General features: G+C 59.5%; 48 protein-coding genes and 1 tRNA gene (1 of these 49 running past the window's edge). 24 read left to right on the forward strand and 25 right to left on the reverse strand.

The window, feature by feature from the left end:
* A protein-coding gene (locus tag ACFQZG_RS13380; RefSeq protein WP_378153240.1) for an electron transfer flavoprotein subunit alpha/FixB family protein crosses the window boundary here: on the forward strand, nucleotides 1–850 show its 3' portion. 137 nt of this gene lie to the left of the window's left edge; 850 of the gene's 987 nt are visible here — the last part of the coding sequence; its start codon lies beyond the left edge, outside the window; it ends in the stop codon at nucleotides 848–850.
* A 108-nt stretch (nucleotides 851–958) separates the two neighbouring features.
* Here the strand turns inward: ACFQZG_RS13380 and ACFQZG_RS13385 are convergent, their stop codons facing one another.
* Complete coding sequence (locus tag ACFQZG_RS13385; protein WP_378153242.1) at nucleotides 959–2146, reverse strand: stalk domain-containing protein; 1188 nt, start codon at nucleotides 2144–2146, stop codon at nucleotides 959–961.
* Nucleotides 2147–2243: 97 nt separating this feature from the next.
* Between ACFQZG_RS13385 and ACFQZG_RS13390 the strand changes: the two genes are divergently transcribed.
* Nucleotides 2244–2753 carry a hypothetical protein gene (locus tag ACFQZG_RS13390; protein WP_378153244.1) on the forward strand — a complete coding sequence of 170 codons (510 nt, stop codon included), beginning with the start codon at nucleotides 2244–2246 and terminating at the stop codon, nucleotides 2751–2753.
* A 75-nt stretch (nucleotides 2754–2828) separates the two neighbouring features.
* On the opposite strand, the gene ACFQZG_RS13395 is transcribed toward ACFQZG_RS13390, so the two are convergent.
* Together ACFQZG_RS13395 and ACFQZG_RS13400 are read right to left on the reverse strand one after the other, a co-directional pair.
* Nucleotides 2829–4016, reverse strand: coding sequence for a stalk domain-containing protein (locus ACFQZG_RS13395; protein ID WP_378153247.1), 1188 nt, complete (start codon nucleotides 4014–4016; stop codon nucleotides 2829–2831).
* Nucleotides 4017–4140: 124 nt separating this feature from the next.
* A complete protein-coding gene (locus tag ACFQZG_RS13400; protein WP_378153249.1) occupies nucleotides 4141–4701 on the reverse strand; it encodes a hypothetical protein in 561 nt (186 codons plus the stop codon).
* A gap of 419 nt (nucleotides 4702–5120) precedes the next feature.
* On the opposite strand from ACFQZG_RS13400, the gene ilvA reads away from it, so the two are divergent.
* The 7 genes from ilvA to ACFQZG_RS13435 all read left to right on the forward strand — a co-directional run bounded on the left by ilvA (nucleotide 5121) and on the right by ACFQZG_RS13435 (nucleotide 11430).
* On the forward strand, nucleotides 5121–6389 hold the full coding sequence (ilvA, locus tag ACFQZG_RS13405) for a threonine ammonia-lyase IlvA (protein WP_378153251.1): 1269 nt from the start codon (nucleotides 5121–5123) through the stop codon (nucleotides 6387–6389).
* Nucleotides 6390–6501: 112 nt separating this feature from the next.
* The gene (locus ACFQZG_RS13410; protein ID WP_378153253.1) at nucleotides 6502–7659 is read left to right on the forward strand and encodes an MGDG synthase family glycosyltransferase; all 1158 of its coding nucleotides are present in this window, start codon (nucleotides 6502–6504) and stop codon (nucleotides 7657–7659) included.
* A 23-nt stretch (nucleotides 7660–7682) separates the two neighbouring features.
* Nucleotides 7683–8891 carry an MFS transporter gene (locus ACFQZG_RS13415; RefSeq protein ID WP_378153255.1) on the forward strand — a complete coding sequence of 403 codons (1209 nt, stop codon included), beginning with the start codon at nucleotides 7683–7685 and terminating at the stop codon, nucleotides 8889–8891.
* Between the two features lie 27 nt (nucleotides 8892–8918).
* On the forward strand, nucleotides 8919–9527 hold the full coding sequence (locus ACFQZG_RS13420; protein ID WP_378153257.1) for a TVP38/TMEM64 family protein: 609 nt from the start codon (nucleotides 8919–8921) through the stop codon (nucleotides 9525–9527).
* 82 nt (nucleotides 9528–9609) lie between these two features.
* Entirely contained in the window at nucleotides 9610–9753 is a 144-nt protein-coding gene (locus ACFQZG_RS13425) for a hypothetical protein (protein ID WP_378153259.1), read from the forward strand.
* Between the two features lie 12 nt (nucleotides 9754–9765).
* Nucleotides 9766–10044, forward strand: coding sequence for a transposase (locus tag ACFQZG_RS13430; RefSeq protein ID WP_378153260.1), 279 nt, complete (start codon nucleotides 9766–9768; stop codon nucleotides 10042–10044).
* A 165-nt stretch (nucleotides 10045–10209) separates the two neighbouring features.
* Nucleotides 10210–11430: a WD40/YVTN/BNR-like repeat-containing protein gene (locus ACFQZG_RS13435; RefSeq protein ID WP_378153262.1), complete on the forward strand. Its 1221-nt coding sequence runs from the start codon at nucleotides 10210–10212 to the stop codon at nucleotides 11428–11430.
* A gap of 77 nt (nucleotides 11431–11507) precedes the next feature.
* On the opposite strand, the gene ACFQZG_RS13440 is transcribed toward ACFQZG_RS13435, so the two are convergent.
* Together ACFQZG_RS13440 and ACFQZG_RS13445 are read right to left on the reverse strand one after the other, a co-directional pair.
* A complete protein-coding gene (locus tag ACFQZG_RS13440) occupies nucleotides 11508–12563 on the reverse strand; it encodes an FUSC family protein (RefSeq protein ID WP_378153264.1) in 1056 nt (351 codons plus the stop codon).
* Complete coding sequence (locus tag ACFQZG_RS13445; protein WP_378153266.1) at nucleotides 12560–13672, reverse strand: DNA alkylation repair protein; 1113 nt, start codon at nucleotides 13670–13672, stop codon at nucleotides 12560–12562. The genes ACFQZG_RS13440 and ACFQZG_RS13445 overlap by 4 nt, the downstream gene beginning before the upstream one ends.
* Before the next feature lie 141 nt (nucleotides 13673–13813).
* Between ACFQZG_RS13445 and ACFQZG_RS13450 the strand changes: the two genes are divergently transcribed.
* Nucleotides 13814–14728, forward strand: a complete 915-nt coding sequence (locus tag ACFQZG_RS13450) for a diacylglycerol/lipid kinase family protein (protein ID WP_378153268.1) — start codon at nucleotides 13814–13816, stop codon at nucleotides 14726–14728.
* On the opposite strand, the gene ACFQZG_RS13455 is transcribed toward ACFQZG_RS13450, so the two are convergent.
* Nucleotides 14695–16425 carry an ATP-binding protein gene (locus ACFQZG_RS13455; RefSeq protein WP_378153270.1) on the reverse strand — a complete coding sequence of 577 codons (1731 nt, stop codon included), beginning with the start codon at nucleotides 16423–16425 and terminating at the stop codon, nucleotides 14695–14697. The two genes, ACFQZG_RS13450 and ACFQZG_RS13455, sit on opposite strands and share 34 nt — an antisense overlap.
* Nucleotides 16426–16557: 132 nt before the next feature.
* On the opposite strand from ACFQZG_RS13455, the gene mscL reads away from it, so the two are divergent.
* Nucleotides 16558–17070, forward strand: coding sequence for a large conductance mechanosensitive channel protein MscL (gene mscL, locus ACFQZG_RS13460; protein ID WP_378153272.1), 513 nt, complete (start codon nucleotides 16558–16560; stop codon nucleotides 17068–17070).
* Nucleotides 17071–17072: 2 nt separating this feature from the next.
* Nucleotides 17073–17717: an NUDIX hydrolase gene (locus ACFQZG_RS13465; RefSeq protein ID WP_378153274.1), complete on the forward strand. Its 645-nt coding sequence runs from the start codon at nucleotides 17073–17075 to the stop codon at nucleotides 17715–17717.
* Here ACFQZG_RS13465 and ACFQZG_RS13470 read toward each other — a convergent pair whose 3' ends face one another.
* Nucleotides 17718–18524 (reverse strand): hypothetical protein, encoded by an 807-nt coding sequence (locus ACFQZG_RS13470; RefSeq protein WP_378153276.1) that lies wholly within the window; start codon nucleotides 18522–18524, stop codon nucleotides 17718–17720.
* A 239-nt stretch (nucleotides 18525–18763) separates the two neighbouring features.
* Here ACFQZG_RS13470 and ACFQZG_RS13475 point away from each other — a divergent pair, with 239 nt between their 5' ends.
* Nucleotides 18764–18958, forward strand: a complete 195-nt coding sequence (locus tag ACFQZG_RS13475) for a hypothetical protein (RefSeq protein WP_378153278.1) — start codon at nucleotides 18764–18766, stop codon at nucleotides 18956–18958.
* 629 nt (nucleotides 18959–19587) lie between these two features.
* Here the strand turns inward: ACFQZG_RS13475 and ACFQZG_RS13480 are convergent.
* The 4 genes from ACFQZG_RS13480 to ACFQZG_RS13495 all read right to left on the reverse strand — a co-directional run bounded on the left by ACFQZG_RS13480 (nucleotide 19588) and on the right by ACFQZG_RS13495 (nucleotide 22480).
* Nucleotides 19588–20487, reverse strand: coding sequence for an IS3 family transposase (locus ACFQZG_RS13480; RefSeq protein ID WP_378153280.1), 900 nt, complete (start codon nucleotides 20485–20487; stop codon nucleotides 19588–19590).
* A gap of 38 nt (nucleotides 20488–20525) precedes the next feature.
* Complete coding sequence (locus ACFQZG_RS13485; RefSeq protein ID WP_378153281.1) at nucleotides 20526–20843, reverse strand: transposase; 318 nt, start codon at nucleotides 20841–20843, stop codon at nucleotides 20526–20528.
* 292 nt (nucleotides 20844–21135) lie between these two features.
* A tRNA-Thr gene (locus ACFQZG_RS13490) sits at nucleotides 21136–21211 on the reverse strand.
* A 108-nt stretch (nucleotides 21212–21319) separates the two neighbouring features.
* Nucleotides 21320–22480, reverse strand: a complete 1161-nt coding sequence (locus tag ACFQZG_RS13495; protein ID WP_378153283.1) for an HD-GYP domain-containing protein — start codon at nucleotides 22478–22480, stop codon at nucleotides 21320–21322.
* Nucleotides 22481–22663: 183 nt separating this feature from the next.
* Between ACFQZG_RS13495 and ACFQZG_RS13500 the strand changes: the two genes are divergently transcribed.
* From ACFQZG_RS13500 to ACFQZG_RS13510, 3 genes are all read left to right on the forward strand, one after another.
* Nucleotides 22664–23320 (forward strand): response regulator, encoded by a 657-nt coding sequence (locus tag ACFQZG_RS13500; protein WP_378153284.1) that lies wholly within the window; start codon nucleotides 22664–22666, stop codon nucleotides 23318–23320.
* A 75-nt stretch (nucleotides 23321–23395) separates the two neighbouring features.
* Nucleotides 23396–25354, forward strand: a complete 1959-nt coding sequence (locus ACFQZG_RS13505; RefSeq protein WP_378153286.1) for a sensor histidine kinase — start codon at nucleotides 23396–23398, stop codon at nucleotides 25352–25354.
* A 30-nt stretch (nucleotides 25355–25384) separates the two neighbouring features.
* Nucleotides 25385–27370 (forward strand): sensor histidine kinase, encoded by a 1986-nt coding sequence (locus tag ACFQZG_RS13510; protein WP_378153288.1) that lies wholly within the window; start codon nucleotides 25385–25387, stop codon nucleotides 27368–27370.
* Here the strand turns inward: ACFQZG_RS13510 and ACFQZG_RS13515 are convergent.
* Genes ACFQZG_RS13515 through nirB form a run of 3 tightly spaced genes read right to left on the reverse strand, consistent with a single transcriptional unit; the run spans nucleotide 27367 to nucleotide 31118 of the window.
* A complete protein-coding gene (locus ACFQZG_RS13515) occupies nucleotides 27367–28242 on the reverse strand; it encodes a uroporphyrinogen-III synthase (RefSeq protein WP_378153290.1) in 876 nt (291 codons plus the stop codon). The two genes, ACFQZG_RS13510 and ACFQZG_RS13515, sit on opposite strands and share 4 nt — an antisense overlap.
* 21 nt (nucleotides 28243–28263) lie before the next feature.
* The gene (gene nirD, locus ACFQZG_RS13520; RefSeq protein WP_378153292.1) at nucleotides 28264–28602 is read right to left on the reverse strand and encodes a nitrite reductase small subunit NirD; all 339 of its coding nucleotides are present in this window, start codon (nucleotides 28600–28602) and stop codon (nucleotides 28264–28266) included.
* A gap of 32 nt (nucleotides 28603–28634) precedes the next feature.
* Nucleotides 28635–31118 carry a nitrite reductase large subunit NirB gene (nirB, locus tag ACFQZG_RS13525; RefSeq protein WP_378153294.1) on the reverse strand — a complete coding sequence of 828 codons (2484 nt, stop codon included), beginning with the start codon at nucleotides 31116–31118 and terminating at the stop codon, nucleotides 28635–28637.
* A gap of 347 nt (nucleotides 31119–31465) precedes the next feature.
* On the opposite strand from nirB, the gene ACFQZG_RS13530 reads away from it, so the two are divergent.
* From ACFQZG_RS13530 to ACFQZG_RS13540, 3 genes are all read left to right on the forward strand, one after another.
* A complete protein-coding gene (locus tag ACFQZG_RS13530) occupies nucleotides 31466–32017 on the forward strand; it encodes an ANTAR domain-containing response regulator (RefSeq protein ID WP_378153296.1) in 552 nt (183 codons plus the stop codon).
* Nucleotides 32018–32312: 295 nt separating this feature from the next.
* Nucleotides 32313–33542: a nitrate/nitrite transporter gene (locus tag ACFQZG_RS13535; RefSeq protein WP_378153298.1), complete on the forward strand. Its 1230-nt coding sequence runs from the start codon at nucleotides 32313–32315 to the stop codon at nucleotides 33540–33542.
* 83 nt (nucleotides 33543–33625) lie between these two features.
* Nucleotides 33626–34234: a DUF3298 and DUF4163 domain-containing protein gene (locus tag ACFQZG_RS13540; protein WP_378153300.1), complete on the forward strand. Its 609-nt coding sequence runs from the start codon at nucleotides 33626–33628 to the stop codon at nucleotides 34232–34234.
* A gap of 57 nt (nucleotides 34235–34291) precedes the next feature.
* Here ACFQZG_RS13540 and ACFQZG_RS13545 read toward each other — a convergent pair whose 3' ends face one another.
* The 5 genes from ACFQZG_RS13545 to ACFQZG_RS13565 form a co-directional block, all read right to left on the reverse strand.
* A complete protein-coding gene (locus ACFQZG_RS13545) occupies nucleotides 34292–34918 on the reverse strand; it encodes a ThuA domain-containing protein (RefSeq protein WP_378153302.1) in 627 nt (208 codons plus the stop codon).
* Between the two features lie 26 nt (nucleotides 34919–34944).
* Complete coding sequence (locus tag ACFQZG_RS13550; protein WP_378153304.1) at nucleotides 34945–35649, reverse strand: SDR family NAD(P)-dependent oxidoreductase; 705 nt, start codon at nucleotides 35647–35649, stop codon at nucleotides 34945–34947.
* Between the two features lie 17 nt (nucleotides 35650–35666).
* Nucleotides 35667–36119, reverse strand: a complete 453-nt coding sequence (locus tag ACFQZG_RS13555) for a VOC family protein (RefSeq protein ID WP_378153306.1) — start codon at nucleotides 36117–36119, stop codon at nucleotides 35667–35669.
* 30 nt (nucleotides 36120–36149) lie between these two features.
* Nucleotides 36150–37184 (reverse strand): LacI family DNA-binding transcriptional regulator, encoded by a 1035-nt coding sequence (locus tag ACFQZG_RS13560; RefSeq protein ID WP_378153308.1) that lies wholly within the window; start codon nucleotides 37182–37184, stop codon nucleotides 36150–36152.
* Nucleotides 37185–37299: 115 nt separating this feature from the next.
* Nucleotides 37300–37953, reverse strand: a complete 654-nt coding sequence (locus tag ACFQZG_RS13565) for a glycosyltransferase (protein WP_378153310.1) — start codon at nucleotides 37951–37953, stop codon at nucleotides 37300–37302.
* Between the two features lie 160 nt (nucleotides 37954–38113).
* Here ACFQZG_RS13565 and ACFQZG_RS13570 point away from each other — a divergent pair, with 160 nt between their 5' ends.
* On the forward strand, nucleotides 38114–38995 hold the full coding sequence (locus tag ACFQZG_RS13570) for an aldose epimerase family protein (protein WP_378153312.1): 882 nt from the start codon (nucleotides 38114–38116) through the stop codon (nucleotides 38993–38995).
* Nucleotides 38996–39057: 62 nt separating this feature from the next.
* On the opposite strand, the gene ACFQZG_RS13575 is transcribed toward ACFQZG_RS13570, so the two are convergent.
* From ACFQZG_RS13575 to ACFQZG_RS13585, 3 genes are all read right to left on the reverse strand, one after another.
* Nucleotides 39058–39825 (reverse strand): zinc ribbon domain-containing protein, encoded by a 768-nt coding sequence (locus tag ACFQZG_RS13575; protein ID WP_378153314.1) that lies wholly within the window; start codon nucleotides 39823–39825, stop codon nucleotides 39058–39060.
* 102 nt (nucleotides 39826–39927) lie between these two features.
* Nucleotides 39928–40359 carry a hypothetical protein gene (locus ACFQZG_RS13580; RefSeq protein ID WP_378153316.1) on the reverse strand — a complete coding sequence of 144 codons (432 nt, stop codon included), beginning with the start codon at nucleotides 40357–40359 and terminating at the stop codon, nucleotides 39928–39930.
* 472 nt (nucleotides 40360–40831) lie between these two features.
* Nucleotides 40832–42328 (reverse strand): DHA2 family efflux MFS transporter permease subunit, encoded by a 1497-nt coding sequence (locus ACFQZG_RS13585; RefSeq protein WP_378153318.1) that lies wholly within the window; start codon nucleotides 42326–42328, stop codon nucleotides 40832–40834.
* 222 nt (nucleotides 42329–42550) lie between these two features.
* Here ACFQZG_RS13585 and ACFQZG_RS13590 point away from each other — a divergent pair, with 222 nt between their 5' ends.
* A complete protein-coding gene (locus ACFQZG_RS13590) occupies nucleotides 42551–43162 on the forward strand; it encodes a TetR/AcrR family transcriptional regulator (RefSeq protein WP_378153320.1) in 612 nt (203 codons plus the stop codon).
* A 58-nt stretch (nucleotides 43163–43220) separates the two neighbouring features.
* Here the strand turns inward: ACFQZG_RS13590 and ACFQZG_RS13595 are convergent, their stop codons facing one another.
* Together ACFQZG_RS13595 and ACFQZG_RS13600 are read right to left on the reverse strand one after the other, a co-directional pair.
* A complete protein-coding gene (locus ACFQZG_RS13595) occupies nucleotides 43221–43883 on the reverse strand; it encodes a phosphatase PAP2 family protein (RefSeq protein WP_378153322.1) in 663 nt (220 codons plus the stop codon).
* A 36-nt stretch (nucleotides 43884–43919) separates the two neighbouring features.
* Nucleotides 43920–45710 carry an LTA synthase family protein gene (locus tag ACFQZG_RS13600; protein WP_378153344.1) on the reverse strand — a complete coding sequence of 597 codons (1791 nt, stop codon included), beginning with the start codon at nucleotides 45708–45710 and terminating at the stop codon, nucleotides 43920–43922.
* Between the two features lie 229 nt (nucleotides 45711–45939).
* On the opposite strand from ACFQZG_RS13600, the gene ACFQZG_RS13605 reads away from it, so the two are divergent.
* Nucleotides 45940–46236, forward strand: coding sequence for a hypothetical protein (locus tag ACFQZG_RS13605; protein ID WP_378153324.1), 297 nt, complete (start codon nucleotides 45940–45942; stop codon nucleotides 46234–46236).
* On the opposite strand, the gene lplT is transcribed toward ACFQZG_RS13605, so the two are convergent.
* Entirely contained in the window at nucleotides 46212–47420 is a 1209-nt protein-coding gene (lplT, locus tag ACFQZG_RS13610; RefSeq protein ID WP_378153326.1) for a lysophospholipid transporter LplT, read from the reverse strand. The two genes, ACFQZG_RS13605 and lplT, sit on opposite strands and share 25 nt — an antisense overlap.
* A 331-nt stretch (nucleotides 47421–47751) precedes the next feature.
* On the opposite strand from lplT, the gene ACFQZG_RS13615 reads away from it, so the two are divergent.
* A complete protein-coding gene (locus tag ACFQZG_RS13615; protein ID WP_378153328.1) occupies nucleotides 47752–48447 on the forward strand; it encodes a (2Fe-2S)-binding protein in 696 nt (231 codons plus the stop codon).
* A gap of 255 nt (nucleotides 48448–48702) precedes the next feature.
* On the forward strand, nucleotides 48703–49944 hold the full coding sequence (locus ACFQZG_RS13620; protein WP_378153330.1) for an S-layer homology domain-containing protein: 1242 nt from the start codon (nucleotides 48703–48705) through the stop codon (nucleotides 49942–49944).
* The last annotated feature ends 273 nt before the right edge of the window (nucleotides 49945–50217 follow it).

The following is a 50217-nucleotide window of genomic DNA, read 5'->3' on the forward strand; positions in this document are numbered from 1 at the left end:
CGACGCCGCCGAGGCAACCCCGCTGGCGCGGCGCGGCCCGGACGAGGTGATCGTGATCGATCACCCCGTCCTCTCCCGCTACGCGCCCGACACCTACGCCGCCGCCCTGCAAGCCGCAGCGGCGGCGCTAACTCAACCGCCCGACGCGTGGTGGCTCGGCCACACCGCGATCGGGCGCGACCTTGCCCCGCGGCTCGCCGCCCGCCTCGGGGCAGGCATGATCTCGGACGCGATCGCCGCCGCCATCGGCGACGACGGACGCGTGCGGTTCACGCGCGCGCTGCACGCGGGCAAAGCGCTGGAGCAGCGTGCTTTGCTGCCGGGCGCCCCTTGGGTCGTCACGGTGCGCCCGAACAACTTCCCGCCCGCCGCCGAAGGCGACGGACCTGCCGCGCCGATCCGCGGCGCGCCCTTCGACCCGCCGCCGACGCTCGTTCGCGTGCTCGACGTCGCGCGGCGGGCCACGGCCGCCGTCGACTTGACGGAGGCCCGCGTCATCGTCGCCGGCGGCCGCGGCGTCAAGAGCGCAGCCGGCTTCGCCCCGCTGCAAGAGCTGGCCGGCTTGCTCGGCGGCGCCGTCGGCGCGTCCCGAGGCGCCTGCGACGCCGGCTACTGCGACTACGCGCTTCAGATCGGCCAGACCGGCAAGACGGTGACGCCGGACCTGTACGTCGCCTGCGGCATTAGCGGCGCGGTGCAGCATCTGGCCGGCATGAGCCGCTCGCGTGTCATCGTCGCCATCAACAAGGACCCCGAAGCGCCGATCTTCACCGTCGCCGACTACGGCATCGTCGGCGACTTGTTCGAGATCGTGCCGCTGCTGATCGAAGAACTCAAAAATTCGTCATAACGCTTACTTCCCGAATCACCCCGACTCCTTACGCAACAAAGGCTGCTTCCCGCACGATCGCCAATGGCGATCTTTGCGGAGGAAGCAGCCTTTATGATCATCATCCGATTACAATTGCTCGCTATGCAGCGTCATCGTCTCCGGCGCGAGCAGCCATTTTCCGTCGATTTTCCGAGCTTCGTTCGTCAAAGTGACCCGCATCTTCGTCTGCTGTCCGCTAACCGTCACGTCCGTCAAGATCGTCGCAAGCAACGTCGCCTGATCGGAGCCGTCGTAGCCGACGATCGCCGAGCGTTCGACCGCCGCCTTGGAGTCGATGACCGCGTACATCCGATCCAGCTCTTGCTTCACTTGCTCGAGCAGAGGAGACGCGATCAACGTCGCCAGGAACGCGTCTACGTCCTCATCGTTGTTGGCCTTCACTTGGTTGCCAAGCGTAGCGACGATTGCATTCTTCTCGGTGTCCGGAATCTCGACCGCTTGATCGAACAATCCGGATACGCTCTTGACCTCCGCCGAGAGCGCCTCGATCGCGTAGATGAGCCAGCTGCCGTCCGCGGACTTCTCGAACGTATAGCGAGTTACCGTCGTATTGTCCGGGAAGAAAGCGCCGCTCAGCTTCACCGTCTCGTCGTAGACTCTAACAACCGCTTCTTCGTCCGAGTAGTACTCGACCATCTTCTTATGGAACGTCGTACGCGTCTTCGTCTTCTTCCATTCGTCCTGCAGCGCCTTCACGTCGACCTGCGCGTCCGGCGCGAACAGAGCCGCAAGCCCGGTCGTGTCCCCGGCGGCTTCCAGCAGCTGAAGCTTGTTGAAAGGAGCGTACAGAGCGGCGCGCTCCGCCTCGCTCGGCCCTTCGTAAGTCAGCGTAGCTGTCCGCGTCGGCTTATCCCACCCGACGCTATATCCCGACAAGGACGCGATGAACCGCAACCCGAGCAGCAATCGTCCGTCTTGCTGCAACAATTCGCCCGCGGCGTTCACCGGCGCCCCGTTCACGAATGTTCCGTTGCCTAACGTGGACAACTGAATCTCGCGATCCTCGGATGTCGCGTACACGTAGACAGGTTCGTCCGCTTCGATCTCCACCGCGTAACCGAGCGTCTTCAGCAACTCTTCCGCGTCGATGTACGTCTTGTTGTTGACGATCGTCGGCGCCTTGCCGAACGAGATCGCCTTCCCGTCGATAACGACGTTGACCGGTTGCTGCGGCTTGGCACTCGCCGCCGACGCCGTTCCCGCCGCCGCGAACATCAATACGGCCGCGATAACGACTGACATTGCTTTTCTCACGACTAAATCCCCCATTCGTCCGTTTGGTTACTCCCTATTAACCCTACCATATTTTACAATAGGTTAATAGAATAGAATCCAGAGGGAGGAAATACCCATGACACCGAAGTTGATCGTCCTTTCGTTCGTTCTGTTCATCGTCATAGGACTCTCTTGGAACCAACCCGCTTCGGCGCTCTCTTGCGCGCGAGCAGGATCCGAATACGATGAATTCAAGTACAGCTCGATCGTGTTCTCGGGTACGGCCCTGAGCTCGAATGACGGGGTGGATCCGGTTCGTTATCGCGTCGAGCGAATATGGAAAGGGAACGCGGAAGACATCCGGGATGGCATTCTCGTCGGCAACATGTGGTTGGGAGTGGAGAAGGGCAAGCATTACTTGATGTTCGCGAACGTGATCGGCGGACGATGGACGGCGAACCTATGCGGCAACTCCAAGCTCTTGTCCGACGCTTGGAATCCGCAAGAGCAGGACGAGACGTTCGGAACGGAGGGCACCCGCCTGCACGACCGACCCCCGCAGTCGATCGCCTGGTTCTCCGCGGTCGCGATACTCGCGCTGGCTGTCTTCACGCTCGCCGCGAAGCGCCGCAATCGGCGGAGATGACCTCAACTAGAAAAAAAAAGCCTCTTTCCAAGGAGATCGCCTGGCATCTCCCGGAAAGCGGCTTTTTCCGCTGCGTTATAATTGCTCCTGAACCAACGTCAACGACGGCTCCGCGCTGAACAGCCATTTGCCGTCGACCTTCTCGACGGCGCTCGTCAGCGTCGTGCGAACCTTTACCTTCTGACCGCTTGCCTCCACGTCCGCCGTCATCGTCGACAGCAACGTTGCCTTGCCCGCGCCGTCGTATTCGACGATCGCCCAACGATCCACCGCGACGACCGAGTTCGCCGCCGCGAACATTTGCTCCAATCCTTGACGCGTCTCCTCGTTCAACGGCGAAGGCGCCATCGTCGCCATGTAAGCATCGATGCTCTCCGCGTTGTTCGCTTTCGCTTGATCCTCCAGCAACTTGCCGATCGCCGTCTTGTCCGCTTCCGGAATCGTCTCGACCGCTTGCTCGAACAAGCCCGGCACGTTCGTCACGACCATCTCGACCGGCTCGACGTCGTACAGCTTCCAGTTGCCGTCTTCCGCCTTGCGCAGCGTATATCTAATCTTCGCTTTATTCTCCGGGAAGAACTTCCCGCTCACCTTCGTCGTCTCGTCGTAGACGAACACGACCGCTTCGTCCGCCGAATACGATTCGACCATCTTCTTGTGGATCGTCGTCTTCGTCTTCAGCTTCGTCCACTCGTCCTGCTGCGCCTTCACGTCGACCGGCGTATCCTTGGCGAACAGCGCCGCCAGTCCCGTCGCGTCTCCCGCAGCTTCGAGCAGCAGCAGGCGATCGAATACGCCTAACAAGTCGCTTCTCTCTTCCGCCGTCGGAAGCTCGCTCGCCAGCAACGCCGTACGCGTCGGCTTGTCCCATCCGACGCTGTATCCCGCGAGCGTGGCGATGAACCTTAATCCGATCAACGTCCGTCCGTCTTGCTCGATCAGCTCGCCGGTGCTTTCCGCCGTCAAACCGTTCACGATGGCGATATCGCCGGCCGCGGACATTTGAATCTCGCGATCCTCCGAGGACGCGTACACGATTCCCGTCGCCTCCTCGATCTCGAACGAGAAGCCTAGCGTCTCTAGCAATTGTTCCATGTCTATGTACATCTTGTTGCCGACGAGCGACGGCGCCGATTCGAATGAAACCGACTTTCCGTCGATCGAGACGTGCACCGGCTGAACGTTTCCGCCGGCCGCGGAAGCCGTTCCGGCCGCGGCGAACGTCAGTACCGCCGCGATAATGAAGATAAGTGCCTTTTTCACGATCAGAATCCTCCGAATCTATGTTTGGTTGTTCTCTATTAGAACATCCATATTTTACATGCGCGAGGAAATTCTCACAATGCACTTTAGCGGAATTTTAACATGCCGCTTAACCGATCCCGCCCTACAGCAGCTCCCTCAAATCCGCCAGCGAAGGCTTCTTCAGCTTCACCTTGATCTCCCCGACGCCCCAATCGATCTTCTCGATCTTGAGCGGCTTCGGCAGCTCGTCGCCGAGCGGAATGACGAAGCCGGACACCGAAGACTTCGGCAGCGAGATCGACTTGATCTTCGCCTCCTCGACCGTCGCGACGATGTTCGGAGCCTCCCACTTCAGACGGTAGACGATGCGCAGCGAGGACGGCACGAGATCCTTCCATAGCACGTTCAAGTCGGCGATCAGCAGCTCCCCGATCAGCGCGAACTTCGCGCCCTTCACCTCGACGTCGGGCTGCACGTGGGGATCTTCCGCCAGCTCGCCCTTCAGAATATCGTTCACGTCCGACTCGGTCACGATCATGTCGAGCGACATCCGCTTCGCCATGTCGAGCGCGCGCTCCCGGATCGGCACCTTCCCGTAAGTCAGATCGAGCGCCTGGCTCGGCTTAATATAATACAGTCCCGCGACGGCGGCGATGACCGCGACGATGATGAATACGAACAGTCCGATGATGAATTTCCGCAACGTATCCGCCACTCCTTCCCAGATTGAACTGACGATTGACAAGCGCGCGCCGGAGGCGTATAACAGGAGTTACATTCCTAGACGGGAACGCGTCTTCCGCAAGCGAAGGCCGAACAGAGAGCCGGAGAAGCGCTGAGAGCCGGCGGCCGAAGCACGGAACGATATCCTCCCCGAGAATTCGCCCCGAGTCCGCCGAGCGGAGTAGGCGCGAACGGTCGTCCCCCGTTACGGGAGCAAGTCGTATACCAACGATACGACGATCGAGCGCCGTTTGTTTCATTTCGCATGAAACTTTCGGAACGAGGGTGGTACCGCGGAGCTGAATCCGTCCCTTTTTAAGGGGCGGTTTTTTTGTACCCTTTTATACCGATTCCAATCCACTATAGCGGCAATCGCCGGCAAAAGAAAGGATGATCCCCATGGCCCGGCAAGAATCGAAATTCGCCGTACCGTTAGCCGATATGCTAAGCGCGCACCGCGTGCTTCAGGAAGTGATCGCGCCGACTCCGCTGCAGCACAACCGCGCGTTGTCCGCCAAATTCGGCTGCAACGTCTATCTGAAACGCGAGGACCTGCAGATCGTTCGCTCGTTCAAGATTCGCGGCGCGTACAACCTGATGGCTTCGCTATCCGAGGAGGAGCGCTCCCGGGGCGTCGTCTGCGCGAGCGCGGGCAACCATGCGCAAGGCGTGGCCTACTCGTGCCAGAAGCTCGGCATCAAGGGAATCATCTACATGCCGGCGACGACGCCGAGGCAGAAGATCAACCAAGTGAAGCTGTTCGGCGGCGACCAGGTCGACGTCCGGCTGACCGGCGACACGTTCGACGATGCCTATGCGGAAGCGATCCGCGTAAGCAAGGAACAGAACATGCCGTTCGTCCACCCCTTCGACGATCCGCGCATCGTCGCGGGCAACGCGACCGTCGGCAAGGAAATCGTCGAAGGCGGCGTCCATCCGATCGACGTTATGCTGTTGACGATCGGCGGCGGAGGACTGGCCGCGGGCGTCTCCTCCTACGTTAAGGCGATCAGCCCGGACACCCGCATCGTGGGAGTCGAGCCGGAAGGCGCGCCTTCGATGCGCAAGGCGCTCGACAACGGCGGCGTGCTGACGTTGACCGAGATCGACAAGTTCGTGGACGGCGCCGCGGTCAAGCGGGTCGGCGACCTGACGTTCGAGCTATGCCGCGAGCTGCTCGACGATATCGTGATCGTGCCGGAAGGCCGCGCGTGCACGACGATTCTCGAGCTGTATAATGAGCACGCGATCGTGGCGGAGCCGGCCGGCGCGCTTACCGTCGCGGCGCTCTCCGCGCTTGATCCCGAGACGATCCGGGGCAAGAACGTCGTGTGCGTCATCAGCGGCGGCAACAACGACATCGACCGAATGCAGGAGATCAAGGAACGTTCTCTGATCTACGAAGGATTGAAGCACTACTTCATGATCAACTTCCCGCAACGGGCGGGCGCGCTGCGCGAATTTCTCGACGACGTGCTCGGACCGAACGACGATATCGTCCAATTCGAATACACGAAGAAGCATAACAAGGAGAACGGTCCCGCGCTCGTCGGCATCGAGTTGAAGAGCCGGGAAGATTACGATCCTCTCGTCGAACGGATGAACCGCAAAGGCTTCCAGTTCGTCGAGCTGAACAAAGATCCGCTGTTGTTCAACTTGCTCATCTGACGGAGTGCGCGCCGCTCGTTCCGAATCCGCGAGCCCTTAATTCGCCATTAACAATTACCCGTTACACTGATCGTATTAACGGGCACGTTACGTGCGAAGAGGTGCTGCGATTATGAACAGACGGATGAAGCTGCTCATCGTGTACGCCCGGTTCGGCGACGGTCACCTGCAAGCCGCCGCCGCTCTGCGGGACAGCTTCACGCGCCTTGGCCTTGCCGACGCGCAGACGGTCGACCTGCTCGCCCAGTCCCATCCGCTCCTGAACGAGGTCAGCAAGTTCGTCTACCGGCAGAGCTACACGTTGTTCCCTCGCGTCTACGGCTGGGTATACGAATCGACCAAGCACATGAAGTCCGACTCCTCCTTCGCCCACTGGCTCCACTCGTTCGGCAAGACGGCGCTACGGAAGCTCGTCTTGCGCGAGCAGCCGGACGCCGTCATCCACACGTTCCCTTCGCTCGCCCTCCCCGCGATCTACAGCCGCGTCGGAAGACGCGTTCCCATGTTCAACGTCGTCACCGATTTCGATCTTCATATGCGTTGGGTTCACCCCCAAGTGGATAAATACTATGTAGCGACCGACGATCTTCGCCTGCAACTGGCCGGTCTGGGCATCGACGATCGCCGGATCGCGGCCACGGGCATTCCGCTGCGCCCTTCGTTCGCGGACATGGAAGATATGCCCGAACGAGCGGCGATCGCCCGTCAATTCGGAATTCCAAACGACAAGCTTACCGTGCTCGTCATGGGCGGCGCTTATGGAAACGCGGCCGATTTGCGCACACTATGCGAGAAGCTTTCGGAACGGCCGGACGTCCATACGGTCGTCGTCTGCGGTCGTAACCGCGCCATCCGGGCCGATTTGCATCGCCGCATGGCCGCTCGGGCGAACGTTGCCGTGCTCGGCTACGTCGACCGGATCGACGTGCTGATGCGGTTGGCGACGTGCATCGTGACGAAGCCCGGAGGATTGACGACGTCCGAAGCGATCGAAGCCGGTCTGCCGATCTTCCTGTACCGTCCCGTTCCGGGTCAGGAACGCAACAACGCCCGGTACCTGCAGCGCAGGGGAGCGGCGGTCGTCTGCCGTTCGACCGGCGAGCTCATCCGGGAGATCAGCCGCTTGCTCGAGGATCCTCGCCGGCTTGCCGCGATGCGCCAAGCGCTGGATTTGCTTCGGAAGGGGAGGGCGGCCGATCGCATTGCCTTGGATATTGCCGACCAATTGCATATAATGGAAGAGGCTTCCGTACCGCGCCTACGGAGTTGAACTTCCGCAAAGGAGCGCTACGCATGAAATCGAGCCCGATGAAATCATTCGTACAACCGGATATGCTGCTATACATCTTGATCTTGTTCCTCGTGGAATTCGTGCGCGGCGCCGCCCTGATCAGCTTCCTTCCGATATACGGGGAGAAGGAGCTCGGACTGTCCCTGGACGTCATCGGAGCGGCGATCACCGCGTCGTTCTTGACCGATACGCTCGTGAAGCTCGCGATCGGCTACCTGCTCGACCGGCTGTCGGTTCGCGCGATCGTGAGCGCTTGCTTGCTGTGCACGCTTCTGGGCATCGCGGCGCTCGGGTACGCGGACGTCCCGTGGCTGTTCATCGTCGCTTCCGGCTTGATCGGCATCGGGGTATCGCCGATCTGGATCGTCTGCCTGACGAAGGTGCGGGAAGACAACCGGGCGACGCAGATGGGCTTCCTCTATACGATCTGGTTCGTCGGCCTCGGGGCCGGACCGGTCGTATCGAACTTGCTGCTCGACTTCGATCGTACGGTGGCGTACTGGACGTTGGTCGGCGTGTCGCTGGCGGCGTCGGCGCTGTCCCTGTTCATCGCGGGAGGGCGAAGCGTGCATCTGGAAGTCGTGCCGTTCAAGCGCCAACTGTCCATTCTCGGCCGCCGGCTGCGGGAGATGAAGCTGCTGCTTCCCGGCATGGTGCTGCAGACGCTCGCGGCGGGCATGCTAATGCCGATTCTGCCTAGCTTCGCCGTGAACGATCTCGGCATGACGGCGAGCCAGTATACGATGCTGCTGACGATCGGCGGCGGGTGCACCGTGCTCGGGCTCATTCCGATGGGCAAGCTGTCGGATAAGCTCGGGAAGAAGTGGTTCCTTATCGTCGGCTTCCTGCTGTTCGGCGCGATCATGCTCGCCTTGACCGGACGCCCGCCGATCGCGCTCGCGTTGTTCTGGGCGCTCGTGCTCGGCCTGTCCTACGCGGCGGTGCTGCCCGCATGGAACGCCTTGCTCGCCGCTTACGTGCCCCCCGGACAGCAAGGACTCGGATGGGGCGTATTCTCCACGGTGGAGGGCATCGGGGGCATGATCGGCCCGTATATCGGCGGGGTGCTCGCGATCGGCTTCAGCCAATCCTCCGTCATCGGATTGACCGGCATTTTGTTCATGTGCATTAGCGCGTTCTACGTATTTTTCCCCTTCCGGCTGTTCCGGGGCGAAGGCGCTTCGTCCGGACCGCCGGGCGGCAACAGCTGATTTTCTGACGGATTGGAGCCCGACCTCATGTCCAGCTTATTGTCTTGGAACGAATGGATGACCTTCGCTAGAAGCATTACCCTCGACGACATTAACGCATTCCTCGACCGCTACTCGGCGCTCGGGCCGCTGCCCGGCATTCTGCTTCCGCTGCTGGAGGCGTTCTTGCCGATCTTGCCGCTCGTCGTCTTCGTCGTCGCCAACGCTTCGGCTTACGGGATGTGGCTCGGATTCCTCTATTCGTGGATCGGCGTGTCGGTCGGTTCGTTGCTCGTCTTCCTGATCGCCCGCAAGCTAAGCTACCGTTACGGCGAACGCATTCGCAACCGGTTCCCCAAGGCGGAGAAGTTCTTCGAGTTCGTGGAACGCAAAGGGTTCACGCCGATCTTCCTGCTCGCGTGCTTCCCGTTCTCGCCTTCGGCCATCGTCAATATCGCGTCCGGCTTGTCCAAAATCCCGTTGCATACGTTCCTGACGGCCGTCCTGCTCGGCAAGGCGGTCATGATCTTCATGCTCTCGTTCCTCGGACACGATATTAACGCGATGATCGAGAACCCTTGGCGCATCGTCATGGCCGTGGCCGTTCTGTTGCTCATGTGGATCGGCGGCCGCAAGCTGGAAGCGCGGTTTACGTGAGTCGCGGGACTCGCGCTTGGCATAACGCTCTTCGTTCCGTGGAACCCTAAGCGAGGAATCGATCGCGAAGGAGGACACTGCCATGTCGGGCGAACACCCGTCCCGCAAGCAATTAGAGGCCAGCATCGCCCAATCGAAGGCCGACCGGACCGGTCAAGGCATAGCGCAATCGCGCGAGCTGCAATCGGAGGCGGATCGCGCCGCAGTGAAGAAACACGGATTGTAGGGGGCCAAGCGGATGAGCGAAGATAAACGGATGCAGCCTTTTACCGGGGAGAAAGTCGAAGTAGACGGCGTGTACGAGAACGAGTGGGGAGCGGAAGAGCATCTAAACCGCGGCGATATTTTCCCCTCGGACACGATGCTCGGACATACCGAATGGAAGCTGACCGAGCTGAACATCGAGAACCATCACGACGGCCGGACGGATCCTCGGCTCGTTCCGAAGGCGAACGATACGGATCAGATGGGCAAGATCGATCATCCAAGGCGTCAGATGGATCGCGGCAAGAAATAAGCCCGAAGGGCGTACCGGAGCCGTTCCGAAGCGAGCAATCGCTTCCGGGGCGGCTCTTCCTTATTACCGAACAGGCAGGATGGGTAAAATGGGTTAACGATGACGTCGAACCCCGACCGCGCGAGCGTCGTCTAATCCATACAACGAGAAAAGGGTGTGACCTGCATGAAATTCCGATTCACGCTGCAATATCTGCTGCTCGCCGCCATGTTCGCGTTACCTTTAATAGGCTGTTCAAGCGGAGAAAGCGTCGCGACGAGCGGCACGGCCAGCCCGTCCGCTTCGGCGGAATCGCCGGCTTCGACCGCTAGCGCGTCTCCATCGTCGGAGACGGAGCCGAGCGAGGCGCCCGTCGCGTCCGAGAGCGCGCCTCCGGCTTCGCCGGTGCCCGCGCCGTCGGGCATCGTGACCGCCATGCGGCTCGCGGACTTCGAGACCGGCTGGACCGGGGGAGAGGGCTGGATCGCCAGAACCGACGACGGAGGCAAGTCTTGGCGCACGCAATGGAAGGACAAAGCGACCGTCTTGCAGCTCTTCGCGCTGAACGGAAAGGAAGTATGGGCGACGCTCGATAGCGGATCGGTCCAACTGCTGCATTCGACGAACGGCGGGAAAGATTGGGCAGTGGCGGGAACCGTGCCGAACCGCGGCTTCTTGCATTTTACGTCTTCGAAGGAGGCGTTCAGCGGCAACGCGCGCACGCAGGACGGCGGCAAGACGTGGACGACTTACGAGGTGCCGGACGACATCGTCGGAGATCCGTATTTCCATGACGGCAGCAACGGCTGGGCCGTCTCGCAGACGGACGGCAAGTTCAAGTTCCTCCGTACGACGGACGGCGCGAAGACGTGGAAGGAAGTCTACGCTCGGGGCACCGTCGCTCCGGTGACGGGCACGGTCATCCGGTCGGCCGGCAAGAACGATGCGTGGGTCGAACTCGTCGGAGACTCCGGCATGAGCCAGACTTCGTACTCGTTGTTCCATACGGCCGACGGCGGCAAGAGCTGGATTCCCGTTCTCGCCAACAACCAAGCCGGCTCCGGGCCCGCGCCGGGTTACAAGATGGACGAGGAGACGAATGTCCCGCGCAACGAAGGAGCCGGGCCGGGCAACTTGAACGTCGTCGATCCGAAGGTCGCTATCATGGGCGGCAAGTGCAACGCCTGCGACGACGGCAATACGTTGGGCAAGACGACGGACGGCGGCAAGACGTGGACGAACCTGAAGGCCGCGTTCCCCGGTTACGGTCCGCAGTTCATCGGCGCTCAAGACGCCAAGCATATTTGGTGGATCAACACCGACAACGAGGAGCCGTCGGTTCTGTACACGTCGTCCGACGGCGGGGCGAACTGGAAGAAAGTCCACTCGTTCGGCAAGCCGAGGTAATATGCCTCTATTTATCGCACCCGCCGCTTAACGCAACGAAGCCCGCCCCGACGTCTTGTCGGGCGGGCTTCTTCTTGCTATGCCGTCGCTCTCGCCGGCTTCTCCTTATCCTTCTCCTCGCGCTGGAGCCATTGCTCCATCAGCTTGTCCAGCCTGCGGAGCCTGTCCTCGTACGCGTACACCGCCGAAGTGATGACGAGCAGTCGCGCCCTCGCGTTCAGGTCGTCGTCTTCGCGATCGACGATCAGCTCGGATAGCAGCATCGAAGCTTCCGGCGGCGGCGCGGCCGCATTCGAACCCGGCTTCATCTTGCCCTGCCACTTCCACACGAGCTGCTCGTGATAGCCGCACAGCGATTCGATCTGCCGGTCGATGAGCCGGTTCCACGATTGCGCCGTCTTGACGCCGAAATAATGCTCCTCCACGGCGTCGATCAACGATACGCCCTTCTCGAGCGCGGACAGCATCCCCTGATAGACGATGAGGAGACGCGCTCGCCGTTGCCGAGACTGGCGGCGGAAGACGCGCTCCTCCGCGAACAGCTCGTAGAATTCGTCCAGCTTGCGAAGCATCGTCTTGAGCCGGCCGTATTCGTCGCGGTACACGTTCTCCTTCAGCTCGTTGGAGACGGCGGTGCGCAACAGGCGCGACATAAGCGCCTCGGCTTCCTGCACGTGCTGCACGAACCGGTTCCGGTGCCGCGGCGGCGCGATTGCCACGTTCACGACGAACGCCGCGATGATTCCCGTCATGATCGCCCCCAGCCGATCGAGCGCGAGCAGCCAGCCTTGGCCGTGCGCCTCCATGATGACGACGACGGTAACGAGCGTTAAGCCGATCGTCTCCTCGGCCTTGAGCTTGATGCAGATCAGAATGACGCCGATGCACACGATGCCGACGAGCACGGGCGAGCTTCCGACCGCCCATACCGACGCGACCGCGACGGCCGCGCCGAGCACGTTGCTCTGCACTTGATCGAGCACTTGCAGCCAGGAGCGATAGATCGTCGGCTGGATCGTGAAGATCGCGGCGATCGCGGCGAGGATCGGAGCGTCGAGCCCGACGAGCGTCCCGACCCATAGCGCGACGGCTACGGCCAGCCCGGTCTTGAGCACTCTGGCGCCGATCGTCATGGCGAGCGTTCCTCCCCGCGATCGGCCGGGAGCAACGTCACGTCCGCGGAAGCGAGCTCCTGCCCGTTCACGACGAGCGCGAGCCGGTGCAAGCCCGGATAGTGGCGGCGCGTGGACAGGTCGGCATAAGAGAACAACCGGCCGCCTTCCTGCAGCGAGCCTCCCGCGACGACTTTCTCGCTGAGCTTGAACAGCTTGCGATAGTCTCTTCCCGTCGTGCGCACGAAGTACGCAGCCAGTTCGATGCGCAGCTTCACCGGTTCGCCTTGCGGCGCGCGAACCGCATAGCGGAACCGGACCGAATCGCCGATCCGCGCTTCGCCCGGCGTTACCGTCCAAGCATCGACCGTCACGCCCGCGGGCGGAGCCATGCCGAACAGCGCCATGACTCTCGGATGCGCCGCGCGCAACAGCCCGCGGCAGCCGTGCTTCAGAATCCAATCCGTCCCCGCGTCGCGGCCGATCCACGCTTCGGCGAGCGCGACGACGCGCTCGGGATGGTCTTTGGAGATATCGTTCAAGTTGTTCGCCACGCTCCGGCGGACGTACTCGGACGGGTCCGCCTTCAGCTTTTCCAGTATCGGAATAATCGGCTCCGGATCCCGCTTCAGCCGGGGAAGCGCGACCGCCCACGGCAACCGGGGCCGGCAGCCTTCGCTGGCGAGACGCCGCACGTGCTCGTCGGCATCGTCCGCCCAGACGGACATTTGCGCGAGCATCCGCTCTTGGTCCTGGAGCAGGAACGGCCTGACCGCGAACTCCGACGTCGACTGGCGGGTGAACTTCGCGAGCGCGTCGATCGACCGCTCCCATTGGGACAGCCCGTATACTTCCACGAAGTCGGGGAAGACGAAATGCTGCAATCCTCCGTAAGAAGGGGAGACCGCTTCGAGAACTTCCAATGCCTCGCCGTATTCGGAGGGAAGCGTCGCTCCTAAGCTAAGCGTGATTCTGCGCATCCGCTCCTTGAGCTCCAGCTCGTCCCATCCCTCGCCGAACACGGCTTCGGCGAACGCCGCCGCGTCGAACGACGGATAGACGGCGACGATCGATTGCGCTAACGATTGAATGAATGCTTCATGATAGATCGCCTTCAGCGGCTCTGCCACGCGATGTCCTCCTTGAAGTGCGCTTGCTCGTATGGATGATTATAGCATGTCCGCCCGGGGCGATCCCAACTTGTGCTTCCCTTCCGCGCGGACAGCCCCTTATAATGGGCTGAGACTACCACCTTGAGGAGAAGTGAACCCTTGATTCTGTTCGTCGTGAACGAGAACGCCGGCAATGGCCGGGGCGCCGCCATATGGCAGCAAGTCGAAGCGCAATTACGGGCGCGGGGTACCGAATATACGGTTATACGGGCTAGGAACGGCACGGAAGCTTACGAACGGACGGATTCTCTGCTTCGGACGACACAATTGAAAGCGGTTACGGTCGTCGGCGGGGACGGCTCGCTGCACGGCATTCTCCCGTTACTGACGGGTACCGGCATTCCGGTCGGCATCATTCCCGCGGGATCCGGCAACGACACGTCCCGAGCTTTCGCCATTCCCCGCGATCCGATCCAAGCGCTCGACATCGTCTTGTCCGGACGCACGAGAACAGCCGACGTCATCCGGACGACGGCTGCGGGCGAATCCCAAACGACGCTTACCGCGATCGCCGTCGGGTTGGACGGCACGGTAGCCGCCGACGTGAACGGCTCGCGGTACAAGAGATGGTGCAATAAGCTCGGTCTCGGCTCGCTCTCTTACGTGATCGGCTTCTTCAGGGCGTTATCGCTGTTCTCACCGGGAGACGTCACGGTGACGATGGACGGCGTAGCGCATCGGTTCGAGCGCGGCTGGCTGTCCGCCGTCGCCAACATCGCTTCGTACGGCGGCGGCCTTCGCATCTGCCCGGACGCGCGCTTCGACGACGGCAAGCTCCACGTGTGCGTCGTGCACGGCTGCAGCCTATGGCGCATTCTGATCGTCTTCCCGACGCTGCTCACCGGTAATCACGTGAACCGCCGCAACGTCACGATGCTCCAAGGGCGCCACGCGACGATCGAGACGAACGGACGGTTCCTCGCGTACGGCGACGGAGAGCCGTCGGGGGAGACGCCGCTCGAAGCGAAGCTATTGCCCGGTCAGCTCGTCTTCTTGACGACCGTCTCCGGATAGCGGAACGGCAGCATAATCTCGAACAGCGTGCCTTTGCCGATCTCGCTCTTGACGTTGATCTGGCCTTGGTGATTGTCGACGATCTTATAGCTGACCATGAGCCCGAGGCCGGTTCCCTTCTCCTTCGTCGTATAGAAGGGCTGTCCGATCTTCGCCAGCTGGTCTTCTCCGAAGCCCGGGCCCTCGTCGCGAATGCGCACGAACACGCGGTCGTTCTCGCGCGACAGCTTGATCCGGATCGAGCCCCCGTCGATCATCGCCTCGATGGCGTTCTTGATGACGTTGATGAACACTTGCTTCACTTGGTTCTCCACGCCGTAGATCCAGAGCGGGTCCGTGCCGTATTCCGCTTCGATCGCGATATTGTGGAGGATCGCCTGCGTCTCGAGCAGCGTGACCGTGTCGCGCATCATGACGCGCATATCTTGGTAGGTCAGCTCGTACACCTGCGGCTTCGACAGCATGAGCAGCTCGCTGACGATGTCCTCGATCCGGTCGAGCTCCGAGTTCATGATGTCGTAGTAGGTGCCGTTGTTCTTGCGGCCAGACGCGATCAGCTGCAGAAAGCCTTTCAAGGACGTCAGCGGATTGCGGATTTCGTGCGCGATGCCCGCGGCGAGCTGGCCGGCCACGTACAGCTTCTCGGAGTTGATCAGCAGCTCCTCGTTCTTTTTCCGCTCGGAGATGTCCCGGATGATCACTTGGACCGCCGGCTCGTTGTCCAGCGTCGTAATCGTCTCCACGATCTCGGTATGCAGCGTCTTGCCGCCCAACGTGTACCATTCCTGCTCCAACGGCTTGCCGCTTCCGGCGAAGATGAGATTATGCAGCCGATCCTTCACCTTCATGTGATCCCTCATCGGGAGAAAAGAATAGATCGATTTGCCCACCAGCTCGTTGCTCTGGTTCGCCTCGAACATCCGGAGACCCGCCGAATTCACGTACGCCCAATGTCCGCTTTTGAAAATCGCGATCGTATCGAGCGAGTTCTCGACGAGCAGCCGATAACGTTCGTCCATCTGGCTCAGCTTCTTGTCGATATACCAGGTGAAGTGCGTCGAGAGCAGAATAAGCAGCGCGGCGATTCCGATAATGATCGCCAGCAGCGATATATCGGCGTTCAGCTTGTCTTCCGTATAGAAGGGAGAATACTCGATCAGCATCCCCTTATTGCCGAACCATTGGACGATGATCGCGGACGTGCCGAGAATGGCGCTGGACAACCATCTGAGCCTCTTGCTTCCGTTCTCAGACATCAGGAAGGCGACGTACGTGCCGACGAACAGAACCGCGAGCGATAGCACCAAGTAGGACGGCTCCATATCCAGGTTCTCGATCGGTTGGCCGAATATCGTGAAGTAGCTCATGAACGCGATGCCCGACGCTAGGATCAGGCTCCCGAGCAACAGCCGGTAAGCGACGATTCCTTGGAAGGTGAGCAGGACGAACGTCATGAACGAGAAGAAAATAATAAAGACGAGCGCCACCAGCATCGTCCAGTCGAAATAGAGCGTCTCCTCGAGCGCCATAAGCATGACGAAGTGCTTCGCCCATATGCCGATGCCGAACACGAACGCGCCGCCGGCCAGCCAGAACTGGCGAAAGCTGCCGTTCGAGCGCTTCAAGTTGCCAATGAAGTTGAACATCGTATAAGATGCGAGTATGCTGATCAACAGTGCCAGCAGCATAAAAAACATTGGCCCGACCGCCCCGGTACCGTTCATAAGTCTCTCCCTCGCCCTTGCATGACATCTTTCTACGTTAAATATTACCATTCGACGATCGATGTCAAAATCCTTTCCATAAAGTTGAAAATTGGAGGTAATCGCATGTTCAAATCCATGTTCGGCGAATTCAAAACGTTCGCCATGCGCGGCAATGTCGTCGACTTGGCCGTCGGCGTCATTATCGGAGCGGCCTTCGGCAAAATCGTCACCTCGCTCGTGAACGACATCGTCATGCCGCCGGTCGGCAAGCTGCTGGGCGGCGTAGACTTCTCGGATTTATTCATTAATCTGGATCCGGACAAAGTGGTGAAAGCCACCGGGGAGGCGCCGAAGACGCTCGCGGCGGCCAAAGAAGCCGAGGTTGCCGTCATCGCGTACGGTCAGTTCATTAACGTACTGCTCGACTTCATCATCGTCGCCTTCTGCGTCTTCCTGCTCGTGAAGTTCCTTAACCGGCTGAACCGCAAGAAGAAGGAAGAGGAGCCGGCCGCTGCAGCGCCGACGACGAAGGAATGCCCTTACTGTCTGTCCGAGATTCCGCTCGCCGCGAAGAAGTGCGCGCATTGCACGTCCGACGTGACGCCGGACGGACAAGCCTCGGCCGCGCGGGGGTAGCGATGGGGGAAGTATTCGACGTCTACGACGAGGACGAACGGTGGATCGGCACCGCGGAGCGCGGCGACGTGCACGCGCTCGGCCTATGGCACCGGACGTTCCACTGCTGGCTGGCGCGAACGGGAGATGACGGCGAAGCGCGGGTGCTGTTCCAACTGCGCAGCGCGGGCAAGGACACGAACCCCGGCCGTTACGACATTACGGCCGCGGGCCATCTCGTCGCCGGCGAATCGCCGAGGGACGCGGTTCGCGAGCTGGAAGAAGAGCTTGGCGTCGCGGTCGGCTTCGAGCAGCTGATCGCGATCGGCACGGTGCGGGAGCACCTCGAAGGGACGATCGCTGGCAGGCCGTACATCGATCGCGAGATTAGCGACGTCTATTGCTGCATATCCGATTGGAATTTGTCGTCGCTTCGCCTGCAAGAAGAGGAAGTGGCCGGCGTATACGAAGCTCGCGCTAGCGAGCTGATCGCCCTCATGAGGGGAGAAGCGTCCGAGTTGCCGGCGCGCGGCGTCGCCTTGCATGACGGACGTCTCGAGGCGAGCGACGCGATCGTAACGAAGGCCGACTTCGTGCCCCGCAAGGACGACTACTACATCGACGTGTTTCATCGGCTCGCGGAGCTCGCCGGCCGCGCCTCTCCATAATTAACCTCGCAGACGGATCGGTTGCCAATGCAGCCGGCCGTCTTTTATTTTGCCTTCGCGCCAGAAGCCGTCCTCCGTATTGTGGAAGACGACCTCGAGCTTGCCGTCGCCGTCGATATCCCACACCCGGAACGGCCGCCCGTCCGCGAGCGGGCCGAAGCTCAGGCTGTCGCCGATCGCCGCCCATTCCACCGACGCGGCGACCCGAAGTTCGTCCTGACCGCCTGGCTGCTGCGAGCGTCCGAGCCACCACGTGCGGTCCGACTCGCGATAATAGAGCACCTCGTCGTCCGATTCCTCGAACGGACCGCACCAATGACCGACGCCGCCCTGGAATCGACCCAAACCCTCCCAGTTCTGATACCAGCGATTGATCATTCCATGAATGTTGTAGAATACCGTGTTGCGGGGCGCCACGTCGAAGTCGTCGATTTCCGGTTCGCCGTAGAGCCTCGCGGCTTCCCGGTGGATGCAGCCGTGTATGCCGGAAGACTCGAGGAAGCGTCCGAGCTCGTCGGCCGTCGCGAACGATTCCGGCTGGAACAAGATGCGGGCTTCGGCGGACTGGTCGTAGCAAGAGGCTCGGCGGATCGGCTCCGGAACGGCCGCCCACGGCATGACGAGGCTCGGGTTGTTCCCGGTCTGATTGTACCAAGCGAGCGCCCGGTTGATATAATCGCGGTGGAATTGCAGGAACGCGAGCCCGTGACCGATCGGCACTCTCGACGGATCGGCTAGATGATGCTCGTGATGCCAGCGCGCGTGTTCCTCTAGCAAAGATTGCGGGAAATTCGGTATCGTAGACATCGTATCCTGCTCCCCCTCCTGTCCGCGCGCGCCGAAACCGGCCGCTAACGTCAGGCAGCATATTGCCACTACTATATGCGGACGAGGCGGGATGCATGATAGGCCTAACCGGACTTGACGCATACTAAAATTTTCATCCAAGTAAGCTTACATGACATCTGTCGCATCGGCGCGGGATACGGTATACTTGACGTTAACCAATATTCCATCAACCGACCGTTCGCGAGGAGTGACGCCCTATGAAAAAGCAAAATCCGTACGCGCTAGCGATTCTTGGTCTGATGCTCGTCATCTTCGGCGCCATCGATACGATCTTCATCGCCAACAAAATCATCGGCATCGTGCTCATGACCGCCGGCTTCGTCACCGGCTACATCGGGCTCGAGCACGCGAAGAAGCTGAAGGCGGCCGCCGCACAAGCGAAAAAGAAGTAAGTATGCAAAGTGCCACCCACGTTCATCGACAAGATGAGCGGAGGGGCGGCACTTTGGCGTTCGTTGGACGAGGCACGCGGCAAAATAGCGCGGTGGGGCGGCGTTACTGCGGCGATCGGACCAGCTTTCGGCGAATTAGCGCGGCGGGGCGGCGTTATTGCGGCGATCGGACCAGCTTTCGGCAATTAGCGCGGCGGGGCGGCGTTACTGCGGCGGAACACCAAAGTAACCCGACTTTTCCCGCCTACCGCGCGCCAAACCGCCGTTTCACGCCCAGTAACCCGACTTTCCCCGCCTATCGCGCGCCAAATCGCCGATTCACGCACCGTAACCCGACTTTTCCCGCTTATCGCCCGCCAAACCGCCGTTTCACGCACCGTAACCCGACTTTTCCCGCCTATCTCGCACCAAATCGCCGATTCACGCACCGTAACCCGACTTTTCCCGCTTACCGCGCGTCAAACCGCCGATTCACGCACCGTAACCCGACTTTTCCCGCTTACCGCGCGCCAAACCGCCGTTTCACGCCCAGTAACCCGACTTTTCCCGCTTACCGCGCGCCAAACCGGTGCGACCCCCTAATTCCGGAGTCTCCCGTATAAAACCAACTCATTTTGTAGCGATGCTCGTTATTTCACTTTCTTTCTCGGCCAGAAGAATTCTGATCGATCATCCAAGCTCATTACCCATTCCGAAAATTTACTCGGTGGCATTTTTCGAAGGCTTGTGTGCATTCTTCGGTTGTTGTAGAAGTCCATATAACGGTCTACAGATGTGTAAGCATTTTCGAACGTTTCGTACTCTTCTTTACTGAAGAGATCTCGTTCCATGTTGCTGTGAAATGATTCTATAAAAGCATTCAAATCCGGCGTGCGAGGCGGAATACGTTCGTGTGTGATCCCCCAGCTTTCACACATGTCTCCAAAAAGGTGACTTACGAACTGTGGCCCATTGTCAGTTCGCACAGTAGGGAGGTCGCCATTTGTGGTGCAGTAACTGCTAATGGCTCTCCAAAGCGTCTGACAGGTATGCTTGGCCTCGCACGACGAGCCTCTGTAGTGGCCGACAATGACGCGAGTAAATACATCAATAATGCTCAACACGAAAAAGTGTCTGTCACGGCCAGCGACGTAACCGTATTTGATGTCCATCTGCCAGAGTTGGTTAGGTCCCGTAATGACTCGGTTCTCTGGCAGTTTCCGAGGATGCTTGAAGCGCTTCTGACGCTGAGGCTGTAGGATGTCTAGTTCCTTGCACAGCCGGTGGCTCTTCTTGTGATTAAGCTTCAGCTTGTACTGGTTCCTCAGGCATTCCGCAAGCAGTTTGCTACCGTACACGTGCTCCTCGCCGGAAATTAGTTCGAGAAGCCATTCCTGGATTTGCTCGTCGCTGATTTTCTCGCCAGACTCCGTAAACGAGTAGCCGGGGATAGGTCTTCCGCGCTTACCTTGAGCGGCCTGAGCGGGTTCTGACAGCCGTTTCATGCGGTCATAGTAAGTTGACTCAGCCAACCCGATGATGCGCAGCACGAGAGCTGCTGGATTACCCTGCTTAATGAACGTGTCGGCTATCTTGAATTTTTCGGATAAGCAGGGGTTGGCTTTTTTAGCAGCTCACGTAGAATCTCGATTTCAAGATCTTTTTCTCCCAGCATTTTGACTGCTTTCTCATATTTCTTCTCGACCTCGATAAGACGTTTCATCTCTTCAGCTTGCTCTTGTGGATAGGGATGATCCTGCTCGCCATGCTTTTCTCGATAATCCCGCACCCATTGCGTCACCGTGCTAGGAGAAACTCCATACTTCCGAGCTACAATAGCTGCCTTAATTCCCGATAAAGCTTCCAACGCAGCCTTTTCTCTCTGTTCCTCAAACATGCGTCCCATTCAACTCGTCCTCCTCATGTATCAAGCATACATTTTCGTGGGGGAGGACTCCAACTTAATTAGGGGGCTGTGGAGAAACCGCCGTTTCACGCCCAGTAACCCGACTTTTCCCGCTTACCGCGCGCCAAACCGCCGTTTCACGCCCAGTAACCCGACTTTTCCCGCCTACCGCGCGCCAAACCTCCGATTCACGCACCGTAACCCGACTTTTCCCGCTTATCGCGCGCCAAACCGCCGAAAAATACACAAAAAAACGCGTCCCTCGCGGGGCGCGTTATCATGTCGTAAATAATGGTGCTGATGAAGGGATTCGAACCCCCGACCTACGCATTACGAATGCGTTGCTCTACCAGCTGAGCTACATCAGCGCGAAATCACTTTATTAGAATACAGAGTCGGGGGACAAAAGTCAAGGCTATAAACCGAGGTATTTTTTTCCTTACCCGTTTCGCCACATTTGCCCCCGTACCGCCGAATTACACGAGATGGAACACGCGGTTCGACCGACCTTCCGCCGTAGGACGCTCTTGCCCCAACATGTTCGCCCCGGACGTCTTGTCGTTGCCCACGCCGCTGATCATCAGATGAAGCTGCCGCTTCAAGTCGACCTCGTACGGCTTATCCGGCGAGTCGCCTTCCGGCGTCCGGATGACGCGCACGATCGGCCGTTGCTTGCTGTCCGCGTGAAGCCCGGACACGACGCCGATCTCCCCGGTGGACAAGCGTACCGTCGTTCCGCGCGGGAACAACGCCATGTTGTCGCGCAGACGCGCCACCTTGTCCAGGTCGTACAACGAGCCCGAACCGCCGTACAGCACCTCCAGCGCTTCGTGCGGGAGCATCGGTTTGCCGTTGTCGCGTCCGTTCACCATCGTATCGAACATATCGAAGATGGCGATCCACTGATGCAGCGGGTGAATCTTCGCGCCCGTCAAACCGAACGGATAGCCGCTGCCGTCGACGCGTTCATGATGGAACAGCGCGCATTGCGCCGTAAGCACCGGGAAGCCGCTGTCCCGGAGCAGGCGGAATCCGAGCTCCGCGTGCGTCATATACTGGGAGCGGTCGCCCTGCGTGGCGCGGGAGCGCAGTCCATCCGGCAACAGCAGGCGGCCGATGTCGTGCAGCATGGCGCCCATCGCCAGCGCATGCAGCTCCTCCGAATCGAGCCCTTCGTCGAGGCCGAGACGGGTCGCGCAGACGCCGACGTTCATCGCATGCTCCAGAAAATGCTGCTTGTCCCCGTCGGCCAGCGTCGTGCTTAGGTGCACCGGCAAGCAGAGGTGGTTTCTGCGCGTGCGGAGATCGTCGACCATCAGTTTCGTCGCGTCGTGGCAGAACCGAACGACGTTCGCGGATATTTTGTCGCGCCGTCCGTTCATCAGCTCGTCCATGACGTGCGTCAGCGCCCCGTGCAGCACGATCGTCGTCTCGTCGCGAATCGCTTGGTCCGCGATGATATCCTCCGTGCCTTCTTGTTCGATATGAAGGAACGGCAGCCCCAGCTGCTGAAGCTTATGAATCGCATGCGCCGTCAGCACGAACCCTCTTCCCGCCAGCACGTGTCCTTGCTCCGTATAAATCGAACGCCCCAGCTTCATTCCCGGTTGACACTGGCTCGTATGCATAATGATCATATCGCTCGCTCCTTCTCGCGGGGCTTGTCAGCTCGTCCCCGACCCATGACTCTATCGTACGGGAATGCCGCGTCATATGACCAGTGACAGCCGTCACCGTTCGAGTCACGAAAACTCGCCTAACGCAGATGCCGTCTTTTCCACTATAATCATGTATATATAGAACGAATCGAGGGATAACGCATGTTGAAAATCGTAATCGCGGACGACCAGACGCTCATGCGAGACGGCTTGCAGACGATCTTGCAGCTCGAGGACGACATCGACGTCGTCGCCACCGCGGAGAACGGCGAGGAAGCTTGCCGGCTCGTCGCGATCCACAACCCCGATCTCGTGCTCATGGACATCCGCATGCCGGTCATGAACGGAATCGAAGCGGTGAAGAAGCTCCGCCAGGACTCCCCCCGCACGAAGGTGCTCGTCCTGACGACGTTCGACGAGGACGACTATATCGTCGACGCGCTGGCCGGCGGGGCCGTAGGCTTCCTGCTGAAGGACATCCCCACGGACAAGCTGCTCCAAGCCGTTCGCGACGCGGCCAAAGGGGAAATCATGCTGCCGGCCTCGATCGCCGTGAAGCTCGCCGCGAGATTGGCAGCCCCCGCCGCTCGTCCGCAGCATGGCCATGCGCGCGGGAAGATCGCCGACATCAAGTTCACGGACCGCGAAATGAGCATCGTCGCGCTCATGGTCGAAGGCCGCAATAATAGGGATATCGCGCAGTTGCTATTCATGAGCGAGGGCACGGTGAAGAACTACGTCTCCGCCATCTATGACAAGATCGGCACGAACGACCGCACGCAAGCCGTCATTTGGCTCAAAGACATGACTGTCATATGACGGCAGTCACTGTAACGAACCGGCTTCGCCCGTTACAATGAGAAGCAACGGACTTGCAGGCGGGAGGAATCGGTTTTGGCTCGTGGCAGCATTCGCAACCATCTGCCTCTATTGCGCGTAATGGCGATATTGATCGGCCTCCTCGTCGTCATCGCGTGGGGGCTGTTCAAGCTCGACAGCTCCTATGAACCGAATCGGCTGCAACCCGCGCAATGGCAATGGGCATCGCCGGGCGCTTTCGAATCCGAGGCTCCTCCGCAGACCGGCTGGATGTCGATTACCGAAGGCTTCGCTCCCTATGATAGCGGACGGGCCTACTGGCTGCGCGTTCCGCTGAACCGTACGGATGACGTGCGCGAGCCCCGTCTCTGGATCATGAACGCCACCTCCCTTGCCGTCTTCGACAAGGGCGGCTTGCTATACGCTTACGACCCCGCGGCGAGCGGCCAACGCGTCAACGCGATCTATCATTGGAATCTCGTCCCGTTGCCATCTCCGCTTCCATCCGAGACGTTCCTTCTGTTCGACGATCAACGCGGCTTCAGCCCGGAGCCGGACATTCAACTGGTAGGCCAAGGCGACTTCCTCGTCCACTTGATCCAGAAGGACATGTATTGTTTCCTGATCGGCGTGCTGTTCCTGTTCAGCTTCTTCTTCTCGCTCGGCTTGTATTCGATCCGCCGCGACCGGCTCCATCTGTATCTCGCCTTGCTCTCGTTATGCGGATCTTACGCCTCCGTCGTACGTAACTACCTGATGCAATGGCTATGGGACCAACCATGGCTCAGCTATATGGAGCTCGGCATTTTCCCGCTCGGCGTGTACGGCTTCATCAGCATCATGATCGTCGTGTTCGGGGACGTGCATACGCGCAAGCTGCGCAAGCTCCGATGGATCGTCCTCGGGCTCGCGATCGCCACGCTCATGGGAGCCGTCCTGCTGCCGATCGCTTGGTTCGAGCTGTTGCTCAGCTATCCGCTGCTGGCGATGTTCCTCTTCGCCGCCGGCATCATTCTGGCTTCCATCTGGTCCGCCTATCAGGATCGCCAAGGCATCGAATCGATCTGGATGCTGGCCGGATTCTTCGTCGTGACTGCCGTCGCCTTGATCCACGTACTTCGCACGTACTTGCCCGCGTTCTTCAACGTCGTCAAGAGCAATGTCCCTCTGCTCGGCAACCTGCCGTTCGACATTCTGTCGATCGGCCTGTTCCTGTTCCTCCTCTGCCTGGTCCGCGTCATCGTCCACCGGTTCGGGCAACTGAACGTGCAATTGAAAACGTGGAACGCTGCGCTGGAGCAGAACGTCGCCAAGCGGACGGCCGAGCTGCGGGAGAGGGAAGTCCAGCTCCAAGACGCGAACGCCCGCCTGGCCGATTCGATGAAAGAGACCGCGGAGGCGTTCGCGTCCACGATGGTGCTGGAAGAGCGGCATCGGCTGACCGGCACGATCCACGACACGATCGGGCACTCGCTCACCGCGACGATCGTCCAGCTCGAAGCCGCCAGGCGCCTGCTAGTCCGCGACCCGCGGCTGGCGGAGAACAAGCTCGACGCCTCTCGCGAGCTCGTCCGGCGCGGACTCGAGCAGATTCGCCAATCCGAGCGGCTGATGGAGGGCGACTCGTCTCATTACGACCTGCACGCCTCGATGCTGGCGCTGATCGGGGAGACGGAGGAAGCGACCGGCGTTACGATCGTCCGCCATATCGATCCGCTGCCCGGCGACTTGACGACGCTGCAGAAGCGCGTCTTGTTCCAAGCGCTGCAAGAAGGGCTGACGAACGGGCTGAAGCATAGCGGCAGCAGCCGGTTCGAATTCTCGCTCCGCGTCGAACGGACCTCCCTGGCATTCTCTCTCGTCGGGGACGGACGAACGTATACCCCCGCGGCGTACGGCTTCGGATTGCGGGCGATGTCGGAGAGAGTGGCGAATCTAGGCGGCACGATGGCGATCGCTCCCGGGCAGCCCGGTTGCGTGCTCACGCTGTCGTTGCCGTATGGAGTCGAGGAAGACCAAGCGCTTGGCCGCTGATCGGCGATCGATAAGGGAGGGGAATCCGCCATGAACACTCGCGACGGACGAGACCATAGAACTTGGACCGCGCACGGGCCGTTGCTCCGAACCGGCGCGATTCTGCTCGCCCTGCTCGCGTGCATCGGCTGGCTGCTGTCCACGGTGCAATCGCGGGCCGACGACGTTACGACGTTGCGCGCGGCCGATTGGCAATGGGCGCCGGCGGCTTCCTACGATGCGAGCTCGCCGCCGGCGAACGGTTGGCAGCCGTATCGGCCTGAGACGGTCGTTCCGGCCACAGCCTATTGGCTGCGGATGCCGCTGCCGACCGCGGAGTTGCAAGACCCGCAACTGAAAGTCTACTACGTCGGCAGCCTGAGAGCGTTCGACGGGGAGAACGAGCTATTCTCCTATGTGCTTACGAAGAAGGTCAATTGGATGAACATCGGCTATCATTGGAAGATGGTACCTCTCCCGTCGCCGATGCCCGCATACGTCGACTTGCTCGTGCGCTACAAAGAACATTTGCCGGTATCGGCCGAGGCGGAGCTCGGCAACAAGTCCGGCCTGATCGCCCAGATGCTCCGGGAGGACTTGGACAACCTGCTGCTCGGCGCGCTGCTCCTGTTCAGCGGGTTCATCTCGCTCGGCCTGTACGCCTCGCAGAGGAACCGGCTCTACATCTACTTCAGCCTGCTCGCCTTCTTCGGCGGTTATGCCGCGTTCGTCCGCAACCATCTGCTTCAGGCGATCATCGACGTTCCCGCGCTCGGTTATTTCCAGGACGTATGCATGCCGATCGCCACGTTCGCCTTCATCGGCGCCATGCAGCAAGTGTTCCCGGACGTCCATCGCCGCGCGATCCGGCTGCTGCTGCTCGTCACGCTAGCCATCGCCTCGATTACCGTCATCGGCGTGTTCTTCAACCCTTGGCTGTACGGCGCCGGCATGTTCGTATTCACGCCGACGTTCCTCGTCGTGTTCGCGGCGTCGTATTGGACGATCTGGGTCGCCTACCGTCGCCGCAAAGACTTGGAATCCGTCTGGATCATGGCGGGCTTCTCCCTGCTCGCCGGCATCGCGTTGCTCCACATGTACCGGTTCGTAGTCTTCTCGTTCATGCCGGACAGCGTCCAGCGGCTCACGTCGGCCGTGCTGCGCTTGCCGAAGGACCTGTTGTTCTGGGGGTTGTTCGCGTTCGTCGTCTGCCTCATTCGCGTCATCATGTATCGCTATACGGGCATGAACCGGCAATTGATCGAGTTCAACCGCTCGCTCGAACACGCCGTGCACGTCCGAACTCAGGAGCTCGAAGAGAGAACCGGCCAGCTCGAGCGGACGCACGAGCGGCTTGCGGCTTCGATGCGCGAGAACGCCGAGGCGCTCGCGGAGACGATGATCATGGAAGAGCGGCATCGTATTACTGGCAGCATCCACGAGACGGTCGGACATACGCTGAGCGATACGATCGTTCGGCTCGCCGACGCCAAGCGGTTGCTGCCGGACGACCGCGAGCAGGCGGAGGAGAAGCTCGCCTCCTCTCAGGACTTGCTGCGAAGGGGACTGGAGGATATCCGTCAATCGGTGCGGCTGCTTCGGGAGGACGCCGGGCATTTCGACTTGCACGGAGCGATCGGCGCTTTGATCCGGGAGACGACGCTGACGGCCGGCTGCGCGATCGACAAGCGACTGGGAATGCTGCCCGAGCAGCTCGGCACGGCGCATAAGAGACTGTTGTTCCAGACCGTTCGGGAAGGAATCGGTTCGGGCTTGAAGCTCGAGCGGCCGGTTCGCTCGTTCGAACTATCGATTTGGCATGAAGAATCGGAGGGAGTCGTGCGTCTGGAATTGTCATATATGAACGCAAATAAGCCGGCGAACGCCTCCGATTGGACAATCGGTCTGCGCTCGCTGGCCGAACAGGCGAATCGATTAAGCGGGGAGCTGCTAGCGGAGGAAGCCGGGGACGAATGCCGCATAAGGTTGTCGGTCCCGATGACGACCCACGCCTCGGCAGCAAGTCGGATCGTCTAGCAGGAAGCTTCCTGCGCGTCAGGAGAGACGGACGCGATGCGACCGAGGTCGCGCGGCAACGTTTCGCCATTCGCCTCCAACCACCGTCCCGCGGCGATGATCGAAGGACCCAGCCGCTCTTCCTCGGGGTAGATGACTCGAACGATTCCTTCCTCGCCCATCGCTTCCGCGGTCACTTTCCCTACCGCGACGCCGAGCACCTTCGTCTCGAACGCCGCGAGCAGCTCGCGCTCCTTGTTCGTCTCGCGGGCGCGATGGAAGACGCAGCGGGCTTGGACGGTGCTCGTGAACACGACGGCGTCCATCGTGCCGAGCAAGCAGCGATCGATCAGCTCGTCGATCGGAGCGACGTCCGGCATGATATGAACGTACGGCAACAGCTCGATGCATTCCGCGCCCGCCGCGCGCAGCCTTCCCGCGATACGCGGCGACGGATCCCCGTACAGCTGCAACGCGACTCGCAGGCCGGCGAGCGGATAATCCGCCAACGCCCGGTAGATGCCGTCCGTCGTGCCGTCGTCCGCCTTGACGGTCGGATCGATGCCGAGCTTGCGCAGCGCGTTCACCGTCTTGTAGCCGCGGGCGGCAATGCGCGTCGCCGTCATGACGGAGAGCAGGGCGTCCCGCAGGCCAAGCTCCTCCGCCTTCATGACGAGCGCCTCCGTTCCGATGCCCGTCGTCAGGATGAGCCAGTCGACGGGGTTCTCCATCAGCTCCCGCAACTGCGCCTCGAGTTGCCCCGCATCCGAATACACCGTTCCTTGCGCGGGATACACCGAAGGCGTACCGCCCAACTTGCCGACGATTCGGCCGAATTCCTCTTCGCATCTCGGCCCCGTTACCGCGATATGTTTACCCGTCAGCTTCCCCATTCGATTACCCCCCCGCGGATCTTAAGATGTCTTCCTGAGCGAGCCCGCTTCCCCTTGCAAGTACACCTTGCCCGTCGCCGCGTCATAGCGAACTTCCAGCTTCTCCACGCATCCCGTATCCGGCGCCTGCACTTGCCCGTCGTTCATGTCGATCTTCCAATCGTGCAGCGGACAGTAGACGTGATGATCGCACACGATGCCTTCGGACAGCTTGCCCGCCTTGTGCGGGCAGCTGTTCTCGATCGCGCGGAACGTACCGTCCGACAGCAGGAACACCGCCCACTCGGTACCGTTCCACTGCACGGTCCGCGCGCGGCGGTCCGTGAAATCGCTCATATGTCCAATCAGAATGTCAGCCATGGTATCCTCTCCTCTGTCTATGTTCGTCCGCGCTATTCGACCGGCGGCTTCTCCGCGAGCGCCTCTTGGACGGCGTTGGCCGCGCCTCCGGAAGCCGCGTCGGACTTCGCGGTCAGCGAATCGAACGCCTTGCGCAGATCGTCGCTCTCGATAATTTGCAGCCACGGATCCTTCATGAGATCAAGCGTCTTCTCGATGCGGCCGACGAGCGCTTGACGTTCTCCCGACTCCGCCAAAGCGACTTTAATGGTCGGCAGTCCGACCCGCTGCAGCCATTCGGACGTACGCTCGCCGAAGTTCGCCGTCTCCCGGTAATATTGCAAGTACGCGCCGGTCCACTCCAGCACTTCCTCTTCCGTCTTCACCTTCGTCAGCAGGTCGGCCGCGCGCACGCGCGTCCCGCCGTTGCCTCCGACGTGGATTTCCCAGCCGCCGTCGATCGCGACGACTCCGAGGTCCTTGATCGTCGCTTCCGCGCAGTTGCGCGGGCAGCCGGATACCGCGAGCTTCACCTTCGCCGGCGTGTTCAACCGCTCGAACTTCTTCTCCATCGCGATGCCCATGCCGATCGCATCCTGCGTGCCGAACCGGCAGAACGTATTGCCGACGCACGTCTTCACCGTGCGCAGCGCCTTGCCGTAGGCGTAACCCGACGGCATGTCGAGATCCTTCCAGACGCTCGGCAAGTCTTCCTTCTTCACGCCGAGCAAGTCGATCCGCTGGCCGCCTGTAATCTTCACGAGAGGAACGTCGTACTTGCCGGCCACGTCCGCGATCCGCTTCAGCTCTTCCGGCGTCGTTACGCCGCCGTATATTCTCGGCACGACCGAGAACGTGCCGTCCTTCTGGATGTTCGCGTGGTTGCGCTCGTTCACGAAGCGGCTCTCGAGCTCGTCGTCATGCTCCTCCGGGAATACCATGCCCAGATAGTAGTTCAGCGCCGGACGGCACTTCGAGCACCCCTCCGGATTATGCCACTCGAGCACGTGCATGACTTCCTTGGACGTCTTCAACTGCATTCTCGTAATCGATTCGACGATTTCGTCGCGGCCGAGCGACGTGCAACCGCATATGCCTTCGTGCACCTTCTGCACGTTGTCCTCGCCGAGCGTGAGCGCGAGAATCTGCTCGACGAGAGGCTTGCAGCCTCCGCAGGAGCCCGACGCCTTCGTGCACGCCTTGATCTCGCCGATGCTGACGCAGCCCTTCTCCTTGATCGCTTCGACGATCGTATCCTTCGCCACGCCGTTGCAGCCGCACACGATCTCGTCGCCGCTCATCGCCTCGACCAGCTCTTTCGTGCCGCCGCCCTTGCCGCCGCCTTCCGCGCCGAACAACGTCTCGCGCTCGCGGCCGGTCATGTCCTCTCCGCTGCGAATGAGGGAGAACAGCTTCGAGCTCTCCGCCGTGTCGCCGAACAGCACGGCGCCGACGACTTTGCCTTCCTGGAACACGACCTTCTTATAGATGCCGCTCAGATCGTCTTGCACACGAAGCGCGCGCGTGCCCGGTTCGTCGGTGAACCGGCCGGCCGAGAACACGTTCACGCCGGACACCTTCAGCTTCGTGGACAGCACGGAGCCCGCGTACCCGGACGTCTCCGATCCGGCGAGATGCTTCGCCAGCACCGCGCCTTGTTCGTACAGAGGCGCCACGAGACCGTAGACGATGCCGCGGTGCTCCGCGCATTCTCCCAAGGAATAGATGCCCGGCACGCTCGTCGCCATTACGTCGTTCACGACGATGCCGCGATTCACCTCGATGCCCGCGTCCTTCGCCAGCTGGACGTTCGGCTTAATGCCGACCGCCATGACGATCAAGTCCGCGTCCTCCTGCGTTCCGTCCTTGAAGCGAAGCCCGGTCACGCGCTTCTTGCCGAGAATCAGGTCCGATTGCTTCTCCAGCAAGAACTTCATCCCTTGGCGCTCAAGCTCCTCTTGCAGCATTTTCGATCCGGTAGGGTCGAGCTGTCGTTCCATTAGATAGTTGAAAATATGAACGACGCTGACTTCCATGTTCAGGTTCAGCAAACCGCGCGCCGCTTCCAATCCTAGCAAGCCGCCGCCGATGACGATCGCCTTCTTGTACTTCTTGCTCGTCTCGATCATCGCGTTGCAATCTTTAATGTCCCGGAAAGCGATGACGCCTTCCTTGTCCGCTCCGGGCAACGGGAGCATGAAAGGCAGCGAGCCCGTCGCCAGCACGAGCTCGTCGTATTCGACCGCCAGCCCTTGGTCCGTATGCACCGTCTTCTTCTCGGCATCGAGCTTCGTCACCGCGTGTCCGACGTGCAGCATAATGTGGTTATCGCGGTACCAGTCCCAATCGTTCAGGACGATATCCTTCATCTCGGCGTCGCCGGCGAGCACCGACGAGAGCATGATGCGGTTATAGTTCGGATGGGGCTCCGCCCCGATAATCGTGATTTCGTATTTGCCGGGATTCAGCTTGAGCAGTTGCTCCACGAAGGCAACGCCCGCCATCCCGTTGCCGACCATGACCAGCTTCCTCTTCATTTACGTCTCTCTCCTCTCTCTTGACCGACGACGTCGGTAAACGCAAAAAGCCTATCCCCATGATTCGATCATAGGGACAGGCTCCGTTGCCATGGTGAGAGACACGCCGTTGTGCCGCTTCACCGGGTATGTTGTGTTCAGTTATAGCCCTAGTATAGTGTCTTATTTTCCAATATGTCAACATATTTCACATCAAAAACAAGAAACATCACATAAACACGCCCATTATATTGGTAGCGTTCACCATAACAATCGGTTATCGACAAGGTTTAGGGGCTTATGTTATATTACATTACATAAAATGCATCGAGGCGAGGTAATCGTTGGGTCATGCGGGAGGAGAAACCATGAGCAAACCGCTATTATGGCTAGAAGAAGGCGTCGATCCCGCCCCGGCCGCCGCGTTGCAGCCTCATTGCCGCGCGCTCGCCCGAACCGAAGCCGACCTGCGCAACGGGCTTCAGCTGGCGTCGGCCGCCATTCTCCACGTCCCTTACGCTAAGCTGAAGGAACGCCAGATGACCGTGGTCGGCATCCGGAAGCTCCCGATCTTGTGGCTGTGCGCGGAGCCGCGCGCGCCCAAGGACCCGGAGTGGGGCTACTCGCTCGACGGCATGCTGTTTCCCCGCATGAACGCCGCGGAGATCGAATGGACGCTCCAGTGGGCCTCTCGCGCTTATAAGGAACGCAAGCGCTGGAACGAGGAGAAGGAGCAGCTGATCCAACGTCTCGAAGAACGGAAATGGATCGATCAAGCCAAAGGGATTCTGTGCGAGATCAAAGGCATCAACGAGTCCGAAGCCTACGACTTCCTGCGCAAGCAGGCGATGAACGAACGCAAGCGCGTCGGCGACGTCGCGGCGTCGATCGTCAAAGTGTACCAGCTCATCCACGGTTGAAAATTTATTATGTTAGTATTGTTGACATTGATCTAACCTCGAACATATAATGACGATATCACCCTCGATCGAGGGGGCGGAGGACGGCGACGATGCCGCAGCCGCCACCCTGGCGCAACACCCAGCAAGCTTCCCTATCGATAATAAATACGGTCTTACGGTACAAGGGCGTACCGTAACCGGGCAACGAAGCCGGATGCAGTCGAGCAATCGACCGCTCCGGCTTTTCTTGTGCATCGTAAAACCGCTTCCAACTCAAAGATAACGCGGCGGCAAACACAAAGGAGAGATTCCCATGGCTGGAAAAGGATTCATGCAAGCCGGGCATAAGCCCTCGTTGATCAGCGCGTTCCTGTATTTCGATGTAAGCTTCATGATCTGGGTGCTGCTCGGCCCGCTCGCCGTCATTATGATGGACGACTTCCATATGACCGCTTCGCAGAAAGCGAACCTCGTCGCGCTTCCGGTACTCGGCGGCTCCGTGCTCCGGCTCGTCATGGGCTTCCTGACCGACCGGATCGGACCGAAGCGCACGAGCCAGCTCGGCATGTTGCTGACGATGATCCCGCTCGTCTACGCCTGGCTGTTCGCTGATTCGTTGCAGAACATGTACGTCGTCGCCCTGATGCTCGGCATCTCCGGCGCGAGCTTCGCGGCCGCGTTGCCGCTCGCCAGCCGATGGTATCCGCCGCAGTATCAAGGTCTCGCCATGGGCATCGCCGGCGCGGGCAACAGCGGCACCGTGTTCGCGACGCTGTTCGCCAACCGGATCGCCACGCACTACGGAGATTGGCACGTCGTGTTCGGACTCGCCTTGATTCCTATCGCGATCGTCTTCGTGTTCTTCACGATCTTCGCCAAGGACAGCCCGAATCAGCCCGCTCCCGCGAAGCTGAAAGATTACGCCAGAATGTTCTCGATCCGCGACACTTGGCTCTTCTGCTTGCTCTATAGCGTCACGTTCGGCGGCTTCGTCGGCATGTCGACCTACTTAACGATCTTCTTCAATACGCAATACGACCTGTCGGCCGTTCGCGCCGCGGACTTCACGACGATCTGCGTCATCGCGGGCAGCTTCTTCCGTCCGGTCGGCGGCTGGCTTGCCGACAAGATCGGCGGCATCCGAATGCTGCTCACGCTGTACGGCGGCGTCGCCGTCATGCTCCTCTGCATCTCCACCTTGCCCGCGCTTCCGGTTATCACGGCGCTGCTGTTCGTCATGATGATGATGCTCGGCATGGGCAACGGCGCGGTGTTCCAGCTCGTCCCTCAACGGTTCCGCAGGGAGATCGGCATCATTACCGGCATCGTCGGAGCGGCGGGCGGACTCGGCGGCTACTTCCTGCCGAAGATTCTCGGCAACATCAAGGAGTCTTCCGGCAGCTACACGACCGGCTTCATCATTCTCAGCGGCGTCGCCCTCTTCTGCATCGTCATGATCCTGATCGTGCAACGCGATTGGAAATCGACGTGGATCGGCCAAGGCGGCCGCGCCCAATCGCCCCAAGCCGAAGCATCGGCGTAACCGCCCGGCGGCCGCTCACCGGACGCCGCCCTCCCGCATAAGCTGAGGTGATATCCGCCTATGCGGCATAAGGAGAGGTTCCGATGAACGGCCAGACGTTAATGCTGCCGATTCAAGTCCGTACGATGCACGATAACAACGTGAAAGTATCGATTCCCTTCATTACCGGAGGCACGACGCCCGAAGCGACGGCCATCATGAACAAAGCGATCGCGGAAACCACGCGGGAGCTGATGAAGGATCAAAGCTATCCGAATCCCGATATTCAAGAGATGAACGGCACGTTCGAGATCAAGACGAACGAACGCGGCGTACTCAGTCTGTCGCTGCTCAACTACGCGTTCACCGGCGGCGCGCACGGCAACACGCTTCAGCGCTCGTTGACGTTCGATGCCGATACGGGCCGCAGCTATACGCTCGGCGAGCTATTCAAGCCGGACAGCGAGTACCAGGCGAGACTGAACAAGATCATCCAAGCGCAGATCAAGGCGCGGAAGCTGCCGCTGCTCGGCGATTATCCCGGCATTACGCCCGACCAGGACTTCTACGTCGCCGACAAGTCGCTCGTCGTCTACTTCCCGTTGTACGCGATCGTGCCTTACGCTTGGGGTTTCCCCTACTTCCCGATCTCGGTGTTCGAGATCCAGGACATGATCGACGAGAACGGACCGCTCGGAGAATTAATGTATTGAATTGGTCCCTAACCGCAAGGGAGCTTCGCCGCATCATCCGGCGAAGCTCCCTTCATTCTATTCGGCCAACCATTGGACGGACCGCTCGAGCAACTTGAGCACCTCCGGATGCAACAACCCTTCCGGACGGTGCGCCGGCGTCAGGCACAGCACGCGGCCGTCGCCGAACGCATGCCGCCAACCGGCGATCGAATCGCCGTCTACCGACGACGAACGCAGGAAGACGTCCGTATTCTCTTCGTCGCAAGAGACGAAGTAATGCTCGTCCAGAATCTCGAACGAGGCGCCGTCCCCCTCGTATGCCACCGGCTGATGCTCGCTCGGATGCGAGAGGAAATAACCTCGCAGCATCTTGACGTATTCGCCATGCGGATCGTACGAAGCAAGACCGGAATGCCAAGCCAGCCAGCCGCCGCCCGCCTCGACGTATCGGACGATGCCCGCAGCGAGCTCCGGCGTCATCCACCTCGCGTTACCGTCCTTCTCCGGCTCGAGCCGGTCCTCCGCGAAGAGCACGACCGCGTCGGGCCGTTCGGCCAGCGCTTCGGCTAGCCTCTCCTTGTCGACGAACCGAACATGCACGCTTCCATCCGCGACTTGCGACTGCAGCGCGACGAGCAGCGACGCCCGGCTGTCCGCTTCGCGATGATAATAGTCGCCTACGATCGCAACGACCTGCTTCATCAGTATGACCTGCTTTCCCTGTTGGATTAGAGAGGCATCTCGCGTCCCGAATGATCGACGAAGACAAGCGCGTCTGCCACCCGCGTCTTTCCTTCGGCGATATCGAGAATGCCGCTAGCGCTCGCTGACGCTTCGAGCGGCGCGCTCTGGCCGCCCATATCCGTCCGGATCCACCCCGGATGGATGGCGAGCACCCGAATGCCTCGCTTATGCAGCGCGGCATTCAGTTGCTTCGAGAACATGTTCACCGTCGCCTTCGACATCGCGTACGGGTAATCCCCGCCGTAAGCGTTCGCGACGCTGCCCGCCTCGGAGGAGATGTTCAGGACGACCGATCCGGCATCGTCCGCAAGCAACGGAGACAGATGCTTCGCGACGATCATCGGTCCGAACACGTTCACGTCGAAGGTCAGCCTGACGAGATGGAGCGGCAACGACTCGATCGCATGTTCTCTTCCCAGCAAGATTCCCGCGTTATTAATGATGCCGTGCAACTTCATGCCCTGACTTGCAAGCTTCGCGGCCAGCTGCGCCGCCTCGTCCTCGTGCGTTACGTTAAGCCGTTCGATTCGCAAGCGGTCGCCGTGCACGGCGGCCAGCTGCAGCAAGCCTTCCGAAGCTTCCGCGACTTCTCGCACGCAAGCGACGACCGCATGCCCGCGTTCGACCGCGAGCTTCGCAAGCTGCAGGCCCAACCCTCTGCCAGCGCCCGTAATCAATAGATTCATCATCGTCGTCGGCCTCCGCGTCAGTCGTTCTCGAGCAGCTCGAGCAATATTTTCAGATCGTTGAACGTATCCAGATACGCGTAGCGGCCGCCCGTATACTCGCCCTTCTGCAGCAGCGGCATCCCTCTCGCTTCCATGACCGCGATCTTCTCTTGCATCCCCTTGATTCCGAAGGCGATATGGTGGACCCCTTCGCCGTTGCGATCCAACGATTCGCGCCACGTGCTCGGTTCATGATCCGGCTCGATCAGCTCCAGCTGCAGAGACCCCATATCGAAGAACGCCAGCTTCGCCCGCGCGGAAGAAGAGCTGCCGCGATATTCCGTCCGAGCGACGTCCACCGTATCGGTCCAGAACCAGTTCGGTTTATCGATGCCGAAAAAATCTGCGTATGCCCGCGACGTCTTCTCGATATCGTGCACGAGCAATCCGATCTGCGTAACGACGTTGTTGCCGAGTACTCCCTTATTCATGTTCGCCTTCTCCTTTATCGCTTCGAATGATTACAGCTTCCTGCATGAGTCGCGCTCGATGAATTGCGTCGTCGCGCTGAGTTTGACCGCCCCGCTAGCCCTCTCTTCGATATGGTCGACGAGAGACGCCGTCAACTGCTCCAGCACCCCGGCGAAGCCGACTCTGAGCGTCGTCAGCGCCGGTTGGTGCCTCGCGCTGAGCGCATGGTCGTCGAAGCCGATGACGGAGACGTCCCGGGGCACCTCGATCCCTCGCTCCTTCAACGCCCGGATCGCCCCGAACGCGACGCTGTCGTTCGCCATCACGATTGCCGTCGGAAGCGACTTCCCTTCCGCCAAGAATGCGCGAATCGCTTCGTAGCCGCCCTCCTCGTGGAATCCGGCCGGCAGAATCCAATCCTCGCGCACTTCCAAGCCGTGCTCGCGCATCGCCGCCCGGAACCCGGCCAACTTGTCGGGACCGGAGAACCTCTTGGGATCGCCGCTCACGTGCCCGATCTCACGATGGTTCAATCGCACGAGATGGGCTACGGCGAGCTTCATGCCCGCCTCGTTGTTCAAATCCGCGATCAGCCGGTTCGGCTCCTCGAGGAACGGTTGGTCCATGGCGGCGATCCAATAGCCTTCGGCGACGAGTTCCTCGACGAACGGCTCGTCGCTCGCCGCTCCGAAGAACAGTCCGCCGTCGATGCGCCGCTGCCGGAACATCTCGTGAACGCGGCGAATGCCTTCCTGGTCGCCTCCGCCGCGAATAATGTGGGTCAGCACGAAATACCCCCGCGAAGAAGCGCTTTCAATTACGCTCGCAAGCAACATGTTAGAGATGATATCGCCCGATACGTGACCCGTCTCGATCATGAACAAGCCGATCGTCCGCGTTCTCTTGCCGGCGAGCACTTGCGCCGACGCGTTCGGCACGTACCGATGCTTGCGAACGACTTCCATCACCTTGTCCCGCGTCTCCGGAGGGACGTTCGAATAATTGTTGATGACCCGGCTGACGGTGCTGCGAGACACTCCCGCGATCCGGGCGATTTCCGTAGCGTTGATTCCGGTCTTATTCATCGCCTTGAGCCCTCCATGAACACGCGTTTATAACTGCCTCTATCGTAACCGATAACAGGGGAGCGGTCAAACGAAAAGACGGCCTCCCCTAAGGAAGACCGCCCTGCGCGCCGTACTAGAATTTATTCGGGAATTGCTTGATGATCCCGATCGCCAGCATATCCGCGAGCTTCATCAGATGATCCTGGCCCTTGTCGTAAGCCGCGATGTCCGCGTCCCAGTTCTTCGTCAGCCTAGCGCCGGCTTGATCGGCCAGGAGCTTCAGATGCTGTTCCCACATGATCTTCATCTCTTGGTACTGCCAGTTCGGATTGATGCCGCTCAGGAACTTGGCGATATCGTCCGCGTTCCTGTACCACTCCTTGTTGAGCTTGTCGGCTTCGGCTTGATTGCCCGACTTGAGCGCTTCCAACAGCTTGCCCGCGATCTGGATATGCTCCGTGAGCAGAGCGGCCAGCTTGTTGCCGGCTTCTTCGCCGTAATAAGGTTTGAACGCGTTGCCGATGTCCTGCTGGTTCCGAAGCAGTCTCGCCAACACCTTGTCCTTATCCTCCAGACCGGCGACGGCGCTCACGATATACCGATGCGTCCAGTCTCCATGCTCGTACCATAGCTTCTGCATCTCGCATTTCAGGTTCGCCATCGGCAGCGTCAAGCCCGGCTTCGACTTCGCCGGGCGCCACTCTCCTTGCGCCTGGGCAGCGAGCGGCAGGGCGAAGAGCGCGATGCACATCGTCAGCAGCACCGCTCTTAACAACTTGCTTGTCATTTCCGATACCCCTTCCGTAATCCGCATTGTTTGGAATGTCCCGTCATAGGTTGGACAGTTGCGCGTCTTTCATGCATCGGAACCAATCCGCTATCCCGTTCGGGAACGACAATTGCTATAATGGTAGTCATGACCACGGACAAGACCAGGAGGCGCAACCATGAGCGATCAACCGCAATACGCCGTCAGCACGTTCTTCGACGGCTACGAGCTATACGAATTAACCGAACCGGCGACGCATTCCCGAGTGCTCGTCTGCCCCGAGCGCGGCGCGATCGTCACGCAATGCCGGCTTCGTGGCCAAGAGTTGTTCTACTTGGACCGGGACACGTTCCTGAATCCGAAGGCGAACATCCGCGGAGGCAATCCGGTGTTGTTCCCGATCTGCGGACAACTGGTCGGCGGACGCTACGAATGGAACGGCCGGACGTACGCGATGAACAACCACGGCGTCGCCCGAACGAGCGCGTGGCAAGTCGTCGGGTCGGGCACGGACGACGGCGCCTACGTCACCCTATCGCTTAGCAGCAACGAGAATACGATCGCCGCTTACCCGTTCGCGTTCGAGCTGCGGTTCACGTACCGGTTGAAGGACGGACGACTGTCGGTCGAACAATCCTATGCGAACTTATCGGACGAGCCGATGCCGATGGTCGCCGGCTTCCATCCGTACTTCGCGACGCGGAGCAAGAATCTTGCGTACGAGACCGACGCGACGAAGCTGCTCGACTACAACGACAAGACGGAGAAGCCGTTCGACGGCACGTTCGATCTGAACGGTCTGGTCGAATCGGTCGCGCTGCTCGACGCCCGCAAACCTGAGATCGCCTTCCCGTTGAACGATGAAGGCGGCACGGTGCGCCTGACGTACAGCGAAGCGTTCCGCTACGCGGTGCTCTGGTCGGTCGAGGGCAAGCCGTTCGTCTGCGTTGAGCCGTGGACCGCGTTGAACGAAGCGCTTAACGATAAGGAAGGCTTGATGCTCGTTCACCCCGGACAAGCGCTGGAGCTTCGGCTCGCCTTCGATTACGAAGTCCGATAAACGAACGAAACCCTCGGCTCTTGGCGTTATTCGCCTTAACCGAGGGTTTGTTCGTTGGCTGATTATATATTCTCGTCAATGTACCACTTGCCGTCGATATTGACGAGGTCGAACCTGGAGTTGTCGCCCTGTTCCTCGCCGTTAATCTCGTAAGTCACCTTGTACTCGACCGTAGCCGTATCCTCGTTGATCTCCGCTTCGCCGATCTCGTATTCTACGACGTCCGTTTCCTTCGCGAACATCTCGAACTGAATAATCATATCCGCGCGCTCCTGCGCTTCTTCCGGAAGCGAATCCGGAGAGAAAAGCTCGATCACGGCTTCGCCGTCGCCTTCGTCCACTGCCTCGATGAAGCTCTCGACCGTCTTCTCCGGCGTCGATTGGGCGCCTTCCCGATTCGCATAGCCGTAGTACAACAATCCCCCGACGATAATGATGATCCCGGCGGCGACAAGCCCGAGTGATTGCTTGGAGATTCCGCGCCGTTGATCGGGTTGATAGAAGGGTTGTTGCTCGGGCTGCTGCGCATCCGTCGTTTGCGCGTAAGGCTCCAGTTGGCCGGGGAGTTGAGTTTGCTCCGGAAGTTCAGGTTGCCCGGGTAATTGAGGTTGACCGGGGAGTCTAAGTTCTCCGGGTATCTCCGGTTGTCCCGGGAGCTGCGGTTGTCCCGGGAGCTGCGGTTGTCCGAACGGCGGCGATTGCACGAACGGTTGCGCCGGCATCCCGAATGGCGCCTGAACCTCCTGCGATGGTCTCGCGACGGCCGTTCCGCAGTTCATGCAGTAATTAGCGTTCGATGGCAGCTGCGTGCCGCAGTGTGAACAGTACATCGTAGAGGTCCCTCCGAGATTCTCGTATTTTCCCCTCTACTATACACATTATCGCGAGATACAGATAGCCTACGATTTTGTAAAGAATCGATTAACGTCTTCTTAGTAGACCGACGCCCTCTTCTCCGCGTTATAAGAGGAAGCCGCGTATCGAAGCAGCGCGAAGCCGGCGATGAAGTAGATTCCGGCGCGTGCGTACTCCGCCAGTCCGAGCGATTGGAACGGGAACAGCGCGACGAACGCGTACATCCACATTGCATAGGGGAGCAACCTGACGTCCCGGGAGACTAGCGTCAGCCAGAAGCCGACGAAGAATCCGTAATAAGCGATCAAGTACAGCGGAAAATCGTAGAAGATGTCGTGAAGCGTACCGAAGCTCGAGACCGAAACGACCTCGTACAGAAACTCGTTTAAGAAGAGCACGAGTACTCCCCAGAATAACAGGTGAAGACGAATCGGCATCAACGCTCGCGCGAAAGGCACCAGCAAGATCCACGCTCGCAATTCTCGGACGACGACCGCAAATTGTCGCATGTTAACGCCTCCTTTATAGGTAATCTATGTATACAGCGAATCCGAGCTCGGCATGACGGTCCGAACAAGCCCGGATTAGACAAATGTCGCAAGCTTGTACGTTTGACAATTTGTTGACATTTACATCAAAGAACGGTATAATCTATTTTTGTAGAAGTAGTAACCCTCTGGTTTTCCTCTTTGGGCAATATTCCTCCGTTTTCCCAAACCCACATTCCTTATTTGACGGCTGCTGGAAGGAAACACGAATTCTCACTGGCGCGGCCTAGGAGCCGCAAAGACGATGGAGAGGTAGGGCTATCGTTGTGTTCGTGCAAGTGAATTCAGGAAGAATCGCGCGGTTGCGCTTCAATATTCAAGACCCCCGCCAGCAATCTGTCGGGGGTCGTCCAATTTCTATAGGCATACATACGCCAAAAACCCCTCCGGCCCAAAGACAAAAGACCGAAGGGGTTTATTCTTTGCAATCAGATTAGCCTACCATCGCGTGCAGATCGGCGGACTTCTTCTCCGCGCCTTCCGCGATCTTAGGCTTCGACAGCAAGAGACCGAGGATGCCGCCGGCGACCGCGACGAAGATCAGGATGAAGAACGTATGGCCGAACGCTTCCGCGAAATACGTCTTCATATCTCCGTTCGGGTTGCCTTTGACGAGACCGCTCAGCTTCGTCGCGTAGATCGTCGTCAGGACGGCGACGGCGAACGACATCATGACTTGCTGCGTCGCGTTCGTAAGCGATGTAACGCGGCCGACCAAGTTCGCCGGAGCGGACTGGATCAGGTGCGTGTTGAGCGGCATCATGAACAAGCCCATGCCGGCGCCGAGCATCGCGAGCGGAATCATGACCGTAACGATGCCGTCTCCCGCGGAGATGTTCGAGAGCAGGAACGCGGACACCGTCGTGAGCAGCATGCCCACGATGACGAGCGGACGCGCCCCGATGCGGTCGGACAGCTTGCCGCCGATCGGCATGAAGATTCCGGACGCGAGCGCTTGCGGAAGCATGATCAGGCCGGTCTCGAGCGGGGAATAAGCGAGCGCCCGTTGCAAGTAGAGCGGCACGAGGAACATCGTGCCGAACATCGCGATCTGCGATACCCATTGCACGACGATGCCCTTGGAGAAGCTGCCGGATCCGAATACGCGAAGCTCGAGGAGCGGATTGCTCTTCCGGAGCTCGACGATGACGAACAGAATGAGCGCCACGACGCCGATGGCGATGCCGACGATGACGTCCGTGTTGCCCCACTTGGACTCTCCTGTGATCTCGTCGATGCCGCCCTTGGAGACGCCGAACACGAGCGCGGCGAACGCGAGAGGCCCGAGAATCATGCCCAGCAGGTCGAGAGCGGCGACCGCTTGACGCTGAATGTTAGGCAGCGTGCGAATGCCGAGGAAGATGCCGACGACGCCGATCGGCAGGTTGACGAGGAAGATCCATTGCCAACTCGCGTACTCGACGAACGCGCCGGCGATAACCGGACCGAGCGCCGGGGCGAGAAGAATCGGGATGCCCATCATGCCCATGACGACGCCGACTTTGCTCGGAGGCGCTAAGCGATAGATGAACGCCATGGCGATCGGAATAACGACGCCGCCGCCGAGACCTTGGATAATGCGGTAAGTAATGAGCATCTCGATGTTGTTCGCGAGGGCGCACAATAAGGAGCCGATCGTGAACATGCCGATCGAGATCAAGAACACGCGCTTCGCCCCGAACCGGTCGGACAGCCAGCCCGCGAGCGGGATGACCGCGGCTTGAGCGAGCGCATAGCCGATGACGGTCCATTGGACGAGGGAGTAGTCCTTCTGCTTGAACTCGACGATGAACTTCTCCAGCGCGACGTTAACCGCCGTGCCGTCCAGAATAACCATGAAGATGCCGAAAATGATGGCCACGAGCGGGCCGATAATGCTGCGCATCGAGAGTTCGCCCTCGGCTGCGGCAGGTGTTGACTGTGAAGACATAGTGAACCTCCTATCCATAATTAGAACGGCCGTGACGCTGCCTCTCTAGTCCGTACGTTGACCGTAGAGGGGATCAACGATAAAATATAGACATGCGGACGCTATCGCGGCAATCCCCTAGCAATAACGGACAATTGTCCGTTTAAACTCGATGTTACCGTACGTCTGTTCGTCTGTCAATACGAACAGCAAGATATATTTAGCGAGAAAGAGGTGGCGGAAATGACAGTCCGGCGAGAAAGAAGAGACGCCGTCGAACATCGTAGATTAATCTTGCAAACCGCCCAAAGCTTGTTCGACGAACACGGCGTGCAGAGCGTAAGCATGCACCAAATCGCGAAAACGGCGGGCATCGGCCAAGCGACCTTGTACCGCCGTTATGCCCACAAAGGCGACCTATGCAACGAGCTGTTGACCGATTACAGCAATCGGCTGCTGGAGAAGATCTCCGCGTTCCTACAGGCGAACGCGCGCCTCGCCCCCGCCGACCGGCTCGGCGGCATTATCGGCCTGTGGATCGAAGCGCTTGAAGAGAAAGCCGAGATGATCGCGACGATGGAAGCAAGGGTGAATTGCGATCCTCGGGGAAATTTCTTCCATACGGAAATGTATATTACGTTGCGGGACCAAATATCCGGCTTGCTTGGCGAGATGCTCGGCAAGCGTACGCCGGGCGGAACGATCGATACGACGTTAACGTCCCATGCGCTCATCTGCTCGATGGCGCCTCCGGGCTACTTCCATCTCAAGCAGGAGATGGGCTACACCGTCGAGCAAATCAAGCAAGGCTATATTCAAATGTGCCATCTGGCCGTTCAGGCGGCCGAATCCTAACAAAGAAACAGCCCGTCTCGATGGAGATTCGTCTCCGCGACGACGGGCTGTCTTCGTATCATGCTCCGAAGGTGCTTCTCTGGCGCTCTCTCGTTGCTCTGAGCGAACGCTCGAGCATCACGATGAGAGGGATGACGAGCTCGACGAGCAGAATGCCGGCGAACGCGTCCATAATGACGTGTTGCTTCACGAACATAGTGGACATAATAATGATGGACGACATGCCCGTGATGAGGATCATGTTCCACTTGTTGCGGAACGAGCTCGTCCATAGGATACGCATGACCATGTAGCTGGAGAAGCAGTGAATGCTCGGGAAGCAGTTGAACGGCTGATCTCTGTTGTAGATGTAGCGCATCAGCTCGGAGAACGGGTCGTTGCCCGTCACGACGGGACGCGGGACCGTCGTCTGGAATACCGAGTAGATCATGTAGCAGGCAAGCGCGCAGACGATGTACGTCAGCAAACCGCGATAGTACGCGCTAGGATCTTTGAAGAAGAAATAGACGAGACAGACGTAAATATAGAAGATCCATATCGAGTACGGCAGCGCGAAGTACTTCACGAACGGAATCGCCGCGTCGATGGACGTCGCCAGCTGCGACACTTCCTGATTCGCGTTAGGACCGTTCGTCCAAGCGTACATCATGCCGAGGAACGGGAATACGAGCATCGACAAGAGCGGCATGTATTTCTTCCAATCGATCGATTGCAAATTCATTGCCTGACCCCCTTGATTGTATAAGTTCTCTCTCTATTAATCGTGATTCGGCAGATGCCCGACGTAACTATCCGACAACCGCAGCAGCTCCAACGCGCGATTGAACTCGTCCTCGGTCGTCTCCGCCCCCGTCGGCGGTGCGCCGTCGAAAGGATACGCCGTGCCGTCCTTGTAGTCATGTCCCGGCACGAAGATGCCCTTGTCGTTCACGAACGATCCGGTCGGCAGGTAATAACGTTGCGGCAGCAAGTTGCTCGTCGCGTTAAGCAGGTCTTGCCCGAAATGAATGTGATCCTTGAGCGATATGCCGAGCAAATTCGCGACCGTCGGGAACACGTCGACTTGCCCGCCCGTCTGCGGCAATACCTTCGGCTCGGTAACGCCAGGCGCGACGATGAACAGCGGGATATTGAGCATCTCCGGGAAGCCGTATTCCCGGCCGTACATCTCTTCCATCAGCTTCTTCTCGTGATGGTCGAGCGTATAGAGCGGCAAGCCGAGATGGTCGCCGTAGATCAGAATAACGGAATCGTCCCATAAGCCGTTGCTCTTCAGCTTGTCGATGAATTGTCCCAGCGCGTAATCGGTGTAATTCTGAGCCTGGATATAGTCTCCGACGAGCGTATCCTGATAGCGTTCCGGCAATTCGAACCGGACTTTGCGCTCCGGAATGTCGAACGGATGATGGGAAGACATGGAGATCAGCTGCGCGTAGAACGGCTTCCCGTTCTCGCTCATCTTCTTGAGCTCGTCCGCCGTCTTGTCGTACAGAACTTCGTCTGACGAGCCGAAGAAGACGAGATCGTCGTCGCCGAAAAACTTCGTGTCGTAATACCGATCGAAACCCAACGCTTCGTACAACTCTTCGCGGTTCCAGAATTGCACGTCGTTCGTATGGAACGTCGCGGTCTGATACCCGTTGTCCTTCAACACCTTCGGCATGCTCGGCAACGCAACGTCGCCATAGTCTTGCGAAGCCGCTCCGTGCTGCGGAATATAGAAAGACGTGTTCACGACGAACTCGGCGTCCGACGTATTGCCTTGGCCCACCTGCTGATAGAAGTGCGGGAAGTAGAAGTTGTCCTTCGCCAGCTTGTTCATGACCGGCGTTACCTCATGACCGTCGATCTTCTTGTCGAGCAGGAAGTTCTGGAACGCCTCGAGTTGTATGATGATGACGTTCTTGCCCTTCGCCTTCCCGAAGTAAGCCGGTTGGGCCGGCACCTCGACCTTCTTCAGCGCCGCGATCGCCGCCGGGGTCACGTTGCTCGGGTCTTCCAGATGATCTCCCGTACTCGCGATGATCGCATAAGCTTCGTAATTGAGAATGCCCATGTTCTCCGCTTGGTTCAGCTCGTTGATGCTGTCGCGATGCGTCCAGACGTTGGCTGCGCAGATCGCGAGCGAGACGCCGAACAGAACCGACACGATCGTCTTCGATTCCCGCACGGCGAGCGACTTGCCCCACGCGCGGAACTTGCGGCTGAACAGCAATAGCAGGAACGCCGCGACATCGGTGTAGATAAATAGGAAGTAAGGGTGCAAGAGAGAGAACACGCTCCCCTTCACTTCCGTCACTTGGCCGACTTGCTGGAGCGCATGGTACGTGACGATGACGCCGAAATACTTGAAATACATAATAACGGCAAAGTATATGCTCGTAATCAATAAATTAACCGCGAGATAGACGCCGAATTTGCGCTTGGGCGCGAACCATTCGATCAGCGCGAACAACACCCACACGGACGGAACCCCCGTAAGAAGCGGCAACCAGAGCGGACTATCGCCGAAGACGACGATTTTGGCCAAATAAATTTTCAACAGCATGAAGATCGAGAAAAATACGAACGGCTTGGCCAACCAATACCGCCATCCGCCGACTCGCGATTGAAGCACCGTGCAACACCTCCGTATAACCTCAATCATTATATCGAAACGTCATCCCGCACGAAAGTAAATCTCGCAGGAAAGTCCCCTAAAGGTTGGCTAAAGAAAACGGCGTCGCGTATAATGCAAGCATAAAGACAGACGCAACATGACGAAAGGAGCAACGAACATGGCAATACGCTACTCTCGGGACTACGACCGCATTCTTGACGACCTGGCGGGCGCGCTCGTGACGGTTCCGCAATTCTACGAAGCGTTCGAGATGGAGGAGAGCGACTGGAACGAACTCTCCAAGGACGAACGCGACGTATGCGTCCGCACGCTCGCCGATGATTTATTCTACGTGCTCGGAGCGGACCCGTCCACCGACGTAGGTCTAGGCAAAGCCGAATACGACGCCGGTCACGGCATTATCAAGGTGACGGCGAACGCGGGGCTCGTTCACGTCGTTTCCCTTCGGGAATAACCGGCGCGGACCGCGCCCACCTGCGTCGCAAGCGCGAGCAGGAACAGCATGAGCACGCAGCCGATGCCGATGACGGACTTGTTGACCGGGACTTCCATCTCGGTCAACGTCAAATATAAGCCTAAACCGATAACGGTCAGCGCGTTCTCCACGAAATTCTGCACGGCTATCGTCCGGCCCGAACCGATGGCGGTCTTGCCTTCTTCCTGCAGCATCGTATTGAGCGGAATAAGGAATATGCCTCCCATCACGCCCGTAATGAAGAGCAGCGTAACGGTCAACCATAACTGATGCGTGAAGCTGGCCGCCATGACCGCGACGACCATGACGATGCCGTAATAGAACGCCCGGTACAGCCTGCCTTCGGGCACGAGCCTCGGGATCAGCACGGCGCTTACGACAACGCCTACGGCGGTAACGCCGATAATCATCGATTGTTGGTCCGTATCGGTAATGCCGAGGTTAACGGGAAGCCATGCGATCAGCGCGATGCGCAGAACCGCAGCCGTCACCCAGAAGGCGCTGGTGCCGAGCAGAGAGAAGCGTCCGCGAGGACTGCGGAACAGCCGGGTCAGATCTTGGAAAAATTGGCCGGCCGATTTCCCGTATTCGATGTTCGGATTGCCTGCCTTGGCGGGGATGAGCAGCGTCATCGCGAGCGACAGCAGATAGATGAACAAGCACGTCAGAATCGCCGGCAAGTCGGAGCTTGCGGCGAGCAATCCTCCCGCGACCGTCCCGGTCAAGATCGCGAAGATCGTCGACCCTTCTACCCACGCGTTCGCGCGCAGCAATTCCCCTTCGTTCTTCGTCAACTCCGACAGAATGCCGTATTTGCCCGGAGAGTACACGACCGCTCCCACGCCTACGAAGAAGTAGCATAGCACCGGCGGCACGCCGATCAGCAACAAACCTATTCCGGTCGCCTTCAACGCGTTGCCGAGCAGCAGCACCCGCGACTTGGCCGTCTTGTCCGCGAAAGCGCCGACGAGCGGCGCCAGCAACACGTACGCGCATAAGATCGCGATCTGGATGTAGGTGACGACCCCGTCGGGGTTGTCCGCTCCTTGCCGCTTCACCATCCCGACGATGAGGAAGAAGTTCAGATTGTCCGAGAACGCGCTCAGAAACTGGGTGAGCACGACCATATTCAATGGCGATATTCGATTTCGAAGCCCTTTCAACAAAACCCCGCCTTCTTTCCTCACTCCGTATGATCCATTTAACCCGCTCGACTCGTCCGCACTCATTATACTCCTTCAATGAGACTTCGTCCCTATTGTTGTACTTTTTTACGCAACCTTTATGTGACGCTTATGTGTCGTCCGCGCATTGACATCCAAGCGATCGCAGGCTATTGTTAAAGGATAAACGTGATAATGATTCTCATTATTGGGACGGACGTGATCGGAAATGGACTTTTCCCTGTTTAATAAATATTTCCACATCTCCACCGAGGGCAGTGCGGCCCCCGTATATTCGAAGCCGTTGTCCGAGCTAACGGATCGCGAAGACATGAAAGACTTCTTGGTGCGCGCCGGAGCGCTCGTCCAGGCGATCGGACTCGAGCTAGCCGTATCGTACGCCGGGCTCGCGCTATACGGACTCGCGGCGGTGAAGCAACTGATCATGTCTCAATACGACCGCGTGCTCGACGTCTCGCCTTCGAACGTGACGATCCAATTGGAGACCCACGACGATCACGCGCACATCTGCTTCAAGATTCACGAGCTTCGCTGGACGGACCTCCCGACGGACGCTTGCGCAAGGCGCGCCGCCGTCGCCGCGGAGTGGGAGCGTTACTTCAATGATGAATTCAACCCCGTCTTGGAGCAAGTCTCCGCCGCGGGCGGCCTGAAGCCGGATCTCATCTGGAACCAGTATGGCTCCCGGGTGCTTTACGTGATGGAATACGTACGCGGCATCATGCCGCAAGGTCCGATGCTTAAACAGATCGAGGACGATTACTTGCTGCTGGCCAGCCTGCCGCCGGAGACGTTCAACCGGAAGCGCGGCAATCCGTTCTCCCATACGCCCAGCTACATCGACAATCCCTACAAGCCCGGCAGCCCGCTGATGATTCGCTCCGGCTGCTGCATGTGGTATCGCCGCGAAGCAGGCGAGAAGTGCTATAGCTGCCCGATCCTGAAAGGTCCCGAACGGGAACGGATGAAGGCGGAGATCGAAGCGAAGGTGGCTCAAGAAGCCTAGCAAGTCTAGTATTTCCCGAATGCCACGAAGTAGAACCTCGAATCCCGTTCCGACGGGGTCGAGGTTTTTTTATTCTATTGCCCGTACCGACCGAGAACCCGCGCCGCGCTTGCATTCCGTGCCTCTAGCCCCATCGGCATGTCGGACTTAAGGCTACGGGTACTATAGGCGTATCGCCCGTTTCCAATAATATCCGAATGTGATTAGCTAAGGAATAGCGAGTTGAAATCGACAGTTATCGGGAGGCAACATCACATGCGTCGGCGGACGGCAGCAGTCATCATTACGGCATTATTGTGCGCGGGGATCAGCCCTACGGGGGCATTCGCGCGAGAGGCATGGCTTCCCGTCTTCACGGACGTGAAGGGACATTGGGCGGAGAAGACGATTGGAACGATGGTCGAGAGGGGCATATTGGACGGGTATCCGAACGGAACGTTCAAGCCGAACGAACCGGTGAAGGTCGACCAATTCATCAAGATGCTCATCCTCTCTTATTCGGACAAGCACTTGAACGGCGAGCGCAGTTGGAGCAATAGCTTCCTCCAGTCGCTTAGCGCCGAGAACCAGACGATATTGAAGCAGGATTATCGCTACTTCGACTTCAAGCCGATGACGGTCGGGTATTGGGCGAAGCCGTACATCGACGTCTCCAGCGATCTTCATCTGCTGAACAAAAGCCGATATACCGACTTCCAGACCGACATGACGCGGGAGAACGTGGCGGAGATCATCTACTATACGCTGCAGGAGACGGAGTTCCTCGAAGATTCGGCGTATAGCCAGCAGATGGCGGAGACGTACGGGGACTTGCGGAGCGCGACGGAGCGCGAGCAGAAGTTCATTGCGGAAGCGCTGGCCAAAGGCATCATGCAAGGCTACCCGAACGGCTACTTCGGCGTCGGCGACACGGTCACGCGGGCGCAGGCGCTGGAGGTGCTGAACCGGCTGACGGACAAGGCGAAGCGGGTCAAGGTCGCAGCGCCGAACGGAAGCCTGCAACTGTCCGTGCCGACGGCTTACGGCGGCTCGAAGACGGTGATCTTCCCGGACCAGCGCATGCGGGACGCCTACGACGTGCTGAAGCAGGCCGGACAGCTTCGCGGGACGAACCAGGATCTGCTCGACACGAAGCTACGCTTGTTCAAGGATAAGGCGGAGATGGACGCCGTCGTAGGCCAGCAGGCGGGCGTGACGAAGCTGACGGAAGAGACGACACTATGGCTCGATCCGCAATACGACACGTACGGCATTACGATCCGTCTGCGCGACGGCACGCTGGCTCGGAACCGGGAGGCGATCGAGCTGTTCTCGAACTTCCTGTTCGGTTACGATTCTTCCGCGTTCCGCGACCTGCTGACGAACACGACCGCGAAGGTCGTCTCCGGCTCGCCGGTCGGCGCAACGCAGCAGTTGATCGGCGGCGACTCGGTCGAGGTCATCGTCGATTCGGCGGCGAAGACGGTTATTTTCTCGATTTCGAAGAAGAAGGCGTAGCGGGCGGGGTTAGGATGCGGGGCACGATTCACGCGGACGGCCGCGGGGCGGTTGAGGGGCAGTTGCGGCGGTCAGTTGGCGGTTTAGCGTTATGTGGTAACGTTAAACGTTTGCACGGCGGCCAGGTGGCGATTTAGCGTTGTGTGTGGACCTCTGTCAAGAAAGTGGACACTCGCTAACGCATTTCAGCTAATGTTTTTGTAGTACATCTCCTCGAATCGATCAGGAGATACGTAACCCAAAGAACCATGAATTCTCTTGCGATTGTAAAAG

The sequence above is a fragment of the Cohnella sp. GCM10027633 genome, assembly GCF_042675445.1.
Lineage (GTDB): Bacteria > Bacillota > Bacilli > Paenibacillales > Paenibacillaceae > Cohnella.

Bases quoted from the DNA above. Each gene is read 5' to 3' on its own strand.
- ACFQZG_RS13560 (WP_378153308.1), bottom strand. From the start codon at position 37,184: ATGAATAAGACCGGAATCAACGCTACGGAAATCGCCCGGATCGCGGGA.
- ACFQZG_RS13410 (WP_378153253.1), top strand. From the start codon at position 6,502: ATGAACAGACGGATGAAGCTGCTCATCGTGTACGCCCGGTTCGGCGAC.
- ACFQZG_RS13495 (WP_378153283.1), bottom strand. From the start codon at position 22,480: ATGATCATTATGCATACGAGCCAGTGTCAACCGGGAATGAAGCTGGGG.
- ACFQZG_RS13530 (WP_378153296.1), top strand. From the start codon at position 31,466: ATGAGCAAACCGCTATTATGGCTAGAAGAAGGCGTCGATCCCGCCCCG.
- ACFQZG_RS13515 (WP_378153290.1), bottom strand. From the start codon at position 28,242: ATGGGGAAGCTGACGGGTAAACATATCGCGGTAACGGGGCCGAGATGC.
- ACFQZG_RS13465 (WP_378153274.1), top strand. From the start codon at position 17,073: ATGGGGGAAGTATTCGACGTCTACGACGAGGACGAACGGTGGATCGGC.
- ACFQZG_RS13595 (WP_378153322.1), bottom strand. From the start codon at position 43,883: ATGAATTTGCAATCGATCGATTGGAAGAAATACATGCCGCTCTTGTCG.
- nirD (WP_378153292.1), bottom strand. From the start codon at position 28,602: ATGGCTGACATTCTGATTGGACATATGAGCGATTTCACGGACCGCCGC.
- ACFQZG_RS13455 (WP_378153270.1), bottom strand. From the start codon at position 16,425: ATGTTTTTTATGCTGCTGGCACTGTTGATCAGCATACTCGCATCTTAT.
- ACFQZG_RS13485 (WP_378153281.1), bottom strand. From the start codon at position 20,843: ATGGGACGCATGTTTGAGGAACAGAGAGAAAAGGCTGCGTTGGAAGCT.
- ACFQZG_RS13555 (WP_378153306.1), bottom strand. From the start codon at position 36,119: ATGAATAAGGGAGTACTCGGCAACAACGTCGTTACGCAGATCGGATTG.
- ilvA (WP_378153251.1), top strand. From the start codon at position 5,121: ATGGCCCGGCAAGAATCGAAATTCGCCGTACCGTTAGCCGATATGCTA.
- mscL (WP_378153272.1), top strand. From the start codon at position 16,558: ATGTTCAAATCCATGTTCGGCGAATTCAAAACGTTCGCCATGCGCGGC.
- ACFQZG_RS13585 (WP_378153318.1), bottom strand. From the start codon at position 42,328: ATGTCTTCACAGTCAACACCTGCCGCAGCCGAGGGCGAACTCTCGATG.
- ACFQZG_RS13470 (WP_378153276.1), bottom strand. From the start codon at position 18,524: ATGTCTACGATACCGAATTTCCCGCAATCTTTGCTAGAGGAACACGCG.
- ACFQZG_RS13620 (WP_378153330.1), top strand. From the start codon at position 48,703: ATGCGTCGGCGGACGGCAGCAGTCATCATTACGGCATTATTGTGCGCG.
- ACFQZG_RS13545 (WP_378153302.1), bottom strand. From the start codon at position 34,918: ATGAAGCAGGTCGTTGCGATCGTAGGCGACTATTATCATCGCGAAGCG.
- ACFQZG_RS13570 (WP_378153312.1), top strand. From the start codon at position 38,114: ATGAGCGATCAACCGCAATACGCCGTCAGCACGTTCTTCGACGGCTAC.
- ACFQZG_RS13535 (WP_378153298.1), top strand. From the start codon at position 32,313: ATGGCTGGAAAAGGATTCATGCAAGCCGGGCATAAGCCCTCGTTGATC.
- ACFQZG_RS13605 (WP_378153324.1), top strand. From the start codon at position 45,940: ATGGCAATACGCTACTCTCGGGACTACGACCGCATTCTTGACGACCTG.
- ACFQZG_RS13575 (WP_378153314.1), bottom strand. From the start codon at position 39,825: ATGTACTGTTCACACTGCGGCACGCAGCTGCCATCGAACGCTAATTAC.
- ACFQZG_RS13510 (WP_378153288.1), top strand. From the start codon at position 25,385: ATGAACACTCGCGACGGACGAGACCATAGAACTTGGACCGCGCACGGG.
- nirB (WP_378153294.1), bottom strand. From the start codon at position 31,118: ATGAAGAGGAAGCTGGTCATGGTCGGCAACGGGATGGCGGGCGTTGCC.
- ACFQZG_RS13415 (WP_378153255.1), top strand. From the start codon at position 7,683: ATGAAATCGAGCCCGATGAAATCATTCGTACAACCGGATATGCTGCTA.
- ACFQZG_RS13430 (WP_378153260.1), top strand. From the start codon at position 9,766: ATGAGCGAAGATAAACGGATGCAGCCTTTTACCGGGGAGAAAGTCGAA.
- ACFQZG_RS13500 (WP_378153284.1), top strand. From the start codon at position 22,664: ATGTTGAAAATCGTAATCGCGGACGACCAGACGCTCATGCGAGACGGC.
- ACFQZG_RS13580 (WP_378153316.1), bottom strand. From the start codon at position 40,359: ATGCGACAATTTGCGGTCGTCGTCCGAGAATTGCGAGCGTGGATCTTG.
- ACFQZG_RS13435 (WP_378153262.1), top strand. From the start codon at position 10,210: ATGAAATTCCGATTCACGCTGCAATATCTGCTGCTCGCCGCCATGTTC.
- ACFQZG_RS13600 (WP_378153344.1), bottom strand. From the start codon at position 45,710: ATGCTGTTGAAAATTTATTTGGCCAAAATCGTCGTCTTCGGCGATAGT.
- ACFQZG_RS13565 (WP_378153310.1), bottom strand. From the start codon at position 37,953: ATGACAAGCAAGTTGTTAAGAGCGGTGCTGCTGACGATGTGCATCGCG.
- ACFQZG_RS13425 (WP_378153259.1), top strand. From the start codon at position 9,610: ATGTCGGGCGAACACCCGTCCCGCAAGCAATTAGAGGCCAGCATCGCC.
- ACFQZG_RS13590 (WP_378153320.1), top strand. From the start codon at position 42,551: ATGACAGTCCGGCGAGAAAGAAGAGACGCCGTCGAACATCGTAGATTA.
- ACFQZG_RS13540 (WP_378153300.1), top strand. From the start codon at position 33,626: ATGAACGGCCAGACGTTAATGCTGCCGATTCAAGTCCGTACGATGCAC.
- ACFQZG_RS13420 (WP_378153257.1), top strand. From the start codon at position 8,919: ATGTCCAGCTTATTGTCTTGGAACGAATGGATGACCTTCGCTAGAAGC.
- ACFQZG_RS13390 (WP_378153244.1), top strand. From the start codon at position 2,244: ATGACACCGAAGTTGATCGTCCTTTCGTTCGTTCTGTTCATCGTCATA.
- ACFQZG_RS13615 (WP_378153328.1), top strand. From the start codon at position 47,752: ATGAAAGACTTCTTGGTGCGCGCCGGAGCGCTCGTCCAGGCGATCGGA.
- ACFQZG_RS13440 (WP_378153264.1), bottom strand. From the start codon at position 12,563: ATGACGATCGGCGCCAGAGTGCTCAAGACCGGGCTGGCCGTAGCCGTC.
- ACFQZG_RS13550 (WP_378153304.1), bottom strand. From the start codon at position 35,649: ATGATGAATCTATTGATTACGGGCGCTGGCAGAGGGTTGGGCCTGCAG.
- ACFQZG_RS13475 (WP_378153278.1), top strand. From the start codon at position 18,764: ATGAAAAAGCAAAATCCGTACGCGCTAGCGATTCTTGGTCTGATGCTC.